Here is a 57,471-nt window from a genome sequence, read left to right on the forward strand (position 1 = left end):
TCAGACCCCGCAGATAGCAGTCACCCTTGGCCCGCTGGTCCTTCCGCGGCACCGACGCGAATACGTCAGCCACGAATAACGCCAACGTCGCCCGTACACGGTTCACTTGGTGTGCATCCACACACTCACCATGCTCCCGAACAGGCCCGACCGGAAGACCTAACGGAGTCCTACTAGGGCGTGTTTCGAAAGTCCCGTCGTCCGCCCGAAGGGCGCGCCTCGCGGCGTCTGGTGCGTGCGATCGCAAGGCGCCGGAGCGCCCTAATAGCGGAGCTATTCGGGCGTTTCGGCAACGCCGCGAGCGTGCGTGCCAGACGCCGCGGGGCAGGCGGGACTTTCGAAACACGCCCTAGCACCACGTCGTCCTCAAGGGCGTCGACGTAGCGGGTGTCCTTGAACGTCTGGTAGCCCGTGAGGTCCACTCCGGGCAGCGGCTGCGCGTGCTGCCCCGGGTACGACTCCGAGCCGGTCGACGGGTCGTAGTTCGGGCCCGTGGCGATCTGCAGGATCGCCCCGCCGGAGACAGGGATCTCCGAGAGACCGGAGGTCAGCTTGTCGACGTACTTGACGCGATAGCCGAGCGCCCCGGCCGTCGAGCCGGCCTTGAAGTCGAGGACCATGCGGTCGAAGCACTCGTACTGTCCGGTCCTGATGTCCGTCAGCGGGGTGCCCGATTGGCGTGACATGTCCGCAGCGGATTCCCCCTCCGACGCGCAGTGGCCCCGCCCCGGTATTCGAGGGCGGAGCCACTATGGCCGCTGTCGCAGACCAGACCTCACGCACACCCCGCCGCGCGGTCACCAGCGCGGGCTACAGACCCGCCATGGCTGCCACCGCACGGGTCGAGGTCGCCTCGAAGCCATGCGCGGCGAACGGTTCGAGGGCCGTCACGTGGTGGCCGGGGCCGGGCCGACCAGCTCCGAGAGCACGTCCTCCATGGTGACGAAGCCGAGGACGGCGCCCCTCTCGCCGGTGACCGCGGCCAGGTGGCTGCCCATGGCGCGCAGGGCGGTGAGGGTGTCGTCGAGCGGGGTGTCGATGCGGACCCTGGTGACGGGGTGCAGGGCGGTACGCGGGAAGGGCCGGTCTCGGTCGGTGACGCCCAGGGTGTCCTTGATGTGCAGGTAGCCGAGCAGGGTGCCGTCCTCGTCCGTGACCGGGAAGCGGGAGAAGCCTGCCTCGGCGGCCGCCCGCTCCAGCCGCGCCGGGGTGACGGTGTGGTCCACGGTACGCATCTTCGGCACCGGGACGAGGATCTCGCCGATCGGGCGGGTACCCAGCTCGAGCGCATCGCGCAGCCGCTCGCCGTCGGCGGGCGTGAGCAGCCCGGCCGCGCTGGAGTCGACGACCATGCGGGCGAGCTGGTCGTCGGTGAAGACCGACTCCACCTCATCCTTCGGATCCACCCGCAGCAGCTTCAGCAGGGCGTTGGCGAAGGCGTTGATGCCGAAGATCACCGGCTTCAGGGCCCGGGTGAGGGCCACGAGGGGCGGGCCGAGGAACAGAGCCGTCGGCACGGGCGCCGCGAGCGCGATGTTCTTCGGGACCATCTCGCCGATCAGCATGTGCAGATACGTCGCCACGGTCAGCGCGATGACGAAGGCGATCGGGTGCACCAGGCCGTGCGGGATGTGCGCCGCCTCGAAGGCGGGCTCCAGCAGGTGCGCGATCGCGGGCTCGGCGACCGCGCCGAGCACCAGGGAGGAGACGGTGATGCCGAGCTGGGCGGTAGCCATCATCGCGGAGATGTGCCGCAGACCCCACAGGGTCATCCGGGCGCGCTTGTCGCCCTCCTGGGCGCGGGGTTCGATCTGACTGCGGCGTACGGAGATCAGGGCGAACTCCGCGCCGACGAAGAACGCGTTGGTCAGCAGGGTGAGAGCTCCGATGGCGAGCTGGACGATGGTCATCGGGCTTCCTCCGTGACCTGGTGCAGCACGGCCACCGGTTCGGTGATGCGAACCCGGTCGGCGCGGTGGTGGTCGACGTCCAGCACGGTCAGCTGCCAGCCGTCGAGGCCGACGATGTCACCCTTGGCGGGGATGCGGGAAAGCCGGGTGGCGACAAGGCCGGCGACGGTCTCGTACGGCCCCTCGGGCGCGATCAGTCCTATGGCAACCAGCTCGTCGATCCGTACGCCGCCGTCCGCCTCCCACACCGCGCGGCCGTCCGCCGTGGCGGGCGCGGGCAGCAGATCGGGGACCTCGATCGGGTCGTGCTCGTCGCGGACCTCGCCGACGACCTCCTCGACGATGTCCTCCACCGTCGCCACACCCGCCGTACCGCCGTACTCGTCGATGACGATGGCCATGGTGCGACTCGCGCGCATCCGGTCCAGCAGCCGGTCGGCGGGCAGGCTGTCGGGCACCAGCAGCGGGTCGGTGGCCAGCTCGGTGACCGGCGTGACGGCCCGTTTCCCGGGTTCCAGAGCCAGTACGTCGCGGATGTGGACGGTGCCGACGACCTCGTCGAGGCTGTCGCGGTAGACCGGGAAGCGGGACAGTCCGGTGGCGTGGGTGAGGTTGGCGGCGTCGGCGGCCGTGGCGTGGGCCTCCAGCGCCCGCACGTCCACGCGCGGTGTCATCACGTTCTCGGCCGTCAGCTCGCTCAGGTGCAGGGTGCGTACGAAGAGTTCGGCGGAGTCCGGCTCCAGCGCGCCCTGGGCGGCCGAGTGCTGGGCGAGCGCGACCAGTTCCTCGGGGCTGCGGGCGGAGGCCAGCTCCTCGGCGGGCTCCAGGCCGAAGCGGCGTACGAAGCGGTTCGCGGTGTTGTTGAGGTGGTGGATGAACGGCCCGAACGCGGCCGTGAAGCCGCGCTGCGGGCCCGCCACCACCTTCGCGACCGCCAGCGGGCGGGAGATCGCCCAGTTCTTCGGCACCAGCTCGCCCACCACCATCAGGACGACGGTGGAGACGACCACACCCAGCACGGTCGCCACGGACGAGGCAGCGCCGCCCAGCCCCGCCGCCTCCAACGGCCCGCGCAGCAGAGCGGCGAGCGACGGCTCCGCGAGCATGCCGATCAGCAGCGAGGCGACGGTGATGCCGAGCTGGGCACCGGACAGCTGGAAAGTCAGGCGGCGGACCGCCTTCAGCGCGCCGTCCGCGCCCCGCTCACCCACCTCGGCGGCGCGCTCCACATCGCCACGCTCGACGGTGGTCAGAGAGAACTCTGCCGCCACGAACAGCGCGCAGATGAGAGTGAGGAGCAGGGCCAGCAGGAGAAGCAGGACCTCGGTCACCGTGCCACCCCCGTCCCCGTGCTCATACGTCGCGGGTGGGAAATGGCACGGCTTGTACTGGGAGGCTCGCCCATGGCGGGACTGTCGCTCCTTCTGGTTCTCGTACGAGGTCGGTGGGTGTAGAGACAGGGTTGCCTGTCTCTACACCCACTGTAAAGGCACCGCAAAAAACCTCACTCAGCCAGGGGCCCGCCAAGCAGCGGGATCCGACGCCCTACCGCCTTCTCACGCCTCCCCTCGACCTAATCTTCTACATGCACGTAGAACCACGCGCATACGAACGTGAAGGAGTGGACGCCACCATGGTGTTCAAACGGCTGCTCGGCTCGCTCGGCGTGGGCGGGCCCACGGTGGACACGGTCCTCGACCCGGGCACCGCTCCGCCCGGCGGAACGCTGTCGGGCCAGGTCCATGTCAAGGGCGGCAGCGCCGACTTCGACATCGAGCACATCACGCTGGAGCTGGTGGCGCGGGTCGAGGCCGAGCACGATGACGGGGAGAGCGACGGCGCGGTCGTCTTCGAACGGTTCACCGTCGGCGGCGGCTTCCGGCTCACCGAGGGCGAGGAGCGCAGTGTCCGGTTCGGCGTCACGCTGCCGTGGGAGACCCCGATCACCGAGCTGTACGGGCAGGGCCTGGGCATCGTCCTGGGTGTGCGTACGGAGCTGTCGGTGGCGGGCGCGAGGGACAAGGGCGACCTCGACCAGCTGACCGTCGGGCCGCTGCCCGTACAGGAGGCGATCCTGGAGGCGCTCGGGCAGCTCGGTTTCGGGTTCCGGTCCGCGGATCTGGAGTACGGCCGGATCGGCGGCACCGGTCAGCAGCTCCCCTTCTACCAGGAGATCGAGCTCACCCCGTCGCCCCAGTACGCCCACACCGTCAACGAGATCGAGCTGACCTTCCTCGCCGGTCCGGGCGGCTTGGAAGTGGTGCTGGAGGCGGACAAGCGCGGCGGCTTCCTCTCCCCGGGCCACGACGCGATCACCCGGTTCACGGTCGGCCACCACGACGTCCGCGACTGGCCCGCCGAAGTCGACGGCTGGATACGGCAGTCGGTCGAGCACCGGGCGTCGTACGGCTCCCATGCCGCGTACGGGCACGGCTCACACGGGCACGACGAGCACGACCACCGTTCCGGTCCGGGGATGGGCACCGCGGTTGCCGCGGGCGCGGCGGGGCTGGCGGTCGGTGTCGTCGGCGGCATGGTGGCGGCCGAAGTCATCGACGAGGTGGGCGACTTCTTCGAGGGGGACGAGGAAGATTGAATCCTCCCCTCCCTGGAGGGAGGGGATTCCTGGCTCAGGCAGCCATCCGGGGCGGCGCCCCGGATGGTCTTATGCCCTCGACACCAGCCGGGTTGAGACCAGCCCGGACAAGCATCACGTGTGCGGAGTTCTTGTCCCGTGGGGACACGGTGTTGCACACGGTGCAGGTGTAGATGCGTTCTCCCAGCGGCAGTGCGTGCTTGGCTCTCGCTCCGCAGTGCGCGCAGTCCATCGTGGTGTGCGCGGGGTGTACCAGGTGCACGATGCGTCCGTGCTTGCGGCCCATCTCCATCAGGGCCTGTTTGGTGGCGCCGATGGCGGCGTCGGCGGCCTTCTTGGCCATGGTGGTCCTGGCGAGGAACTTCGGCTTGAAGTCCTCGACAGCGATCGCGTCGTGGTCGGTCACGACCTTCTTCGCCCACTTACGCCCGGCGTCCTGCCGCCGGCGGGCGATCTTCTGGTATGTCTTCGCCCGCCACTTCCTGGCCTCGCGGTAACCCTTGGAGGCCGCTTGCCCCTTGGCGGGCTTGCGGCGGGCCATCATCCGGTCGTACCGGGACAGCTTCTCCTCGGCCCTGCGCCCGTGCTGGGCGTGGGGGAGGTCATGGGCGTCGCTGGTGGTGGTCGCAGTCTCCTTCACACCCCAGTCGATGCCGATCACGCGGCCGGTCCCGGCAAGCGGCCGCACCTCGGCGGGGACGACGAAGCTCGCGTACCAGTGCCCAAGGCTGTCCTGATACACGCGCACCGATGACGGGTCGGCCGGAAGATCTCGCGACCACACCACCGTCAAGGCGATGCCGCCCGCCAGACACAGCCTGCCGTCTTTGAGACGGAAGCCGCGCCGGGTGTAGTTCAGCGTGGGCAGCGTCTCGCGCTTCTTCTTCCACTTCGGCATCCCGGCCCGGCGATGCTGCAAAACCCGACCGCGGATGTCCTTGTGAGCCTTGGCCTTGGACCTGCCGAAATCCCGGATGAGTTGCTGCTGCGGAACGCTGGAGCCCTCACGCAGCCACGGCGTGCGAGCACGGGCGTCGGTCAGCATCTTGTCGAGCTGCGCCGGGCCGCAGGTGCGCTTGTCGGTGCCCTCGGGACGGTTCTTGTTCCAGGCGTGGGCCTGCTTCGACTTGGCCACGCACTCGTTCCACACCCACCGGCACCGGTCCCACTCCGCCATCAGCAGCACGTGGGCGGTGGACGACACGCGAAGCCGGAACGTGTACCGGGCATGCCCCGCGCCGTCAGCCCCTGCCGCTTCCGCCACACCCTCACCCCCGCCCGAAGTACCGGTCACCCACCCCTGCCGGACGACCATACGTACGAGATCCACACGCCCGCGCCCCTCTCCCGTCACGATCACACCCATCAGCGAACATGAGTACATGCGTTCGCCCGCACTCGGCTCCGCCGAGCAAGTCGCAGCGGCGCTCCGCGCCCGCGTCGCTGTCACGGGATGCGATTCCTCCCCGGCGTAAACGCCAGGGCCTCCTCGCAAGAGACCAGGTGAACGGCTGACTGATAGCTTCTACATTGCTGTAGAAGAATGCTGTCCGGGCCGCCCCGGCCCGGACACACCTCAGACACCGTACGGAGCTCTCATGGCCCTGTGGGACCGCATCAAGGAGTCCGCATCGACGATGCAGACCCAGCTCGAGGCGAAGAAGAACGACCTCAAGAGCGGCGCCTTCCGCGACGCCGGCATGGCGATGTGCGCGCTGGTCGCGGCCGCCGACGGCACCATCGACCCGTCCGAGCGGCAGCGCGTCGCCCAACTCATCGCCACGAACGAGGTGTTGCAGAACTTCAACGCCGACGACCTGCGTCGCCGCTTCGACGACAACCTGAACAAGCTGACCGCCGACTTCGCCTTCGGCAAGGTCAGCGTCCTCCAGGAGATCGCCAAGGCGAAGAAGAAGCCCGCCGAGGCACGTGCAGTCATCCAGATCGGCATCGTCATCGGCGGTGCCGACGGCGACTTCGACAAGACCGAGCAGGCGATCGTGCGCGAGGCGTGCTTCGCGCTCGACCTGCCGCCGCACGAGTTCGACCTCTGACCTTCTGAGGCAGCCGGGCCGTACGCCGACGAGACGTCGGCCCGGAACAGGAAGGCCCGCTGCCGCGTCCCGCCCTACGACATACGAACCATACGAACCAAGGTTCATCGGTTGAGGGGGCGGCGTTGAGCAGTCACGGGAGCACACGAGCGGCGCCGACGAGCGGACCTGGGCGGGCAGGAACCGCCCGGCGAAGGCCGATCCCGGGGCCGCCCGCGTGCCCTCAGAGTGGCGTCGCCGCGTGCAGGATGAGGACCATCGTGACCGCGGAGTTCGCGGAGGCCAGCGCGGACACCGCGGTGCCGGCCGCCGCCGCCCAGGCCGCGAGGCCCACCGCCGTGAACATGGATGGCCAACTGCGGGCTGCGGGGGCCGACTTGAGTAGCGCCGCGACACGACGCGGCACCGGCCCCGGTGCCGCAAAACCCGCGAGGGTCGGCGCCGGGGTGCCTCTGGAGACCAGCGCCGCCTTGCCGATCGCGCGGGCCACTACCGCGCGCGCACCGACGGCACGGGCGGCGTCCTCGTCCGCCCATCGCTCCGTCGTGCAGGACACCGCCGTACTCAGCGGACGCAGGAACGGATTGGCGCGCGCCGCCAGTTGTACGGCCAGCAGGAACCGGTGGTGCCGGGCCGCCAGATGCACGCGTTCGTGGGCGAACAGGGCGCGGCGCTCGGCGGGTTCGAGACGGGACAGCAGGGCTGTGGTGACCACGACCCGGTCCCGGACGCCGTGACCGGTGCCGGGCAGGGCATACGCGTACGGCACCTCGTCCGGCAGCACCGCGATCTCCCTGCCGGGCAGTCCGGCCAGTGCGCGGTGAGCCCGGCGGCGTACTCGACCGTGCCGCCACAGACTCCTGCCGCACGCCACCAGCACGGCGAGCAGTGCGGGGATGGCCACCTTCCCTGCCACCTCGTCGTACGGGACGGCCTCACGCACCTCGGGGTCCGACCAGCCGTCGGGCAGCGGATTGCCGGGCAGTTGCGCGGTGCCGACGACCATCAGCAGGCCCAGACACACGGTGCTGCACGCCGCCATGACGACGGCCACGCCGGTCAGCAGCCGCGTGGCCGTCTGCGGATGCAGGTGCTGCTCGGCCAGCCGGGCGACCGGCCACGCAGTCAACGGCAGCACCAGCGGCAGAAAGACGAACACCCCCATGCGTTCAGTCTTCCCTCTCCGCTTCGGGCTGCCCCAGCAGTTCGCGCAGCAGCCGTTCGTCGTCCGGGCCCAGCGCGGTGACGAAGCTCGCGAGGACGGCTTCCCGGTTCCGCTCGCTGTCCAGTACCTTGCGCATCTTGCGCGCGGCGAGCCCTGCCTCGTCGGACGCCGGGGTCCAGGCGAACGACCGGCCCGCGCGCTCGCGGGTCACCGCCCCCTTGTCCAGCAGCCGGGTCAGGATCGTGACCACGGTCGTATAGGCAAGGTCCGAGCCGAGCCGCTCCTGTACCCAGCCCGCGGTCGCGGGCCCCTCCGCCTCGCGCAGGGCCGACAGAACCTGCGCCTCCAGTTCACCCTGCCCCCGCCGGGGACGCTGCCGCCGGTCCGTCACGTCCTGTCTCCCTTCCCTGGGACCTGTCCGGCCGATCATGCCGCAGACGCGGGGTGTGGCACGCGCATCTGCTTTCCTGCGACTTGATCGGCCGGACAGGTCCTAGCCGAGTACTTCACGAGCGATACATCCACTGCGCGGGCATTGCATCGTAGAAGCCGCGTTGCCCGGACACATGCCTGGATACATGCCTGGATACAGCCTTCCACATTTTCTACAGTGCTGTAGATTTCGAATCCGGGTCTGTACCGCGGGCCCGGACCGTACATGCCGAGCAGTGCGCACCAAGGAGGAGAGCAGCGTGGGAGTTTCCCTGTCCAAAGGCGGCAATGTCTCGCTCAGCAAGGAGGCGCCGGGCCTGACCGCCGTACTGGTCGGCCTGGGCTGGGACGTACGGACCACGACGGGCACCGACTACGACCTCGACGCGTCCGCCCTCCTGGTCGACGAGTCGGGCAAGGTCCTCTCCGACCAGCACTTCATCTTCTACAACAACCTGAAGAGCCCGGACGGTTCGGTCGAGCACACCGGCGACAACCTGACCGGCGAGGGCGAGGGCGACGACGAGTCCGTCAAGGTGAACCTCGCGGCCGTGCCCGCCGAGGTCGCGAAGATCGTCTTCCCCGTGTCCATCCACGACGCCGAGAACCGCGGCCAGAGCTTCGGCCAGGTCCGGGGTGCGTTCATCCGAGTCGTCAACCAGGCCGGCGGCGCCGAGCTCGCCCGCTACGACCTGTCGGAGGACGCGGCCACGGAGACTGCCATGGTCTTCGGCGAGCTGTACCGCAACGGTGCGGACTGGAAGTTCCGTGCGGTGGGCCAGGGTTACGCGTCCGGCCTCGCCGGGATCGCCTCCGACTTCGGCGTCGGCGTCTGACCCGTCGCCGCGCCCGCCCAGAGACAGGACCCGAATGTTCGGACTGAGCGAACTAGCGATCATCCTCATCGTCGTCATACTCGTCCTCGGCGCCAGGAAACTCCCCGAACTGGCCCGCTCCGCAGGCAAGTCGGCCCGCATCCTCAAGGCCGAGGCCAGGGCGGCGAAGGACGACCGAGCCGAGGCCGGGACCGAGGAGCGGTCGACGCCCCGTGTCATTCAGGGAGAGATCATGGAACCGGGTTCCGGGCAGTCCCGGCCGCAGAGCTGAGGCATCGCGAGTCCGTTCTCGCCTCCCGTCATCCACTCCCCCGGTCCTCACCATCGAGCCCCAGGCCTCCGGCCTGGGGCTCGATGCGTTACTGGCTCAATGCGTCAACGCGTCACCCCTGAGCCGCCCCTGACTCAACCCTGACGCGTCTCCCCGGTCCGCGGGGTGTGCAACAGGGCGGCCGAGAGCCAGATCAGGATGACGCCGACCAGGATGTGCAGCGAGCTCGTGAGCAGGGACTCCGGCAGCGAGGTCAAGAACGCGAACAGTGGCAGGACGACGGCGTACCCCCACGACGGGATCCTTGGGAACACCCGGGCGCGGAGCAGGGCCGCCCCGAACAGGGCGCAACCTACGGCGAAGACGGTCGCGGAACCGATGAGCACGGGGATCGTGGGGCCGGTCAGGGTCTCGTCCAGGGCGTCGTCGTCGAAGTAGAACAGCACCAGGTTCGCGGCGAACGCGGCACCACCGAACAGGCCGAGACCGATGAGGTTCACGGTGTGGGCGACGTCCCCGAAGCTGCCGGTGGCCGCACTCTGCCGCCGGTGCAGCGCGGTGAGCAGCGGCAGGGCGAACGCCGGGGACAGGGCGAGCGGGACGCTGGTCGCGGAGGTCTCCCCGGTGAATACCTCGATCAGCGCGGGCAGGGCGAGCAGCAGGCCGGACAGCACACCGCACAGGGCACCGGCACGGACTGTCGATGAGGTGATGGGCGAGGACATGGGACCGCTCCGGTTGCTCGGACAGTGGGTCAGGGCGGCAACCGTAGGGAGCGGGCGATGGGCGACGGGAGGTGAAGGGCGGCGACATCGGTGGCCGAAGGTCACCATCTCCCGGGCACTGCACGGCCGTTCGGCATGTGCCGCTCGGCCCGACGCGGCCGGAGTTTCCCCGCCGGGGTCACTCGGAGGCCGCGTTCGGCTTAGCCTGGCGACAGCGGGTGAGGGGGTGCGCATGGCGGCGTATGTGCCCGTGCGGTGGGTGGCGCCTCTGCTGTACGGCGCGGTGCTCGTCGGCGGTCTGTACTACGCGGCGGCCGGCCTGGGCGACGGCCCGGGGCCGACGGTGTGGCGGACGGTCGGCTTCGTCGCCGCGATCGGGGCGCTTTTCGCCCTGGAGGCGGCGGGACACCGCCGGCCCGCGGTCCGGGTGCCGCTGCTGCTGGCGCGGTGCGGTCTGATCGGCGCGGTGGTGCTCCTCGACGCCTCGGGACTGTCCCAAGTGCTGGTCGTGCTGGTGCCGTTCACCGCATACTTCGCCTTCGGCCGCACGACCGCGCTCGCGCTGGGCGCCCTGTGCCCGGCCGGGCTGCTCACCGCGTACCTGCTGACCGCACCCGGCTGGTACCAAGACCTGGAGCACGTCTCCGATCTGCTGATGCTCACCGTCGGCCTGGTGCTGGCGCTCTCCATGGCCGCCGTGGCCGTCGACGAGCAGCGCGCGCGGCTCGAACTCCAGGAGTCCGCCGCCCGGGTCGCCGCGCTGTCCGCCGCCACCGAACGCAACCGGCTGGCCCGGGACATCCACGACAGCCTCGGTCACCATCTCACCGCGATGTCAGTGCAGTTGGAGATGGCCTCGGACTTCCGGGCCCTGGACCCCGACGCGGCCCAGCGGGCGCTGAACGAGGCGAGGCGGTCGGTGCGGCTCGCGCTGGGCGACGTACGGCAGTCGGTCCGCGCGCTGCGCGGCGAGGCGGCGCGCCCCGCGCTGTCGGCCGCGCTGGCCGGCCTGGCGCGAGACGGCGGGGCGCCGCCGCGGGTCACCGTCGAGGTGAGCGGCGACGAGGACGGCTACGGCACGGCCGAGCTGACCGCCCTGTACCGGGCCGCGCAGGAGGGCGTGACCAACGCGCGCCGTCATGCGCTCGCCTCGCGGGTGACGGTGGTGGTCCGGCTGGCCGGGGACAACGCGCGGCTGGTGGTGACGGACGACGGCCGCGGCTTCGCACCGGACGCGGCCGTCACCGGGTTCGGGCTCGTCGGGATGAGGGAACGGGTGCAGCTGGTGGCGGGGAGGGTGGAAATCGACAGCGGCCCGGGCGCCGGTACACGACTGACGGTGACCGTTCCGCGCGGGAAGACGGGGGAGATGTGACATGGATCAGGGGCCGACGCAGACGTCTGTACGGGTGCTGGTGGTGGATGACCAGCGGCTCATCCGGGACGGCATCGCGTCCCTGCTGTCCATCCGGCCGGGCATCGAGATCGTCGGTACGGCCGTGGACGGCCGGGACGCCGTGGCGAAGACCCTGGAGCTGGACCCGGACGTCATCCTCATGGACGTCCGGATGCCGGAGATGGACGGAGTCGAGGCGGTGGCCGTCCTGCGCGGCCGGGCGCCGGAGTGCCGAGTGGTGATGCTGACGACGTTCGACGACGAGGAGTACGTCGTACAGGCACTGCGCGCCGGAGCCCACGGCTACCTGCTCAAGGACCTGCCCGCCGAGGAACTCGCCCACGCGGTACGCCTGGCGCACGCCGGCGTCACCCAGCTCGACTCCTCCGTCGCCCGCCACCTCACCGCCGCCCTGCCGTCCCCCGCCCCCGCCGACGCGCCTCCCGCCGTCTCGCTGAGCCCACGCGAGACGGACATCCTGCGGCTCCTGGCACACGGCCACACCAACCGGGAGATCGCCGCACGCCTCTACCTCAGCGAGGGCACGGTCAAGAACCACGTCTCCCGCATCCTCACCCGCCTCGCCCTACGCGACCGCACCCAGGCGGCGCTCCGCGCCCGGGACCTCGGCCTGTTGTGAAGCCCATTGTGGGTAGCCGGCCCGGCACCGGCAGCAGCGACCGGCCCACGGCCCACTCAGCGTCTCCGAACCGGCGAGCCAGACGGTCACACTCCAGGGCGACCGAGCTGGACCGCCCGGCCATCGACACGGAACGCTGCGGCACCGGGGCCTCCTGATGCTGCTCGGTGATTCGACACCGACGAGCTGTTCAGGAGGCCCGCCGGCCCGGGCACCAGCACGCTGATGACCAGACGGCTGACCAGACTGGTCAAACAGCGTCCTGCTGCCCAGCCCGCACCGGCCGCGGCAGCGCCCTGGCCGGTGCGGATCAGGGCCGGCTCCGGCGGGATCCGGCTGGCGCCCGCGAGCCTGCGCTGAACGCGCCACAGACCGAGGCCGCCGTCGGCCGGCTCGATAAGGAGACCCGCTCCTCTGCGGACTGGACAGGCAAAGCTGTCCATGGCCCGGCAGCTCTCCGGAGGCGAGTGCCCTGGGTCGACGACGAAATCGTCAGGCAGTCGCCGACCGGCTGTGTCACTGGAGGGAGTCGTTTCGAGCCGGCTCCTTCCGCTGCTGGTACTGCTCGTTCCAGAGGTCGGCGAGCTCGCCAAGTGCGCTGTTGATACGGCCGAGTTCCCAGAGCAGGTAGATGCTGGCTCCGGCGAATGGGATCCACTCACCCCAATGGAAGATGAGAACCGGCATATACAGCAGGCCGACCAGGACAAAGAATTTGACGAAGATGGCTGTGTACGTCTGGTTACGTTCGACGATGACACGCTCTCCGCGGCCGTGGATCCACTGCAGGTGCGATCTCATGACTACCCCCTTGGGCTCTGGGTGGACATCATCCCGTCCGCCGCTCTGTGAGTGCTAGTACGCGATCGGGGCGGGTCAGACCTCGATGCAGGCGACGACGACCACGGTTATCTACGGTTCTGATCTGGCCTTTGTTGTGTGAGGCACATGGGCTCATCGGTTCGTGTGTCGGCATACCCGCCAACATGCTCAGCCAGGTACACGGGAACGTGCCCACCGGGAACGGTGCGCGGGAGCTGAAGAGAACGTTCGGCCGCCCAGCCTCAAGGAATGATGATGACCTTGCCTCGGGTCCGGCCGGCCTCACTGAGGCAGTGGACGTCTGCGAGGTCGGTCAGCGGGCGTGACTTGCTGATGTCGATGGCGACCGCGCCCGCCTCGACGAGTTCCACAAGCGCCGCCAGTTGCGCTACATCGTTTCGGGCGACCATGTGCATCGCAGTCACCCCGGCATCGGCAGGTGACTCGACCGGGGTCGCGATCGAGACAATACGCCCGCCCGGCCGCACCAGAGGCGCCAGAGCTGCGGCGTCCGGCGGGCTCAGCGCTCTCCCCCCCTCGTCCCAGGTGGAGCATCGTCCCTGACGAGTTCGCCTGCCGGGCTGCGCATGATCCTGGACCTAAGCCTGTCGATCGGGTCAGCCGAGGACATAGGTCTCATCACCGAAGTCAGCGACGATCTTCAGCTTGCCGCCGAGCGCCTTGACGTAGGCAGCGAGGGTGTCGACCTCGCTGCGCTCCAGTTGGCCCTTCTCGATGCGCGAGACGCGGGCCTGGGTGACACCCATGGCTTCGGCAACCTGGACCTGTGTGGTGTGCTGCCGCTTCCGCAACTCGGCGAGGCGGTGCACACGGGAGGCCAGGACCATCGCCTGCGCCCCCTTCTGGATCTGATCCTTTTCGGCGTCCGTGAAGGCGAAATCCTCGGCCAGGTCTCCCCAGGAGACGGCCTGCGGGTCCTTGAGGTGATCAGTCATCGTGCCCCGTCCTCTCCATCGATTCGCTTCAGATGCTCCGCGTATGCCTGCTCCGCCTGGGGCACAGCGACGCGGTACCAGCCGGACCAGTTGCCCGCCTTGTCACCGCCGACCAGGATCACAGCCTGGCGGTCCGGGTCGAACACGAACAGCAACCGCACTTCCGTGGCCCCCGCCGAGCCCGGGCGGAGTTCCTTGAGGTTCGGTAGCACCGACCCCTTGATCGTGTCCACCAAAGGCCGGCCCAGCGCGGGACCTTCCTCCTGAAGAGCAGTGACAGCCTGACTGACCTGAATCAGGGTGTCGCGGTCAGTACGGCGCAGGCCGTGAAGCCACGAAAGAGCCGGCTCGACCACGACAATCTTCCAAGTCACGCATGAGCCCCCATCTGCAATTTATTACACTGACAGCATACATCACTGGTGTCATAATGGGAGTGGCTGCGGTTCTCGCCGTCCCCTCCGTGCTCGACGACCCGCCTGCGGAGGGCCCCGGTGCGCGGAGGAGACTGCGGGTGGGCCCCGGTGTGCGGATACCTCACCCGGCCGGCGGGCGGAGCCTCCGCGGTCACGGTTGCTTGTCGGCTTGACCAACGGTCACAGCTCCTGCGCGTAGGTGTCCTGGTACGCCGCCCTCCCGCCGAACACATTCAGGGCGATGTGGCCATCGGCGTACGTCGTGTCCGTCACGTCGATGATCCGTGTGCCGTTGAGGAACACCTGGATGCGGTCGCCCTCGGTGAGGATGCGGACGGGGTAGGTCGTGCCGCGGCGGACCAGGGCCGGGACGCGGGCGAGGGCGGCGCCGTCGTCGAAGTAGCCGTTGGCCTTGGCGACCAGGCGGATCACGCGCAGGTCGGGGTCGATGTTGAGGCAGTAGGCGTCGGTGGCGTCGGAGGAGGCGCGCCAGAGGAGGGAGAGGGCACCGCCCGTGTCCGGGTCGGGGCCGCCGAGCCGGACCAGGGTGGTGAGGTCCAGGTCCGTCGCCGTGCGGGCCGAGATCGCGTTGGAGTCCTTGTCGAAGCTTGCGGCCCGGCCCGCGCTGTCCGTGGACCAGCGGCCGGCGGGGGTGATCGTCAACTTGCCGAGGTCCGAGCGGAATTCACCGCCGGCCGGAGCGGCCACGAGCGGCTTCACCCGGTCCACCAGGCGGAAGGTGCTGTCCAGCCTGTGCACCTTGAGCGAGTCGACGTGCGCGGTGCCGCCCTTGGCGTAGAAGGCCATGCCGTCGGCGTCCGGGCCGGGGAAGACCAGGCTCGTCACGGCGGCCTGTCCGTCCGCGCCGAATGCCTCGACCGAGGACGAGTCGACGTACACGCGCAGGGTCACGCGGCCGTCGGTCGTCTTCATCGGCGCGGTGGTGCGACCCGTGAAGTACTGCGTGAAGTCGCTCAGGCCCGATGCTGAGCGGTCCACGAACAACTCCTGCGCCTCGGCGTCATATCCGACTGTCGTGTGCTGGTCGTCGTCGGTCCGGAGCCGGAAGCCGATCTCCTTGGCGGTGCCGAGGGTGATCTCGGCCTCGATCTCGTAGCCGACGCCCCGGACTCCCGCGAGCGGGTTCGCGGAGTCGGGGCCGACGGCGAGGTCCTTGCGGGTCGTGGTGGACGTACGCAGCGCGACCAGCTCCGGGACCGGGCGCTGTGCCAGGCGTACGCCGTCGGCGGTGTCCGTGAGGGTCAGTTCGCGGGGAGTGCTCAGCTGGCCGTTCCAGGCGCCGGTCGGGGCGCTGAAGGGGTAGTCCCAGTTGCTCATCCAGCCGAGCCAGACGCGGCGGTCGTCGGGCAGGCCGTAGAAGGACATGGCGGCGTAGTAGTCGCGGCCGGAGTCGGCGCGCAGGACCGTGCCGGCCTTCTGGTCGGGAGTGAAACCGGTGCCGTTCCACTCACCCGTGAAGTACTGGGCGGCCGAGCCGTTCGTGGCGCGTACGGCACCGGTGCTCAGGGTGAGGACCCACTTCACCTTGTCCTTGTCGCCGTCGACCGGCAGCGGGAAGAAGTCGGGGCACTCCCAGACGCCGGGCGTGGCCCAGTCGCCGTAGCCGAAGGAGCTGACCTGGGTCCAGGTGAGGAGGTCGGTGGAGGTGAAGAAGCAAATGTGGTCGCCGCCGGAGACGACCATCAGCCACTGGTCGTGGGCCTCGTCGCGGATGACCTTCGGGTCGCGGAAGGTCCAGCCGGCGTCGGGGCCTCCCGGGTTCTGCACGGCCGGACTTGAGCCGCCGTGCCACTGCCACGAGCGGCCCTTGTCCTTGCTGTAGGCGATGCGCACGCCGGCGTTTCCGCCCGGCTTGTCCGGGTGGTAGCTGGTGTAGTACGCGATCAGGCCCGAGCCGCCGTCGAAGAGGCCGGAGGTGTCGTCGGCGTCCACGACCGCGCAGCCGGTCCAGCAGTGGCCGTAGGCGTTCCAGGGCAGGGCGATCGGCAGGGGCTGCCAGTGGACGAGGTCGGTGCTGACCGCGTGCGCCCAGCGGCCCTCGTCCTGGTGGAAGAGGTGGTACTCGCCGTCGTAGTGCAGCAGGCCGCAGGGGTCGCTGGTGGAGCCGGTGAGCTGGGAGTAGTGGTACGTGGGGCGGTACGGCTCGGTGAAGTAGTCGGCGGTGCTGTGGACCTCGACGTTCTGGAAGTACGACGTCCCGTGCGCAGCCGCGGTGCCGAAGGTGGCTCCCTTGGTGCGGGACACGCGGGTCTTGAGCGCCCGTACGCCGTCCACGTACACCTCGACCGTCCTGCCCGTCGCGCGGGCCTCGACGCGATAGGTGCCGCCGGACGCGATGCGCCGGACCGGGCCGGCAGCGGAGGCGAGGCGGGCGCCGGAGGAGCGGTCCAGCAGGACGACGGCGTTGCGGCCGGCTTCCAGGCGGGCTTCGTAGCCGCCGGAGCCGTTCGCGGACGCGCGCAGGACGAGGCCGGCCGAGGAGGAGGGGCCGCCGGGTGTGATGTCTGCTCTCGCCACCAGGTCGCCGTCGGTGAAGGGGGCCGTGCGCAGGCCGTTCTCGCCGCGGATGCCGCGCAGGTCGGGGGTCCAGGTGCCGGAGCGGGCCGTCCAGCCCTGGAGGCCGGTGGCGAGGTCGGCCGCGGCGATGTTCTCGAAGGACACCGCGCCGGCCGATGCCGTGACGGCGAGTCGGCCCTTGGTGTGGGTGGAGTCCTGGGCGGTGATGACGGGGCTGTAGCCGTCGGGAGAGAGGAAGTTGGTCTGCCAGTGCACGCGCAGTTCGTCGCGTTCGGCTTCGACGCGCAGGCGGTAGACCGTGTCGGCCTTGATGGTGGTCGCGTAGGTGCCGAGGGTGACGTTGCCATCGATGCGGTAGAGCCTCAGCCTGCCCTGGGCGGGGTCGACTTGGACGCCGTAGCCGTGCGTGGCCGTGGCGTCCGTGCGCACCAGCAGTGAGGCGATGGCGGAAGCGTCGTGCAGGAGCAGGTCGGCCTGGAGCGCGGTGTCGTACGTCTTGGTCGTGGTGATGGCGCGGGCGGTGGCTCCCTGGGTCGGGGCCGCGCGCCAGCCCAGCGGACTCGCCGTCCAGGTGCCGCCGCTCGTGGTCCAGCCGGTGAGGTTGGTGGTGACTGAGGAGAGGGAGGGCGGGCCGAAGGTGACCTTGCCGCCCTGGGCGAGCAGGCCCACCGAGCCGGTGTCGTGGCGGTGGTCCTCGGTGTGGAGGAGCCGCTTGCCGTCGACATGCACCGTCAGCTCGGGTCCGTCGACTGCCACTTCGAGGTCATAGGGTCTTGCGGTCCGCGCGCCCGGAAGTGGAGCGGTGGCGAGTGTGTCGCCGCCGGCCAGGTCGTAGAGCCGTATGCGGGAGCGGCCGGGGTCGAGGGCGACCGCGTATCCGGTCGAGCCGTCCAGGGCTGCCCGGAACACCAACACGCCCACGGAGGAAGAGGATTGGGGCGTGACGCGGGCCGCGTACGTGCCCTTGGCCGCAAGTTGCTGCTCGGACAGGGCGAGGGCGGGCCCGCGACGGCCGGCGGTCGCCTTCTGGCCGCCGTCGGAGGTGCGGGTCCAGGTGCCGGTGACGGGGACGGGGTCGGGAATCGGGGTGGCGGCGGGGGTCGCTCCGGCAGCGCTCGGGGCGGCCTGTGCTGCGGGGAGGATGCCTCCGAGAGGCAGCAGGGTGGCGGCGGTTCCTCCGGCGAGCAGGAGGGTGCGGCGGGACACGCTCATGGCAGCTCCTGAGGAGAGCAGGGGAGGGTGCGCCACGGCCCGCGGGGTGACGTTCACCCCGCGGGCCGTGGTTGTGTGTAAGACCGTCACGGCCACAGCGGCCGGGGTCCGTCGGTGAAGGCCGACGCCATCTGCCAGGCATCGAACCGCTCCAGGGCCACGTCGCCGTGGGCACCGATACCGACGCCGACGGCCTCGTCCGGGCGGGTGGGGTAGATGCGGGCGGTCAGGGCACGCCCGTTGGCGAAGATCTCCAGTGCGGAGTGGTCAACGAGGATCCGCAGGTCGACCCGGCCGTCGGGGTCCAACGGCAGTTCGCCGTACCGGGGTTCGGTGTCGACCGTCGGGTCGAGACTGCTGATCTCGCGGCGCAGGCGGAGCGTGCCGCCCGTTCCGTCGGGCGCCCTGCTCACCTCCACGACCGTGCGTTCCGCGCCGTCCGGTGTCTCGCGGACCACGAGCCGGGCGGTCGCTCCGGGAGCGAGACGCAGGGTCGTCTCGATGTCCAGCTGGTCCCCGCGCACGGCGGGCAGCCGGGTGTACGGGTCGGCCAGCCGGCCCGGAGCCATCTCTACGCGCTCCCGCCGCAGCTCGGTCAGCTCCGGTACCGGGGCCTGATGCAGGCCGCCGTCCGTGGCGAGCGTGACGACCCTCGGCAGGGACATCACACCGCACCAGCCGGCCTGCGCGTTCGCCTCGTCCGTCCGGCCCTCCTGGAGCCAGCCGAACATGATGCGGCGGCCGTGCTCGTCGCGAGTGGACTGGGGGGCGTAGAAGTAGCGGCCGCCGTAGTCGAGGCGGTGGAGGGCGGTGGGGGTGAAGGTGTCGCCCTGGTAGCGGCCGGTCCAGTACAGGGGGTGGTGGGTGGTGTCCTCATCCCAGGCGGAGAAGACCAGCGCGTCGGTGCTGCCGGCCTCCTCGTCCTCGCCGAGCCGGAAGAGGTCGACGCACTCCCACATCGTGCCGGTCCAGTCGAGCTCGCCCCGGTTCTGCGAGGCGTCACCCGTCAGCAGGGGGCCGACGTAGCGCCAGCTGCGCAGGTCGTCGGATTCGTACAGGAAGGCCGTTCCGCCGATGCCGCGGATTCCCGAGCCCACCAGCTGGCGCCACACCTGGCCCTCCCGCCAGACGCAGTGGTCGCGGAAGGCCGTGATGTCGGCGCCCTCGGGCGGGGCGGTGATGACGGGGTTGGCCGGGTCCTTCGTCCAGTACCTCAGATCCGCCGATCCCCTGGCCACACAAGGGAGTTCATGCTCGCCGTGCCTGCCCGAGTAGACGAGCGTGGGCACACCGCCGTCGTCGACCAGGACACCGGACCAGCAGCCGTCGCGGTCGGGGCCGTCGGTGCCGGGGACGAGGGCGACCGGTTCGTCGGTCCAGTGGACGAGGTCGGTGCTGGTGGCGTGGCCCCAGTGGATGCGGTGGTGGGCGGCGGCGAGCGGGTTGTACTGGTAGAAGAGGTGGTAGACGCCGTTCCAGTGGCTCAGCCCGTTGGGGTCGTTGAGCCAGCCGCCGGGCGAGGTGAAGTGGAAGCGGGGGCGGTGTGGGTCGCGCAGGGCGCGTTCGGCCAGCCCCTCGGCGATGGGGGTGCCGGAGGGGAGGGTGAGGTCGTGGGTCATGCGGCGGTGGTCTCCGCTTTCTCGGGGTCGTCGGTGGCCTCGCCGTCCGGCCGGTCGGTGGCCTTCAGGACGCGGCGGGCGATGTCGGAGGCGGGTGCGCGCAGGTGGCAGCGCACCCAGTGGGGCTGTCCGCCGTTCTCGCCGACGATGTGGCGGACGGGCTCGGTGCGACTGCACGTGCCGTCGTCGCCGTAGGGGCAGGACGTGGGGTTGAGGATCTCCTCGCGCAGCCGGGCGCGTTCGACCGGGTCGTAGCTGCCGGCCCGCTCGGGGTCGGGCACGGCCGACAGCAGGAGGCGGGTGTAGGGGTGGGCGGGGGCGTCCATCACCGCCAACGCGTCTCCGCCCTCGACGAGTTCGCCGGCGAACATGACCATCGTGGTGTCCGCGAGGTAGCGGGCGGAGCCCAGGTCGTGCGTGATGTAGAGCATGGCGATGTTCCGCTCGTCGCGCAGGCGCCGCATCAGGTTGAGCACGCCGACACGCACGGAGACGTCCAGCATCGAGGTCGGTTCGTCGGCGAGGACCAGCCGGGGCTCGACGGCGAGGGCGCGGGCGATCGCGACGCGCTGACGCTGGCCGCCGGAGAGCTCGTGCGGGTAGGACTGGAGCATGTCCTCGGTCAGGCCGACCGTCGTCATCAGCTCGCGCAGCGCCTCGGGGGTGGCGTGGCGGCCGTGCAGGACGAGGGCGCGGGTGAGGAAGTGCTCGATGCGGTGCACGGGGTTGAGCGAGCCGAAGGGGTCCTGGAACACCATCTGGACCTTGCGGCGGTACGCCCGTGATACCCGGCGCCGCTCGGTGCGCAGGATGTCCTCGCCGTCGAGCAGTACCTGTCCGGCGGAGGGCTGTTCGAGGCGGGCGAGGCAGCGGGCGATGGTGGACTTGCCGCTGCCGGACTCGCCGACCAGGGCGGTGATCCGGCCGGCCGGCAGGTCGAAGGACACGTCGTTGACGGCACGGACGCGGCGCCGGGAGAAGACGGTGCCGACCTGGAAGTCCTTGGTCAGACCGCGTACGGACAGCAGGGGCTGGGTCATCGGGGGGCTCCCTGGGCACTCTGGGCCACCCACCGGCCGGGGGCGATCTCGCGCAGGTCGGGGATGTTCATGGAGCAGTCCGAGCGGTCCTCGGGACAGCGGACGTGGAAGCCGCAGCTGTCGGCGGTGCGCGGGGCGTCGAAGAGGCCGGTGAGTTCGCGGCGCGGGCCGGTCAGCGGCGGGAAGGCGTTCATCAGCGCCTCGGTGTAAGGATGGAGCGGCTTGCTGAAGAGGTCCTTGGCGTCGGCGAGTTCGACGATCCGTCCGCCGTACATCACGCCCATGCGGTCCGACAGCTCGACCATCAGGGACATGTCGTGGGTGATGAAGAGGATGGAGAAGCCCAGCTCCCGCTGGAGGTCGCGGATCTGCGCCATGATCTCCTGCTGCACGACCACGTCGAGCGCGGTGGTCGGCTCGTCCATGATCAGCAGCCTTGGCTTCAGGGCCACCGCCATGGCGATGACCACGCGCTGGCGCATACCGCCGGAGAGCTGGTGCGGGTACGCCTTCAGCCTTCCCGGGTCGATGCCTACCAGCTCCAGCAGCTCACCGGCCCGCTCCCGCGCGGCCCGCTTCTTCATCCGCTCGTGGGTGGTGAAGATGTCGACGATCTGCTCGCCGATGGTCAGGACGGGGTTGAGCGAGTTCATCGCCGACTGGAAGACCATGGCGATCTCCCGCCACCGGAAGGCGCGCAGCTCCCGTGCGTCCAGGGCGAGGACGTCGCGGCCCTGGAAGCGGATGCTGCCCGCGGTGATTTCCGCCGGGGGCTTGAGCAGTCGCATCACCGCGTTGGCGATGGTCGACTTGCCGCAGCCGGACTCCCCGGCGAGGCCGAAGATCTCTCCGGCGCCGATGGAGAAGGAGACGTCGTCGGCGCCCACGACGGTGCGTCCGTCGCTGCGGTATTCGACGCGCAGGCCGTTCACCTCAAGTACGGGTTCCATGGCTCAGCCCCTCCTCTCACGGCGGGCACGGCGGTTGCGCAGCCTCGGGTTGGTGATCTCGTCGACCGCGTAGTTGACCAGCGCGAGTGCGAAGGCGACGAGGGCGATGCACAGTCCGGAGGGCACGAAGGCCCACCAGGCGCCGGTCATCAACGCGCCGTCGTTGCTGGCCCAGTACAGGTTGGTACCCCAGCTGACGACACTGCTGTCGCCGAGGCCGAGGAATTCCAGGCCGGCCTGGGCGCCGATGCCGAAGATCACGCAGCCGAGCAGCGTGGTCATCACCACGGACGCCATGTTGGGCAGGATCTCGCGGAACATGATCCGCAGCGGGCGTTCCCCGGTGACGACGGCGGCGGCCACGAAGTCCTTGCCCCGGATCGACTTGGCCTGTGCGCGCAGGACTCGGGCGGAGCCCGCCCAGCCGGTGACAACGAGCACCAGGATCACAGTGGAGGTCCCGGGCGGCAGGAACGCGGCCAGGATGATGAGCAGCGGGAGGCCGGGCAGCAACAGGAAGACGTTGGTGACCAGGGTCAGCGCGTCGTCCACGACGCGGTCGAAGTACGCGGATGCGAGGCCGACGACGATGGCGACCGCGGTCGCCACGAGCCCAACGGTGAACCCGACGAAGAGCGAACTGCGCGCACCCCACAGGGTGAGGGCGAGGACATCCTGTCCCTTGGCGGTTGTACCGAGCCAATGAGCGGCCGACGGGGTCTGGCTGCCCGTGGAGTTGATCAGGGACGGGTCACCCGGGGCGAGGACGGGCGCGAGCAGGGCAAGGAACGCGAAGACGGCGAGCAGGATCAGCCCGGTCAGCGCCTTCTTGCTGTCGATGAGCTGGCGCACCAGTCCGCGCCGGCGGGACGTGCGTGCGGGGGCTGTCGGCGTGGTGGCCGTCGCGATTTCGATGGCGGTCATGTCGGCAACCCCCTTCAGCGGACGCGGACGCGCGGGTCGAGGCGGACGTAGACGAGGTCGACGAGGAAGTTCGCGAGCAGCACCGCCGCCGTGATCGTCAGGAAGATGCCCTGCATCAGCGGGTAGTCCAGGCCCTGGACGGCCATCAGCAGCTGGTAGCCGATGCCGGGGTAGGCGAAGACGACCTCGGTGAGCAGCGCGCCGCCGACGACGAAGCCGAGCGCCATGCCGAAGTTGGTGACGGAGGGCAGCAGTGCGTTGCGGGCGGCGTAGCGGAACATGATCCGTGACGAGCTGAGCCCCTTGGCCTCGGCCATCGTGATGTAGTCCTCGGCCGTTGTGGCGATCATGGTGTTGCGCATGCCGAGCATCCAGCCGCCGATGGAGACCAGCACGATGGTCAGCGCCGGCAGCACCAGGTGGGTGGCGACGTTGGAGAGGAATTCGCCGTTGAAGCCGGGGGTCAGTCCGACGTCGTAGGCGTGCCGCATGGGGAACCAGCCGAGGCTCACCCCGAACAGGTACAGCGCGCCCATGGCCAGCCAGAAGTAGGGGAACGAGCCGACGAAGATCAGCAGGGGCGGGAAGGCGGAGTCGAGGACGCCGCCGCGCCGCCAGGCGGCGACGATGCCGAGCAGGTTGCCGAGCACGGCCGCGATGACGAGCGCGACGCCACCGAGGAGCAGGGTCCAGCCGATCTGCGAGCCGATCACGTCGGTGACCGGGGTCGGGAAGCGGGTGATGGAGATGCCGAGGTCGCCGGTGAAGACGCTCTTGATGTAGCTGAGGTACTGCTCCCACAGGGGGCGGTGGTCGAGGCCGAGGAGTTTCCGCAACTGGGCTATCTGGTCGGGCTGCATCGTGCCCTGGGCCTGCGCGAACATCCGGGAGACCGGGTCGCCCGGCATGAAGCGCGGGAGCACGAAGTTCAGCGTGAGGGAGGCCCAGAAGGCGAGCAGATAGAACCCCAGGTTGCGCAGGATGAGACGCACGGGTCGTGCTCCTGTCGTAGGGGGTGCGGGGTGCGGGGGGGCGGTGGGGAGCGGCCGTCCGGGGAGGAGGATGGCCGCCGATCCGTGCGTCAGCTCTTGACGGGCTTCAGCGAGGTGAGCACGAGGATCGTGCTGCCGTTGCGGTTGCTGAGGGTGGCGTACGGGTTCTCTTCGGTGGGCCAGCCGGTGAAGCGGGCGTCCGTGTACGCGCCCCACTCGGGGCCGGTGAACAGCGGGACGACGGGCGCGTCCTCGTTGTAGAGCCTCTGCAGGCCGTTCATCTGCTCGCGCTGCGCGCTCTCGTCCGTGGCGGCGGCGAAGGCGTCGATGAGCTTGTCGGTCTTCTTGTCGCCGAAGCGGTGGTAGTTCTCCGTGGCCTGCTTGCCGACCGGCTGGAGCATCTTGGTCGACATCACGCCGCGGTAGTACTCGTACGGTGTGGCGCCGTTGTTGCTCCAGACGATGCCGGTGTCGAAGGTGCCGGTGTTGTACGAGGACGAGACCGCCGACCAGTCGGGCGTCTTCACGGTGGCGGTGATGCCGACCTTCGCGAGGTCCTGCTTGATGATGTTGGCGACCGAGATCCAGTCGGAGGAGGCCGAGCCGACGGAGATGTCGAGCGTGAACGGCTTGCCGTTCTTCAGCTTCCGCTTGCCGCCGCTCTCCTTGTAGCCGGCCGCATCCAGGGCATTGGCCGCCGCGTCGGTGTCGTACTTCGTCCAGGTGCAGGAGGCGGCCAGCGACGTGTCACGCCACTTGTCGTAGGTGCGGGCCAGGCCCGTGCAGTCTGCGGGTTCGGCGTAGCCGTTCATTGCGACCTTGGTGACCTGGTCGCGGTCGACGGCCATGCTGAGCGCCTTGCGCACGGCCGGGTCGTTGAACGGCGCCTTGGTGGTGTTCAGCTGCCAGTTGATCACGGCGGCGGTGGCCGGGAACCAGTAGTGGTTGTGCTTCTTGTCCTTGGCGACGAAGGACTTCTCGATGTTCGGGATGAACGACTGCGTCCAATCCACCTCGCCGTTGGTGAAGGCGATGTTGGCGCTGTCGTTGCCGGAGAAGGCGAGCATCTGGATGCCGGCGATCTGCTGCTTGGCGGGCTGCCAGTAGTTCGGGTTCTTGCGCAGCTCGTACGACTGGCTCTGGAACTTCTCGATCTGGGTGTACGGGCCGGTGCCGACCGGGTTGGGGTTGGTGAATCTCTTCGGGTCCTTCACCTTGGACCAGATGTGCTTCGGCAGGATGTAGTGGGCGCCGATCTCGAAGAAGGCGGGTGAGAAGGGCTTGTTGAAAGAGAATTTCACCGTGTGGGCGTCGACCGCGGTGACCTTGTCCAGGTAGTCGAAGCCGCCCAGCACCTTCTTCTGGAGCTCGAAGGTGTAGACGACGTCGTCGGCCGTGAACGCCTGGCCGTCCGACCACTTCACGCCGTCGCGCAGCGTGAACGTGAGGGACTTGCCGTCCTTGGCCGTCTCCCACTTGGTGGCCAGCCACGGGGTGTCCTTGGCGTCCGCCATGCTGTGGACGACCAGCGGCTCGTAGATCCCCTCCTTGGTCATGGGGGCGGGCAGCGGGGAGAGCGGATTGAAGTTGCGCGTGAACGTCGCCAGATCCTCGCGCGGGATGGTGAGCAGCTGGTTGCCAGACGTGTCACCGGCGCCGGCGGCGCCCGAGCCACCCGTACAGGCGGACAGGACCAGGGCTGCGGCGGCGGTCGCGGTGACCGCTCTCAGGGCGGGCCGAAGCCGCCGCGGGGCGATGGAGGGTGCCATAATGGAGACTCTTTTCCTCTCTTCAACACACAGGACGAAGACGGGATGGGATTCCTCGGCGGACTGATTCGCAGTCAGACCGACGAGCGTTCGAGCAGCGGGCAGTCGATCGTCACCCGGTGGGTGTCGAGCGGCTGCCCCGCTGCGAGAGCGGCGAGCATGTCGACGCCCTTGGTGCCCATGGCTTCGAAGGGCAGGGCGAGCGTTGTCAGCTTCGGCCGCAGATAGGCGGCGATGAGTTCCTGGTTGTCGAACCCCACCACGGCCACGTCGTGCGGGATGCGCAGTCCACGTTCCTTGATCGCGTCGTACGCGCCCATCGCCATCCGGTCGTTGCCGCAGAACAGAGCGGTCGGCCGGTCGGCGGCCGGGCGGTCCAGCAGTTCGCAGGCGGCGGTGTAGGCGCCGTCGGCGGTGGCCCAGCCGGGGATGACGAGGGAGGGGGCGGGGGTGATCCCGGCCTCGCGCAGAGCACGCTCGTAACCCTCGCGCCTGCCGATGGCGGCCGGGATCTCCGGGTCGAGGTTGATGAACCCGATGCGGGTGTGACCGGCGTCCAGAAGCCGACGGGTCGCCTTGTATCCGCCCGACACCTCGTCGGGCAGGATGCACGGCAGCTCACCTGCCGCGTCGTAGCAGTTGACGAGCACCGTCGGCACCTCCCGGGCGGCCTTGGGGAGCGTGACGGCCCGGTGCCAGGTCGTGGCGTACAGCAGCCCTTCCACGCGGTGCTCCAGCATCTGGTCGAGCGCGGCGGCCTCCTGCACGGGATCGCCCTCGCTCGCGGCGATCAGCAGGAACCTCCGGTCACCCCAGGCGCGGCTCTGCGCGCCCGTAATCACCTCCGCCGCGAAGGGGCCGGTCACGATCTCGGTGATCAGACCGAACCAGCCGCTGCGGTTGGAGGCCAGCGCCCGCGCCCCGGCGTTGGGCCGGTAGCCGAGCTCGTCGATCACCTCCAGGATCCGTCGACGGGTCTCGTCAGGGATGGCAGCGCCGGGCTTGTCGTTGAGGACGAAGGAGACCGTGGTCCGCGAGACACCCGCGTGGCGGGCCACATCGCTCATGGTCACGCGATGCGCCTTGTTCGTGGCCACTACCCAGTCCCTTTCGGCCAGCCGGAGGCGCGACAACGCCTCCGGTTTCGCGCTTTAATAACGCGCGTTACTTCCTTGTGGCAGGGAAGTTACGTCCGTCTTGAGCGGCATGTCAATACCTGCGCAATGGGCTGCATCAGGCCACCGTCCCGGTGCCCTTCCCCACCCGCGCTGTTCCTGAGAGAGGCAGACAGTCACCATGGCCCGACCCCAGGCCCCCAGCAGCGTCACCGTCCTCGGCGAGTGGGTCGCCGACGCCTTCACCGACCCCGCCCGGTCCAGCTCCGACGAGCTCGCGCTGCGGGCGCTGCCCGGTGGCGGCCCTGCCAACACCGCCGTCGCTCTCGCCCGGCTCGGCACCCCCACCCGCTTCCTCGGGCGCTTCTCCACGGATGTCTTCGGCACTCTCTTCCGTGCCCGCCTCAGCGACGCCGGCGTCGACCTGACCGGCAGCGTGACCGCCCCCGAGCCCAGCACCCTCGCCGTCGCCGACCTCGACGAGACCGGCCAGGCCACGTACACCTTCTACGCCGACAGCGCGGCCGACTGGCAGTGGACCGACGAGGAACTCGCCACCACCGGGTGGGAGAGCGCGGCCTGCCTGCACACCGGCTCCCTGGCACTGATACGCCAACCCGGCGGCACCCGCATCGAGGACCACCTCGCCAAGGCCCGCGAGCACGTCACCGTGTCCATCGACCCCAACGTCCGCCCCCTGCTCGTACCGCCCGCCGCCTACCGCGAACGGCTCCCCCACTGGTGCGCCCTCGCCGACATCCTTCGCCTCAGCGAGGACGACCTCGCGTTGCTCCTGCCCGGCGTCAGCCCCGAGGAGGCGTGCGACACCTGGCACGCCGCCGGCGCGCGCCTCGTCGTGATCACTCTCGGCGGGCGCGGAGCCCTCGCCTCCCTCGACGGCCACCGCGTCACCGTCCCGACCCCGACCGTGGACGTCGTGGACACCGTGGGGGCCGGGGACTCCTTCACCGCGGGCCTGCTGCACCGCCTCACCGCACTGGGATACCTGGGCGGCCGACTCGACGGACTGGGCCTCGAAGCCATCACCGACGCCTGTACCTTCGCTGCCCACGTTGCTGCCCTGACCTGCTCCGTCCCCGGCGCAGACCCGCCCTGGGCAGAAACCTCCGCGATCTCCGTTCCCGCGATATCCGGACGCCGTCCGCTCCGCCGGCAGTAGTCCGGTGGTCTCGTAGAAGCGCAGCGTTGCGGCCGGATGCCGGGGCGCTCGGCCAACTGCGATAAGCGGTAGGTCGTCGCACCACCGACGGTAAAAGCCTCGACACAACTCGAAGGTCAAGCCCCCATCGCCAAACCACCCGAACCCGCGCCTGGACGGACAGCCAGGACCCGTCCATATGCGGGTTCGCCCGCCGGAACCTCCAGGATTGCGGGAACCCGCACGCTTCCCCCCTTGGACGTGCTCGCCGACACCGGCCCGTCGATCGTGCCGGCGCGGTCTACCACCCACGCCGAAGGAGGCCAGGCTCTGGTCCGAGGCGCTCGAAGGCGCGGGCGCTGGTGCCCAGCCGGCGCACACCTGTTCGCAACAATCCACAGCTGGACAGGGCCTGTTGGTGACCGTCCCACCGGCCTGACCAGTCGAACCGCAGGGCTCTACGTAAGAGGGGCGAGTAACCCATCCGGGCGGTTTCCTCTTGGGGCAGTTTCCCCACCCCTTGGACGTCATCACAGATCGAGCGACGCGAGGGCGACAGGTCTCCACAGCGCGATGACAGCCCATGCCGCGCAACCAGCAAATGGGACAACGAATCGCCCCGTAGACACCGTCCTCTGAACACGACCGCGCCGTCCCGGCCCCTGTACGGCCCCTGGGTCTTGGCATCGGCCCTCAGAGCAGTCGCCCGGACTACGAGCGACAACCTCGAACACCTACTCCGCGGCAGGTCAGGCGGGTTGGAAGTACCGTGGGCGCCGCCGGACTCCAAACCCACGAGCAGCGGATTCACTCCGTTCAGGCAAAGTTGACGCTTCGACACCCAAAAAGAACGTTTCCGCAGGCCAGGAGCCTGCACAGGTGGGGCGGGTGGGACTCGAACCCACGGCCGACGGATTATGAGTCCGCTGCTCTAACCGGCTGAGCTACCGCCCCATGCGGCGTGTCGCGCACATTTGTGCGCGCCGTCTGCCGCAGCATAGCCGCTCATACGATCTCCTGCTTCGGATGGTCGGCATCGCACGACCATGAGGACCTCGGCGCGGCCTGCCCGGTTCCCCCGGGCATGAAAAAGGACCCCTGAGGGGTCCTCTTCCGCTGCTCTCCCGACTGGACTCGAACCAGTAACCTGCCGGTTAACAGCCGGCTGCTCTGCCAATTGAGCTACAGGAGATCGCGCTCCCCCGACTGGACTCGAACCAGTAACCTGCCGGTTAACAGCCGGCTGCTCTGCCAATTGAGCTACGGAGGATTGCTGCGTTGCATCGAACGTACCTACCTGGGTATTCGCCAGGGGGCGTGCGCTCGCTGCGACACATACATTAGCGCAAGCAGGGGGGTGCTCCGCCAATCGGTTCCCTCCACACCGATGCCGACGCAAGGGAAGGGTGGCCGCCATGCGCTACCGGCTCACATTCGTCGCCGGGCTGGCTCTGGGGTACGTGCTGGGCACACGCGCCGGGCGCGAGCGCTACGAGCAGCTGAAGAAGTCCGCACGCCAGCTCGCGCAGAACCCGGCGGTGCGCAACACCGCCGAGTCCGCCGCCCAGCAGGGGCGCGAGTTCGCGGGCAAGGCGTACCACGTGGTGAGCGAGAAGGTGGGCGACCACGTCCCCGACTCGGTCGCCGAGCGGGTCCGCTCCCTGCGCGAGCGCAACACCAACGGCAGCGCCGCGGACGACTGGGGCACCAGCAACACCTAACGATCCGCACCAGGGGGCGACGGTCCGGCACGGTCACTGTCCGCAGTACGGCAGAATTTCCGCCATGGGGATAGTCGCCGGGCTGGACAGTTCGCCCGATTTCACTCGCATCGTCGTCTGCGACACGGAGACAGGTGCCGTGCTCAGGCAGGGGTATGCGCAGCACCCGGTGGAGAACGCCGAGGCCGCCACCCGTGCTTCCGATGTCGATCCGCAGGCCTGGCTGCTGTCCCTGGGCGAAGCGGCCGGTGGTGGCCTGCTCGAAGGCGTGCAGGCCATCGGTGTCTCCGCGCAGCAGAACGGCCTGGTCCCGCTGGACGCGCAGGGCAACACGGTGCGCCCGGCCATGGTGGGGGGCGACAAGCGCGCGCAGGTCGCCGCCGCCGATCTCGTCGACGCGCTCGGCGGGCGCGAGGCGTGGGCCCAGGCCGTGGGTTGTGTACCGCAGGCCGCGCAGCCGGTGACCAAGCTGCGCTGGCTGAGCAAGACCGAACCCGACGCCGCGCAGCGCACCACCCTGCTGCTCCAGGCGCACGACTGGCTGGTGTGGCAGCTGCTCGGCCGTCCGCTGCGCCGGACCACCGACCGGGGCGGCGCCTCCGGCACCGGCTACTGGTCGGCGGCGACCGGCGCCTACCGGCCGGACCTCGTCGAGCTGGCGCTCGGTCGCCAGGCCGCACTGCCCGACGTGCTCGGCCCGTCCGAGGCCGCGGGGACGACGCCCGAGGGGCTGCTGATCTCCGCGGGCACGGGAGAGACCATGGCGGCGGCTTTCGGGCTCGGCATAGGGCTCGGGGACGCGGTCGTGTCCCTCGGCGCCTCCGGGTCCGTGATGGCCGTACACCCCGAGGCGCTGGTCGACTCCTCCGGCATGATCACCTCGCTCGCGGACGCGACCGGGATGCATCTGCCGGTGGTGACCACGCTCAATGCCGTACGCACTCTGCGCGGCGCCAGCGAACTGCTCGGCCTGCCCGACCTGGAGAGCCTGTCCGAGCTGGCGATGAAGTCCACGCCGGGCTCCCACGGGCTCGTCCTGCTGCCGTATCTGGAAGGTGAGCGGACGCCGAATCTGCCGCATACGGCGGGCACGCTCGCCGGGCTGCGGCGGGAGTCGATGCGGCCCGAGCACCTGGCGCGGGCCGCCTTCGAGGGCATGCTGTGCGGGCTCGCGGACGCGCTGGACGTACTGCGCGGGCGCGGTGTGGACGTACGGCGGGTGTTCCTGCTCGGGGCGGCCGCCGAACTGCCGGCCGTGCAGGCCGCGGCGCCCGCGCTGTTCGGCGCGCAGGTCGTGGTGCCCCAGCCGGCCGACTACGCGGCGCTCGGTGCGGCCCGCCAGGCGGCCTGGGCCCTCGGTGTCTCGCAGGGCACGCTCGACCCCCGGCTGCCACCCGTCTGGCAGGGTGCGGTCGCCCAGATTCTGGAGCCCGGCGAGGAACTGGCCGTGGGCCAGGCCGTGCGACAGCAGTACGTGTCCGTACGGGAACAGACGCACCCTGGAGCGTTCCGGACATAGCGGCACATAGGGGGGTGCGGTGGAACCCGGTGGGGCCCTACCGCGTACGTCTCAGGGCCGAGAGCAGCTCCACTCTTGGTCTGCTCTTGGTTAATTCGGTTGAGGTAACACGGGTGGAGTGTTCGACGATAGGGGCTCGTGCACCACCCCGCTCCGCCCCGCCGTCGACCCCGGAAGACTCCGCGTGCTCATACGACTTCTTCGGACCCACCTCAGTCCGTACAAGAAACCCATCGCCCTCCTGGTGCTGCTGCAGTTCCTGCAGACCTGCGCCACGCTGTACCTGCCCACCCTGAACGCGCACATCATTGACAACGGTGTCGTGGAGGGCGACACGGGTTACATCCTGTCCTTCGGCGCCCTGATGATCGGGATCTCGCTGATCCAGGTCATCTGCAACATCGGGGCCGTCTACTACGGCGCCCGTACGGCGTCGGCGCTCGGCCGGGACGTACGGGCCGGCGTCTTCGACCGGGTGCAGTCCTTCTCCGCGCGCGAAGTGGGCCACTTCGGGGCGCCGTCGCTGATCACCCGCACCACGAACGACGTGCAGCAGGTGCAGATGCTCGCCCTGATGACGTTCACCCTGGTGGTGTCGGCGCCGATCATGTGCGTGGGCGGCATCGTCCTGGCCCTCGGCCTGGACGTACCGTTGTCCGGGGTACTGGTCGCCGTGGTGCCGGTCCTCGGCGTCTGCGTGGCCCTGATCGTCCGTCGGCTGCGCCCCCTGTTCCGGGCCATGCAGGTACGCCTGGACACCGTGAACCGGGTGCTGCGCGAACAGATCACCGGCAACCGTGTCATCCGCGCCTTCGTGCGGGACGACTACGAGAAGGACCGCTTCCGGCACGCGAACGCACAGCTCACCGAGGTGTCGCTGGGCACCGGACGGCTGCTCGCGCTGATGTTCCCGATCGTCATGACCGTGGTGAACCTCTCGTCGATCGCCGTGGTCTGGTTCGGCGCGCACCGCATCGACAGCGGCGGCATGCAGATCGGCGACCTGACCGCGTTCCTCGCTTACCTCATGCAGATCGTGATGTCCGTCATGATGGCCACCTTCATGTTCATGATGATCCCGCGCGCGGAGGTCTGCGCCGAGCGCATCCAGGAGGTCCTGGACACCTCCTCCAGCGTCGTGCCGCCCACCGCGCCCGTCATGGAGCTGCGGCGCCACGGTCACCTGGAGATCCGCGGCGCCGGGTTCCACTACCCGGGCGCCGAGGAGCCGGTGCTGAAGTCCGTCGACGTGGTGGCCCGGCCGGGTGAGACGACCGCCGTGATCGGCTCGACCGGCAGTGGGAAGTCGACGCTGCTCGGGCTGGTACCCCGGCTCTTCGACGCCACCGACGGCGAGGTGCTGGTGGACGGCGTGGACGTGGCGACCCTCGAGCCGAAGCTGCTGGCCAGGACGGTCGGGCTGGTCCCGCAGAAGCCGTATCTGTTCGCGGGCACGGTCGCCACGAACCTGCGGTACGGCAATCCCGACGCGACCGACGAGGAGCTGTGGCACGCGCTGGAGGTGGCGCAGGCCAAGGAGTTCGTGGAGCGGCTGGAGAACGGTCTGGACTCGCCGATCGCGCAGGGCGGTACGAATGTGTCGGGCGGCCAGCGCCAACGCCTGGCCATCGCCCGCACACTCGTCCTGCGCCCGGAGATCTACCTCTTCGACGACTCCTTCTCGGCGCTCGACTACGCGACCGACGCGGCGCTGCGCGCGGCGCTCGCCGAGGAGACCGCCGAGGCGACCGTGGTGATCGTCGCGCAGCGGGTGTCGACCATCCGGGACGCCGACCGGATCGTGGTCCTCGACGAGGGCCGGGTCGTGGGTACGGGGCGTCACCACGAGCTCATGGCGGACAACGAAACCTACCGGGAGATCGTGCTCTCCCAGCTGACGGAAGCGGAGGCCGCCTGATGGCCGGGCCCATGGGACGCATGGCGGCGGGCGGCCCCGATCAGCGCTCGATGGACTTCAAGGGATCCGGCAAACGGCTCCTCGCACAGTTCGAACCCGAGCGCGGCACGATGTACGGGATGCTCGTGTGCGGTGTGCTGGCCGTGGGGCTGTCCGTGCTGGGCCCGAAGATCCTGGGCGAGGCGACGGACCTTGTCTTCGCCGGGATCATCGGGCGGGAGATGCAGCCGGGCAGTACCAAGGCCGAGGTCCTCGCCTCGATGCGCGCGCGGGGCGACGGCGGCATGGCCGACATGCTCTCGGGGACGGACTTCACCCCGGGCCAGGGCATCGACTTCGGCGCCGTCGGGAACATCCTGCTGCTCGCGCTCGGTACGTTCCTGGTGGCCGGCCTGCTGATGGCGGTGTCCACCCGGCTCTCGAACCGTGCGATCAACAAGACGGTCTACCGGCTGCGCGAGGACCTGCAGGCGAAGTTGTCGCGGCTGCCCCTCTCGTACTTCGACAAGCGGCAGCGCGGTGAGGTGCTCAGCCGCGCGACGAACGACATCGACAACATCCAGACGACCCTCCAGCAATCGATGGGCCAGCTCGTCAACTCACTGCTGACCATCGTGGGTGTACTCGCGATGATGTTCTGGGTGTCGTGGCTGCTCGCGCTGGTCGCGCTGGTCACCGTCCCGCTCTCCTTCTACGTCGCCACCCGCGTCGGCAAGCGCTCGCAGCCGCACTTCGTGCAGCAGTGGCGCACCACCGGCAAGCTCAACGCGCACATCGAGGAGATGTACACCGGGCACACGCTGGTCAAGGTGTTCGGGCGGCAGGAGGAGTCGGCCGCACAGTTCGCCGAGCAGAACGAGAAGCTGTACGAGGCCGGGTTCAAGGCGCAGCTCAACAGCGGGGTCATGCAGCCGCTGATGATGTTCGTGTCGAACCTGAACTATGTGCTGGTGGCGGTGGTCGGCGGACTGCGCGTCGCGTCGGGGTCATTGTCGATCGGTGACGTGCAGGCCTTCATCCAGTACTCGCGGCAGTTCTCCATGCCGCTGACGCAGGTCGCGTCGATGGCGAACCTGGTGCAGTCGGGTGTCGCGTCGGCGGAGCGGATCTTCGAGCTGTTGGACGCGGACGAGCAGGAGCCCGACCCGATGCCGGCTGCCCGTCCCGACGAGCTGCGCGGGCGGGTGGCACTGGAGAACGTGTCCTTCCGCTACGACCCCGAGAAGCCGCTCATCGAGGACCTGTCCCTGAAGGTGGAGCCCGGGCACACGGTGGCGATCGTCGGCCCGACCGGCGCCGGCAAGACCACGCTGGTGAACCTCTTGATGCGGTTCTACGAGGTCACGGGCGGGCGGATCACCCTCGACGGCGTCGATGTCGCGAAGATGTCCCGGGACGAACTCCGGGCCGGGATCGGCATGGTGCTCCAGGACACCTGGCTGTTCGGCGGCACGATCGCGGAGAACATCGCCTACGGGGCCTCGCGGGACGTCCCCCGGGGGGAGATCGAGGAGGCGGCGCGGGCGGCGCACGCGGACCGGTTCATCCGGACGCTGCCGGACGGGTACGACACGGTGATCGACGATGAGGGTACGGGGGTGAGTGCGGGCGAGAAGCAGCTGATCACCATCGCGCGGGCGTTCCTGTCCGACCCGGTGATCCTTGTGCTGGACGAGGCGACCAGCTCGGTCGACACCCGTACCGAGGTGCTGATCCAGAAGGCGATGGCGAAGCTTGCGCATGGGCGGACGTCGTTCGTCATCGCGCATCGTCTGTCGACGATCCGCGATGCCGACACCATTCTCGTGATGGAGAACGGGGCGATCGTGGAGCAGGGCGCGCATGCGGAGCTGCTGGCGGCGGACGGGCCGTATGCGCGGCTGTACCAGGCCCAGTTCGCGCAGGCTGTGGCCGAGGTGGACTGATGTCCGGGGGTGCGGCGGGGGGCGCGGGATTTCACTCGCCCCCGCCGCCCCTACCCGTCCCATCCTTCCGGGGCTCCGCCCCAGACCCCGCCAGGGGCGCTGCGCCCCCTGGACCCCCGCCAGGTATCCCAGCCCGTCCGGCGATTGAGGACGAGGCCGTCCAGGCCGAACGGGGGTCTGGGGGCGGAGCTCCCAGGGGACGGGACGGGTAGGGGCGGCGGGGGCGAGAAACCCGGACCCGGTCCCCGTCCCGGTCCCGGTCCCGGTCCCGGCTCAGTCCAGATAGCCCCGCAGCTGGTCCGCGAAGGCGTGGTCCCTCAGTTTGTTGAGGGTTTTGGACTCGATCTGGCGGATGCGTTCACGCGTCACGCCGAAGATGCGGCCTATTTCCTCCAGGGTGCGCGGACGCCCGTCCGCGAGACCGTAACGGAGTTGGACCACCTTGCGCTCACGTTCGCCGAGCGTGGAGAGAACCGCCTCCAGGTGCTCGCGCAGGAGGAGGAACGCCGCGGACTCCACCGGAGACGTCGCGTCGCCGTCCTCGATCAGGTCACCGAGGGCGACGTCGTCCTCCTCCCCCACCGGGGCATGCAGGGAGACGGGTTCCTGGGCCAGCCGCAGGACTTCGCTCACCCTCTCGCTCGGCAGGTCGAGATGCGCGGCGACCTCTTCCGGCGTCGGCTCGTACCCGCGTTCCTGCAACATGCGGCGCTGCACGCGCACGACCCGGTTGATCAACTCGACGACGTGGACGGGGACTCGGATGGTCCGGGCCTGGTCGGCGAGGGCCCGGGACATGGCCTGCCGGATCCACCAGGTCGCGTACGTCGAGAACTTGTACCCGCGGGCGTAGTCGAACTTCTCGACAGCCCTGATCAGGCCGAGGTTTCCCTCCTGGACCAGGTCGAGCATGGTCAGGCCCCGCCCCACGTACCGCTTCGCGACCGAGACGACGAGCCGCAGGTTCGCCTCGATGAGGCGGCGCTTGGCCATGCGGCCCATGACGACCAGTTTGTCCAGGTCGAGGGCGAGCTGACTGTCCAGGTCGGAGGCGAGCCGCAGTTTCTCCTCGGCGAAGAGACCGGCCTCGACCCGGCGGGCGAGTTCGACCTCCTCCACCGCGGTGAGCAGCGGAATGCGGCCGATCTCGCGGAGGTACTGGCGGAACAGGTCCGAGGAGGGGCCACCGGTGTCCGTGGCGCGGCCGCGGGGCGGTGTGACGGGCTCGGGCGCCTCGACCTCGGTTTCCATGACGCCGATGGCCGGCTCGGGCGGGACCTCGGGCTCCGTCTCGGGGTGGCGCGCGGCACGGCTCTGCGGGGGGACGCCCGCGACGACGTCGTTCTCCGCGTCCGCGTCGATGGTGGTGTCGGTCTGGGCGAGGGTCTGGGTCTGCACGGGGGCGACCTCCAGGAATGTCGCTGCTGAGGCGTGCGGCAGCGTTATGTCAGGGATGGGGGCAACGGCCTTGCCGCCGTCCATCCCGAAGTCGTTTGGCGGAATCGCGGGGATGATGGACCCGTCGCGTACGGGTCGGCCGCGCTCCGAGGACTCAGGCACCGCAACCCAGTGTGGAGTACGACACATCGCCGCCACGAGGGGCGTGCGGTGACTTTTTGCGTCCGGTCCGTGACCGGCCGGTTACCCACATGGACGAGTGCGCGCCGTCGGGGGCGCGAAACCTGCGGAAGGCGACGACTCGGCAGCACCAGGGCCTGTCGTTCGGATCAGGTCGCGGGGAATCGACGATGCCTTGTCGGCGCCGGTGAGCGGGGTCTGGTGCGTGCGGCCGCAAGGCGGAGGAGGGCGTCGATGCGGGGCATCGGCAACCGACGACAACGCCGCGGACGCGTGTGCCGGACCCCGCGTCCGCGGCGTGATCCAAACGACAGGCCCCAGGGCCGAACGTCAGAGCGCCTCGGCCCCTCGCTCCCGCAGCGCCTGCTCGTACTGCTGGAGCACCCACAACTCGTTCTGTACGGCGGCCAGCTGGGCCGGGTCGCCCTGGGCGCTCGCGCGGGCCAGGGCACCCTGGACGTCACGGATGCGGCGGTCGACGGCGCGGCGACGGACCATGACGAGCTGGTCGCCCGCGTAGGTCTCGTCGACGGTCTTGCGCATGATGGCCTCGACGGCCAGCTCGGTGACCATGGCGCGCACCACGTCGTCCGGGGCGGCCTCGCGGACCTGGACCAGATACTCCTGGGGGTCCTGGACGCCGTACTCCGCGCCGCCCGCCTCGATGATGGCCAGGCGTACGGCGGCGTACGGCTCGGCGGTGAACTCGTCGATGCCGTAGGCGTCGAAGGCCGGCGAGACCAGGTCGGGGCGCTGGAGGGCGAGTTTGAGCAGCTCGCGCTCGGTGGCGTAGACGGGGTTGCGGAGGTTGAGCGCGGGGCCGCCGCCGGTCGCCCGGGCGGCGGAGGCGTACGGCTGCTGCGGGCGCTGTCCGGGCGTCGGCGCCGGGCCCTTGCCGCCGCGGTCGCGGGCCCAACGGGCCAGCTGGGCAACGCGCTTGACCACGAACTGGGTGTCGAGGATGCCGAGCATGCCGGCGAGCTGCACGGCGACCTCGTGCTGGGCTCCGCTGTTCTTGATGCGGGCGACGATGGGCGCCGCTTCGTCGAGGGCGGCGGCGCGGCCGGCCGGGGTCTCCAGGTCGTAGCGCGCGACGATGTGGCGCAGCGCGAACTCGAACAGCGGGGTGCGGGGTTCGACCAGGTCGGCGACGGCCTCGTCGCCCTTCGCGAGGCGCAGCTCGCAGGGGTCCATGCCGTCCGGGGCGACCGCGATGTAGGTCTCGGCGGCGAACTTCTGGTCGTCCTCGAAGGCGCGCAGGGCGGCCTTCTGGCCGGCCGCGTCGCCGTCGAAGGTGAAGATCACACGGGCCGAGCCGTTGTCCATCAGGAGGCGTCTGAGGATCTTGATGTGGTCGCCGCCGAACGCCGTGCCGCAGGTGGCGATGGCGGTGGTGATGCCGGCCAGGTGGCAGGCCATGACGTCGGTGTAGCCCTCGACCACGACCGCCCGGCTGCTCTTGGCGATGTCCTTCTTGGCGAGGTCGATGCCGTACAGGACCTGGGACTTGCGGTAGATCGCGGTGTCGGGCGTGTTCAGGTACTTCGGGCCGTTGTCCGCCTCGTAGAGCTTGCGGGCGCCGAAGCCGACGACCTCGCCGCCGATGTCGCGGATGGGCCACATGAGGCGGCCGCGGAAGCGGTCGATGGGGCCGCGGCGGCCCTCCTGGGCGAGGCCGGAGAGGAGCAGCTCCTTGTCGCTGAAGCCCTTGCCGCGGAGGTAGCGGGTGAGGTGGTCCCAGCCCTGGGGGCTGTAGCCGACGCCGAAGTGCGCGGCGGCGGCCTGGTCGAAACCGCGCTCGGCCAGGAACTTACGGCCGGTGTCGGCCTCGGGGCTGGTGTCGAGCTGCTCGATGTAGAACTGCGCGGCGATCTTGTGGGCCTCGACCAGGCGGATGCGCTCGCCGCGCTGGTGGGCGGGGTTGTACCCGCCCTCCTCGTAGCGAAGGGTGATGCCGGCCTGCGCGGCGAGGCGCTCGACCGACTCGGAGAAGGAGAGGTGGTCGACCTTCATCACGAACGTGATGGTGTCGCCGCCCTCCTGGCAGCCGAAGCAGTGGAAGAGTCCCTTGCTCGGGCTGACCTGGAAGGACGGTGACTTTTCGTCGTGGAAGGGGCAGAGACCCTTCAGGTTGCCGCCGCCCGCGTTGCGCAGCTGAAGGTACTCGGACACCACGGCGTCGATCGGGACCGCGTCCCGAACCGCCTTCACGTCCTCGTCGTTGATCCTTCCAGCCACGCATGGATTCTACGGTGAGGGTGTGACAGTCGAGCGCCGCCGTCTCTCACGGGACCAGGCTGTCCAGCGGAACATGCGGGTCCGCGAGCGCGTCGGTGTCCACCTGGGCCCGGGATCGGATCAGCTGCTGGATCGGCTCCGTGACGTCCCACACATTCACGTTCATCCCGGCCAGCACCCGCCCGTCCTTCACCCAGAACGCGATGAACTGCCGCTTGCCCACGTCTCCACGGATCACCACTTGGTCGTACGTCCCCGGGGGCGCCCAGCCCGAGTACTCGAGCCCGACGTCGTACTGGTCGGAGAAGACATAGGGCACGCGGTCGTACGTCATCTCACGGCCCAGCATCGCGCGGGCGGCCGCCGGTCCGCCGTTCAGCGCGTTGGCCCAGTGTTCGACGCGCAGCCGGGTGTCGAAGAGGGGGTGGGGGGAGGCGGCGACGTCACCGGCGGCGTGGATGTCGGGGTCGGAGGTGCGCAGCCGCTCGTCGACCGCGATGCCGCCGCCGTGCGCGCGGGCGACGAGGGTGAGGCCCGCCGCCTCGGCGAGGCCGGTGCGCGGGGCGGCGCCGATCGCGGCGAGCACGTCGTGGGCGAGGTGCTCCTCGCCGTCGTCGGTGCGGGCGGCGAGGACCACGCCGTCCTGGCCGACGATCTCGGTGAGCCTGGCGCCGAAGTGGAAGCGGACGCCGTGCTCGCGGTGCAGCTCGGCGAAGATCTGGCCGAGCTCGGGCCCGAGGACCGCGTGCAGCGGGGTCGGCTCGGGTTCGACGACGGTGACCTCGGCGCCGTACTCACGGGCCGCCGCCGCGACCTCCAGGCCGATCCAGCCCGCGCCCGCGATGACGATGTGGCCGTTGTCGCGGCCCAGCGCGGCGAGCACTCCCTTCAGCCGCTCGGCGTGGGCGAGGCGGCGCAGGTGGTGGACCCCGGCGAGATCCGTGCCCGGGATGTCGAGCCGGCGCGGCTCGGCGCCCGTCGCGAGGAGCAGCTTGTCGTAGTGGACCAGGGTGCCGTCGTCGCCGAAGCGGACCGTCCGGGCCGTCCGGTCGATCGCGTCGACGGTCTGGCCGAGGTGCAGCTCCACGTCGTTGCGGGCGTACCAGGCGGGTTCGTGCACGAAGACGCTGTCGCGCTCCTCCTTGCCGAGGAGGTAGCCCTTGGAGAGCGGAGGGCGTTCGTAGGGGTGATCGCGTTCGTCACAGATCAGTATCACGCGGCCGGTGAAGCCCTCCGCTCGGAGCGTCTCGGCGGCCTTGGCGCCTGCCAGGCCTCCTCCGACGATGACGAATGTCTGATCCGCGTCGACCACTTGATTCCTCCTCGTAAGGATGTCGCCACATGCGAGCGTCCCGCACGCAGCGTGATGCGGGAAGAGGGAGTGGCCCGATCAGGCCACGCAGGGTCACACAGCGCCGCCTGTGGCGGGGCGTGTGGTGAGTCTGAGGTGCAGTGAGCCGGCCGAGGCGTCGGTGAGCGAGGCGATCTGGTCGACGATCACCCGCTTGCGGGCGCGGTCGTCCGGGGCCGCGTCGAACAGGGCCCGGAACTGCGGGTCCAGCCCGTCCGGGGCGCGCGCGGTGAGTGCTTCGGCCAGCTCGGCGACGACGATCCGCTGATCGGCGCGCAGCCGCTCCTGCTCGGCGCGCTGCATGACGTACCGGTCGGCGACCGCCTTGAGGACGGCGCACTCGTGCCGTGCGGCGCGCGGGGCAACCAGCTCCGCCGCGTACCAGGTGAGCCGGCCGGTGCCGTACGCCGCGCGCGTGGCGGCCTCGGCGGCCAGGCAGAAGCGGCCGATGAGCTGGCTGGTGGCGTCCTTCAGCCGGGCCTGTGCGACGGCCGATCCGTCGTATCCGTGCGGCCACCACTCCTGGTCCAGGAGGCGGTCGAGGGCCTCGGACAGCTCGGCGGGGTCGGTGTCCGTGGGCACGTACCGCCCGAGGGCCACCGCGAAGATCTCCTGCCGCTCCGGCTCGGCATGCAGGCAGTTGGGATCGATGTGGCCCGCGTGCAGGCCGTCCTCGACGTCGTGCACCGAGTACGCGACGTCGTCCGACCAGTCCATGACCTGGGCCTCGAAGCACGCGCGGGTGCCGGGGGCGCCCTGGCGGACCCAGTCGAACACCGGCCGGTCGTCGTCGTAGACCCCGAATTTCGGGGACTTGGGGTCGGTGGGGTGGGCGCCGCGCGGCCAGGGGTACTTGGTGGCGGCGTCGAGGGTCGCGCGGGTGAGATTCAGTCCTACGCTGACGAGCTCGTCCGTCGCGGAAGAGCGGACGAAGCGCTTGGGCTCGATGCGGGTGAGCAGTCGCAGCGACTGTGCGTTGCCCTCGAAGCCGCCGCAGTCCTGCGCGAACTCGTTCAGCGCCTGTTCGCCGTTGTGCCCGAAGGGCGGGTGGCCGAGGTCGTGGGAGAGGCAGGCCGCCTCGACGAGGTCGGGGTCGCAGCCGAGGGCGGCGCCCAGCTCACGGCCGACCTGGGCGCACTCCAGGGAGTGGGTCAGCCGGGTGCGGGCGCTGGCGTCCCAGGCCTGACTCCGGGTGCCCGGGGTGACGACCTGGGTCTTGCCCGCGAGTCTGCGCAGCGCGGCGGAGTGCAGCACGCGTGCGCGGTCGCGCTGGAAGGCGGTGCGGCCGGGGCGTTTGTCCGGCTCGGGGGCCCAGCGGGCGACTGCCGTCGGGGCGTAGCCGGGGGGTGCGACGTGGTTCTCGTACGTCTGTGCCTGGGGGGTGGGGTCGGTGCTGGTGCCTTCCATGACTCGACAGTAAGCGGAGCTGCTGACAATCGGGGCGTGGGTGTTTGTGCCTGCGCGTCTGCCGGGTTTTGTTGCGGGATCTTAAGCCGAGGCCAGTGCCGGTTCTGTGGTGGCCTGGGTTGCCAAGGCCTGGTCGTAGCGGTGGAGGATCAGGCGGGCCATCGTCGGGTGGGTGCCCAGGGGGGCGGAGGAGATCCAGGGCGCGGCCTCGGCGCACTCGGTGGCGAAGCGGCCGGGAGCGGTGAAATAGGAGGCGACGGCGACGCGGTGGCGGCCGCGGGCGGCCATGGCGCGCAGGGCGGCGGGGACGGTGGGCGCGGCGGTGGAGGCGTACGCCGGGACGACCGGGACGCCGAGACGTTCGGCCAGCAGCTGGGCGGTACGGCGGGCGTCGACGGCCGCCTCGGGGTCGCGGGAGCCGGCGGCGGCCAGTACGACACCACTGGCGCGGCGGGCGGCGTCGCTCATCCGGGTCCGCCATCCGGCCTCGACCAGTCGTGCGTACAGCGTCTCGACGAGCAGCGGGTGCGGGCCGAGCGGGGCGGCGACACGGGCGCGCAGCCCCGGGACGGCGGCCGCGGCCTCGGGGATGTCCCGCTTGACGTGGTATCCGCGGCTGAGCAGCAGCGGCACGAGGACGGCCTCGCCCGTGGGGTCGAGGGAGGCGAGCGTGTCGGGGAGCAGCGGCTCGTTGAGCTCGATGTGGCCGAGGTGCACGGACAGGTGCGGCCGCAGCTCGCGCACCCGTTCGATCAGGGTGCGTACGGTGCTCAGCGCGCGCGGGTCGCGGCTGCCGTGCCCGACGAGGACGAGCGGCGGGGGCACGGGACGGCGGGTGCCGTCGAGCGAGACGAGGCTGAGCTGACTGCCGAGCTGGCTGGTGATCGCGTTCATGAGTTGCGCCGTACTGTCGAGGTGGGCGCCACGGAGCGGCTGGCCGCCGGGCCTGGTCTGGGACTCGTCGCGAAGAGGGTTCGACGCCGTCATGAATAAATCGTGACGGTACGAGGTTGCCGCGCCGTTGCGCGGGCATGACGGGTGTTTTCCGGGGGTTCACGGTGCGGTCCGGGGGTTGTGTGAGCCGCTCCCACCTGCGGTTCCGTCGCGTCGAGTGAGACCGGCCACCACGTTTCGATGAACCGGAAAGGCTTACTCTGCGTCCTCATTTGTCGAATACCGACGCGATACCGACGAGGTTTCGACGCGACATCGACGCGAGTACCGACACGAACACCTCCGCGAGCCGACGCCCTCTGGGAGACACCGATCATGCTGCGCCTGCCGCGCCCGCACTTCCGTAGACCGCGCTTGCCGCGCCTGCCGCGCACCCGCACGGGGCAGCGGCGGGCCGTGCAGGCGATCATGCTGTTGTGCGTGCTGGCGCTGCTTCCGGCGACCTGGATGTACACGGCGGCGGGCGACCGGTTGCGGACCACCGCGGACGCGCCCCGGACCGAGGTCGCGGTGGTGTTCGGGGCGGGGCTGTGGAACGGCGAGCCGTCGCCCTATCTCGCGCACCGGCTGGACGCGGCGGCGAAGCTGTACCGGGCCGGGCGGATCGAGGTCGTGCTCGTCACCGGGGACAACAGCCGTGAGGAGTACGACGAGCCGGACGCGATGCGCGCCTACCTGACGGAGCAGGGCGTCCCGGACGGCCGCATCGTCAGCGACTACGCCGGTTTCGACACCTGGGACTCCTGTGTGCGGGCCCGGAAGATCTTCGGGGTTCATGAGGCCGTGCTGATCAGTCAGGGCTTCCACATCCGGCGCGCGGTCGCGCTGTGCCAGGCGGCGGGGGTGCGGTCGTACGGCATCGGGGTCGACGCCAGGCACGACGTCACCTGGTACTACGGGGGTGTGCGCGAGATGTTCGCGGCGGGAAAGGCGGCGTGGGACGCCCTTTTCAAGCCTGATCCCACATTCCTGGGCCCCAAGGAACCAGGTGTGGAACGGGCGTTGGCGGCGAACGAGTAGGCAGCGCGTCCCTTGCCGGTCGGTCCAAGCATCACGGACCTGCGGTTTCGCGTCGAAGTGCGGCTCCCTGCGTGTACCGGACGTGCCTCACTCGGCAGTGTGCCTCCGCGCCTCACGGCGGCCGGCGCCCGGCCGGGAGGTGCCCGTCCCGGCCGCGTAACGCGCCCCACCCCGGCGCGTAACACGCCCGACGCACGCTGAGCGGTATGCCGACCTCCGCGACGCCCACCCACTGCCCGTACTGCGCCCTGCAGTGCGGGATGAATCTGACGCCCGCGCCCGGCGGGACCGTCGAGGTGGCGGAGCGCGCGGACTTCCCGGTGAACCGGGGCGCTCTGTGCGGCAAGGGCCGTACGGCGCCCGCACTGCTCTCGTCCCAGGTGCGGCTGACCTCCCCGCTCATCCGGAACGCGGGCGTTCTGGAGCCCGCCACCTGGGACGAGGCCCTGGACCGGATCGCCGCGGGGCTGTCCCGCACGCGCACGGAGCATGGCCCGGACGCGTGCGGGGTGTTCGGCGGGGGCGGACTGACCAACGAGAAGGCGTACGCCCTCGGGAAGTTCGCCCGCGTCGTCCTCGGCACCTCGCAGATCGACTACAACGGCCGCTTCTGTATGTCCTCCGCGGCGGCGGCCGGCATCAAGGCCTTCGGCCTGGACCGGGGGCTGCCGTTCCCCCTCGAGGACATTCCGAGGACCGGCTGTCTGATCCTGGTCGGCTCGAACCTCGCCGAGACGATGCCGCCCGCGCTGCGCTACCTCACCGAGCTGAAGGAGAACGGCGGCACGCTGATCGTCATCGACCCGCGCCGTACCCGTACGGCCGAGCAGGCAGACCTGCATCTGGCGCCCCGCCCGGGTACGGACCTGGCGCTGGCGCTGGGCCTGCTGCATCTGATCGTCGCCGAGGGGCGCACGGACGAGGCCTACATCCAGGAGCGGACGAGCGGCTGGGAGGAGGCGCGGGCGGCGGCCATGGCGCACTGGCCGGAGTACGTGGAGCGGATCACGGGGGTATCCGTTCCTCAACTCCGGGAAGCCGTACGGCTGTTCTGTGAACCTTCGGCCGCGATGGTGCTCACCGCGCGCGGGCCCGAGCAGCAGTCCAAGGGTACGGACACGGTGGGCGCGTGGATCAACCTGACGCTGGCGACGGGGCGTTCGGGGCGACCGCTGTCCGGGTACGGCGCTCTGACCGGGCAGGGCAACGGGCAGGGCGGGCGCGAACACGGCCAGAAGGCCGACCAGTTGCCCGGCTACCGCAAGCTGACGGACCCGGCGGCGCGGCGGCATGTGGCCGAGGTGTGGGGTGTCGACCCGGACTCACTGCCGGGTCCGGGCCGCAGCGCGTACGAACTCCTCGACGCCCTGGGTACGGACATCCGCTCGCTGCTGCTGATGGGGTCGAACCCGGTGGTGTCCGCGCCCCGGGCCGCGCACATCGAGGAGCGCCTGAAGTCGCTGGACTTCCTGGCGGTCGCGGACGTCGTCCTCTCCGAGACGGCAGCCCTCGCCGATGTCGTCCTCCCGGTCACCCAGTGGGCCGAGGAGACGGGCACCACCACGAACCTGGAGGGCCGCGTCCTGCTGCGCCGCCGGGCCCTCACCCCTCCTTCCGGCGTACGCAGCGACCTGGACGTCCTGCACGAACTGGCCGCCCGCCTGGGCGACGGCATGGAGAAGGGCTTCCCGACGGACCCGGAGGAGGTCTTCGAGGAGCTGCGGCGGGCCAGCGCGGGCGGGGTGGCGGACTACTCGGGGATCACCTATCGGCGGCTGGCGGAGGGCGAAGGGGCCGGGGTGTTCTGGCCGTGCCCGGCGCAGGATCCGTCGTCGCACGGAGGTGCGGATGCCCTCGAGAGCGGGGCTGCGGGGGACGCCGAGGACTCGGGCTTCGACCTGGCGGCCGACGACCCGGCGAGCGACACCGACGGCGGCCGTCTGCCCGATGGCGTACACCCCGGCACTCCCCGGCTCTTCCTCGACCGTTTCGCCACCGAGGACGGGCGGGCGCGGTTCGTGGCCGTGTCGCATCGGGCCATCGCCGAGGAACCGGACGCCGAGTATCCGCTGCTGCTGACCACCGGGCGCGTGGTCGCGCAGTACCAGTCGGGGGCGCAGACCCGGCGCGTCGACGAGCTCAACGCGGCCGCGCCCGGACCCTTCGTGGAGATGCATCCGCGGCTGGCCGAGCGGCTCGGCGCTGTGGACGGGGACGCCGTGGCCGTCGTATCGCGCCGGGGGCGGGCCGTCGCGCCGGCCCGGATCACCACCGGCATCCGCCCCGACACCGTCTTCATGCCCTTCCACTGGCCGGGCGAGGGCCGGGCCAACACCTTGACCAACCCGGCCCTCGACCCGACCTCACGCATGCCGGAGTTCAAGGCGTGCGCGGTGCGGCTGGAGGCGGTCACCCGGCCCTAGGACCTGTCCGGTCGATCACGGCGGAGACGCGGGGTGGGGCACGCACATCTGCCGCGTTGTCGTCGGTTGCCGACGCTCCGCGTCGACGCCCTCCTCCGCCTTGCAGCTGCACGCACCCCACCCCGCTCACCGGCACCGACCACACACCGCTGCTTTCCTCCACCGTGATCGACCGGACAGGTCCCAGGGGGCCGCGCGACGCCGACGACGAAGTTCTTCCCGGGAGGCCCGACTGTCTTACCGTCAACCCTCGTTGGCGGAGTGTGGCTGTGCCTAGCATGGCCCCGTGCCACCCCGCTGGTCAGCCGACCGGTTCGGGATCGGTCGGCGGCGGGGGATGATCACGTGACGCGGGACGACAGCTACCGCTGGGGCCATTCCGGACTCGAGGCCGACTTCGATCTGAACGGTCGCGCACCCCGGCTGGTCCGGCTGACGCAGCCCGGCGAACCGGAGCCCAAGGAGGCCACCGGTGCCGTCGGCGGCGCCGAGACCGGGCCGCCGCTCGTCGACGTGACCCTGCTCGGGCAAGGGACCGGCTGGTCCGCGCCGCGCTTCACGGGTACGGCACTCGGGCAGCGCCTCCGGCACCGCGCCCACCACGCCACGTACGGCCACGGCTGGCACCACCTCACCATCCAACTCCAGGACCCCGCCGGCGGATTGACCGTCTTCGTCGAGTACGCCTCGCCGGACGCGGTGCCCGTGCTGCGCACCCGCGTCCGGCTCCGCAACGACGGGGACGCGCCGGTCACCGTGCGCTCCGTCAGCAGTCTGCTGCTGGGCGGGCTCCCTTCGCCGGACGTGCTCGACGTGCACCGGGCGCGCAATGACTGGGGCGCCGAATGCCGTTGGTACGAGGAGGAGTTGCGGGAGTCCGTGCCCGACATCGGGCGCGCCCTCCACGGGCACGACGGGCGGGCCGGGATACGGCTCGCCGGGCACGGAAGCTGGCCCACCGACGGGCACCTGGCGATGGGCGCGTTCACCGACCGTACGGACGGGCGCTGCTGGCTCTGGCAGATCGAGTCCGCCGCGAGCTGGCTGTGGGAGGCGGGCGAGGCGGACCACCACACCTATCTGTCCCTGAGCGGCCCGACGGCGGACGATCACCAGTGGCATCATGTCCTCGCCCCCGGCGCCGAGTTCGCTTCGGAGTACGCGGCCATCGCGCTCGGCGACGGTTTCGACGGCGCGCTGGCCGCACTGACCTCGTACCGCCGCCTGATCCGCCGCCCGCACCCGGACCACGAGCGGCTCCCCGTCGTCTTCAACGACTACATGAACACGCTCATGGGCGACCCGACCACCAGGAAGCTGCTGCCCCTGATCGACGCGGCGGCCGAGGCGGGCGCGGAGTACTTCTGTATCGACGCCGGGTGGTACGACGACGAGGGCGGCGGCGAGGACGGGGCTGCCGACGGCGGCGAGGGCGGGGGCTGGTGGGACAGCGTCGGTGCGTGGCTGCCGTCGGCGCGGCGCTTTCCCGGTGGTCTCGAGGCCGTGCTCGGCCGGATCCGGGAGCGCGGGATGGTGCCGGGGCTGTGGCTGGAGCCGGAGGTGGTCGGCGTACGCAGTCCGGTCGCGGCCGAGTTGCCGGACGACGCCTTTCTCCGCCACGCGGGCGGTGTGCGCGTCACCGAACAGGGGCGTCACCAGCTGGACTTGACGCATCCGGCCGCCCGCGCACATCTCGACCGGACGGTCGATCGGATCGTCGGCGACTGGGGCGTGGGCTATCTCAAACTCGACTACAACATCACCACCTCCGCGCCGGGGCTCCTCGACCACTCGCGCGCCTGGCTGTCCTGGCTGGCGGCCGTGCTGGACCGCCATCCGGGTCTGGTCGTGGAGAACTGCGGGTCGGGCGGTATGCGCATGGACGGCGCGTCCCTCGCCGTCACCCAGCTCCAGTCCACCTCCGACCAGCAGGATCCGCTCCGCTACCCACCCATCGCCGCCTCCGCGCCGACCGTGGCGCCTCCCGAACAGGGGGCCGTATGGGCATATCCGCAACCGGAGTTCACGGACGAGGAGATCGGCTTCACGCTCGGCTCGGCGCTGCTGGGGCGGGTCCATCTCTCCGGGCATCTCGATCGCATGACCTCGCGGCAACTCGAACTCGTGCGGGACGCGGTGGCGACGTACAAGGGGCTGCGGGGTGAGCTGCGGACCGCGGTGCCGTTCTGGCCACTGGGGCTGCCGAGGTGGACGGACGCGTGGGTGGCGCTGGGGATGCGGGCGCCGGTCGCGGGGGCGACGTATGTGTCGGTGTGGTGGCGGGGCGGCAACTCGGGCGAACAGGTACTGCCCGTACCGCACTTGGCGGGGCAGCAGGAGGTCCGGGTGGAGATCCTGCATCCGTCGGCGCCGGCCGGGACGGCGGAGTGGGACGGGGCGGCGCTGCGCGTGACGGTGGCGGGGGCTCCTGGGACGCTGCTGGTGCGGCTCATGTGACGCACGTCGACCCGCTGTTCGTGGAACGGTCACGTCCGACCGGCCACCCGCCTGCCCTCCGGACGCCTGCCGAGGTGGAGGCCTCGCACCTCAGCCGCGCCCGCGCCACTCCCCGCCCTCGATGAGCTTCCCGTGGGCCCGCAACCCGGCGGCGACGGCGGGCGCCGCCACGTACACCCAGGCCCGTACGGCCGTCCCGTCCTCGCGGGTCACCTCCCGGGCCACCCGCTCGTACAGATTGCGGGGGTCGCCCGGCACGTACTCCTCCAGCCGATCGAGCGCGCCGAGCAGCTCCCCGTACACCTCGGGCAGCGCGGTGACCAGTTCCCCGCGCACCACACCTCCGCTCTCCTCCACCGCGTAGGGGTAGCCGGGGCCGTCGTACAGCACCGCGCCCGCCAGCCGTCCCGGCTCCTCCGACGCCGTGCGTCCGCACAGGAAGAGGGCGTGGTTGCGCTCGCCGGGGCGCAGGGTGCCGTAGACGAAGAAGGGCAGGTTCACTCGGCCATCCTCTTCTCCACTCTTCTCCTCTTCCACTCGTCTCCTCGGGCTGCCCGCTTCACAGGCCTTTGCAGAAACGATTCTCACCCCTCACACCTCCCCCAGTAAGCGCTATGGACACGCCATGTCATGAACCCTTAAACCTGAGATCAACTTCAGCACAAGGAGACCGATGCGCAGGACACAGCAGATCCGCGGTTCCCGTTCCCGCCTCGCCACCGCCTGCATAGCCGCGACGGCTGCCACGCTGCTGGCGGCCGCGCTCACCCCGACCGCGAACGCGGAAGTGAACGCGAACGCGAACGCGGATGACAGTCCGACCACGGCCACCGCGATCGACAACGCGGCCTCGGTGCTGCTGAACCAGGCCGCCCGCCTGGGCCTGACCTCCGCGCAGGGTACCGACGTCCGGGACGTCGTCGTGGACGCGGACGGCAGCCAGCATGTGCGCTACGACCGTACGTACCGTCAACTCCCGGTACTCGGCGGCGACTTCGTCCTCCATCTGACCCCGAGCGGCTCCTACCGCGGCGCCGACCGCGCCACCACCCGCGCCCTCTCCCTCTCGACCATCAAGCCCTCGCTCTCCGCGCCGAAGGCCGCCGACCTGGCCTCCGCCGCGCTGCGCGCCGCGAACGTCGGTGAGCTGCTGAAGAAGGTGACGGCCAAGCCCGAGCTGGTCGTCGACGCCCTGCACGGCGCACCCCGGCTGGCCTGGCGCACCGACGTGGTCGGACAGGACTCCCTCGGCAACCCGGTCGCCCGCACCGTGCTGACCGACGCCCGCAGCGGCGACCAGATCGACGCGTGGGACAGCATCGAGACGGCGACGGGGGACGGGCGGTCGCTGTACGGCGGCACGGTCCCGCTGAAGACGACGCTCTCCGGATCGACGTACCAGCTCAAGGACGCGACGCGCGGGAACACGTACACCGGCGACGCCGCGAACAATACGGACGTGTGCATCCTCGGGATCTGCATCAGCCGCGCGCCCGCGACGCTCTTCACGGACGCGGACAACCACTGGGGCACCGGGACGGCGTCCGACCGCTCGTCGGCGGCGGTCGACGCGCAGTACGGCACGGACAAGACCTGGGACTACTACAAGAACGTCCACGGCCGCAGCGGTATCGCCGGCGACGGCAAGGGCTCGTACAACCGCGTGCACTACGGCAGCAACTACAACAACGCTTTCTGGGACGACAGTTGCTTCTGCATGACCTATGGGGACGGTGACGGGACGGCGCTCGGACCGCTGGTGGCCCTGGACGTCGCGGGCCACGAGATGTCCCACGGCGTCACGTCGACCACGGCGGCGCTGACGTACTCGGGCGAGTCCGGCGGGCTCAACGAAGCGACGTCGGACATCTTCGGCACGCTGGTCGAGTTCTACGCGGCCAACTCCACCGATCCCGGCGACTACTTGATCGGCGAGAAGGTCGTCCGCTCGGGCTTCGGCAAGAAGGCCCTGCGCTTCATGGACAAGCCGTCGAAGGACGGCAACTCGGTGGACTGCTGGAGCAGTTCGGTCAAGAACCTGGACGTCCACTACTCCTCGGGCGTCGCCAACCACTTCGCGTACGTCCTCGCCGAGGGCAGCGGCGCGAAGACCATCAAGGGCGTCTCGTACAACTCCCCCACCTGCAACGGCTCGACGGTCACCGGCATCGGCCACAACAAGCTCGGCGCCATCTGGTACCGCGCCCTCACGGTCTACATGACCTCCTCGACCGACTACGCCGCCGCCCGCACGGCGACGCTGAACGCGGCGAAGGATCTGTACGGGGCGAGCAGTGCGGAGTACAAAGCGGTGGCGGCGGCCTGGTCCGCGGTGGGGGTGAGCTGAGCCCCCTGGGAAGTGGGTCCGTGCGGCCGCCTCGGTCTTCCGGCGAGTGCGGCCGCTCGTACGTTCACACCGGGGGGCGTCAGTCGACGATGCGGCGGACCGGCTGCCCCGTGGCGCGGGCGATGGCCTCGAAGTCGGCATCCTGGTGCAGCACGGTCAGCTTGTGATGCTGAGCGGTGACGGACACCAGCAGGTCGACCGGGCTCGCGCACTGATGCCATCCGCGGTCGGCGAGCGTCTGCTGCAACACGGCCGTGTCCTCCCAGACGGAGTCACGCATCGCGTAGTACGGGAACGTCGCCCGGAGCAGACCGTCCGCCTCGTAATACGCCGGACGCCCCCCGACCGCCCTCAGGTACTCCTGCCGCACGGGCTCGCACAACCCGACCAGACCCGAGCAGACGAGTTGGTCCCACTCGGGTCCGGTCTGCCCTCGGTAGAAGCGGATGAGCGCGCTGGTGTCGATGAGGAACGTCTCGCTCACGCCGCGTGGTGCCCCTCGGCGGAGGCCGAGGGGGCAGGCCCCTCGATGGCCGAGAAGTCGATCTCGCCCTCGGCGACCATCTGCCGCATACGCTCCACCGCCACGGCACGCCGCCGCCGGTCGGCGATCTCCCTGAGCGCGGCGTTCACGGTGTCCTTCTTCGTGCTCGTGCCCAGGTGGCGGGCGGCTTCAGCGAGGGCTTCGTCGTCGAGGTCGATGACTGTGCGGGACATGGCACCCCCAATAGCGCGTATATACACTTTCAGAAAAAGATATCAGGCCGCGGCGATCACAAAGATCACGAAGATGGAGCGCGGCTGGGTCCCCGTCCGCGACCCTGGAGCGGAAGTGGCTCGCGGCCGGCTCGACCACCTGACGAGGGTGTCCGACCTGCCGAGCGTCACCCTCCAGGTCTTCCCGTTCGGCGGTGGCGCGCACCAAGGCCTGAACGGCGCGTTCAATATCATCTCCTTCGCCGAGCCCGGAGCCATGGACGTGGTCTACTCCGAGGTCCCTCCTCCTCCAGCCGTCCACCTGGACGCACTTTCACACCGCGCTGCTCTCCTCGGCCGGGATGGGCGATCCTCCCGTACCGATGAACTCGCCCTCTGCGCCCTGAAGATGCCGCCGCAGGAAGCGCATCTCCGGCCAAGGAATGTCAGGTCAGCGGGCGCCTTACTCGCCCGTCTCGCCGGGCAGCCACTGCAGGGCGAACCAGAGTTCCATGCGTACGCCGGGGTCCTGCAGGTCGACGTCGAGGAGTTCGCCGACCCGCGCCAAGCGGTGACGCACGGTGTTGCGGTGGACATGGAGGGTCGCGGCGGTGCGGTCCCAGCTGCCGTGAAGGGTCAGCCAGGTCCGCAGGGTGTCGAGGAGGACTGCGGTGCCCGGCGCGCCGGCCTGCTCGAGAGGGGCGAAGCGGGCGCGGGCCAGATCCCGGGCGTCGGCAGGGGGGATGAGCCCGTGAACGGTGAGCGGGTCCCTGGTGTGGACGGCGGCGGGCACTTGCGCGGCGATCGCGCGTTGCAGGGCGCGTTCGGCCTGACGGTCGGCATGCGGCAGGTCCGAGGCCGGCGCGGGTGTGCTGAAACCGAGGACCCAGCCCAGGTCGGCGGCTTGCGCGGGAGCCTCGGGGCGGGCGTCCGGTGCGCTGGGGACCAGTGCTTTCAGTTCGGAGCCGTCGACGTGGAGGTAGGGGGTGCCCAGGGCGGTGCCCAGGGTGGCGAGTTGGGCCGGGTCGTCGCCCGGGTGCGGTGCCGACGTGGAGCGTGCGGGCGTGTGCCGGCCGTGGACCACGATCCAGTGTCCGGCTTGCGTCGTGCCGGCGGGCCTGAGGGCGGGTGCGACGTCGGCCGGGGTGGCTCCGAGCATGAGCCGTACCAGCGCGCCGGCGCTGTGGGTGTCGGTGCCCAGGGCGTGCCGGGGGCTGGTGAGCAGGGCCAGCAGGACCGTCGCCGTGCTGGTGACCTGGCGGTGGACCAGGGTCGGGGCCGTGGTGGCGGCCTGGCCGAGGGCGAGTGTCGTGGTGCCGTCGGCTCCGGGCAGGGTGTGGACGGTCAGGTGGGTTCCGCCCTCGTGATCGGCTGCCGCGGCCGGTGCGGATCGGCCGGCGGGGCCGGTGCGGACGCGGGCGGTGGTGCGTACGGCGAGGTCACGTACGCGTTCCGGAGTGGGTGACGCGGGGCGGGGACCGGCGCTGAACAGTTCGTTGCCCTGGGCGTCGAAGAGGACCGCCCAGGCGCCGGTGTGCGCGCTGAGCCGGTCGAGCACGGCCCGGAGCGCATCCGGCCGGGCGGCGGCCGTGGCCAGCGCCGATTGTGCTCGGGAGATCTCGCGCAGCTCACGGTTGCGGGCCTCGGCGATCGCGGCGTAGGCCGCTTGCCCGACGGCGACGAACGGGGTCGCCGGCGGCAGTCGCAGAAGCGGCAGCTCATGGCGGTCGCAGGCGGCGACGAGCTCGGGCGGCACCTCCTGGTGCACGGGGGCGACGCCGAACCCGAGCGCGCTCACTCCGGCGGCGACGACCTGCCGTACATACGTGTCGATGCCCTCCGCGTCGCGAGGAAGACGCACGCCGGCGATGAGGAGCAGCTCGCCGCCCACCAGATACGGCGTCGGGTTCTCGATCTCCGTGGTGCCGACCGTACTGACACGGTGGTCCCCGGCCGGGCCCGCGACCTGGCGCAGGCCCAGGGCGGGGTTGGCAAGCAACGCGCTCAGGGGCACGGACGGCTGCTCGGACTCGGTCATCAGGAGGCATCCTCCCCGCCCAGCGGCATCACGCGGGAGTGCTGGATTCATCCAATGGGCGATTCCATATTGGACACAACCGCCACTTCGGCGCCAGTACGAACCGCCGATATCGTCGTGCCGGCGCCGGGCATGCACTCGTCCCCCGACCACCGACCGCACACCGGAAAGAGAGCCACTGATGACCGAGCTGTCCCTGCGCCCCGACCGCACTACCCCGACCGCGGCCGACGAGGAACGGCGGCTGCGCCGCGAACTCGCCGCGGTCTACCGCCTCGTGGCGCACTTCAGGATGACCGACCTGATCTTCACGCACATCTCCGTCAGGCTCCCCGGTCCGGAGCATCACTTCCTGATCAACCCCTACGGCCTCCTCTTCGAGGAGATCACCGCATCGAACCTCGTCAAGATCGACCTGGCCGGCCACCCCGTCGACGAGAGCCCCCACCCGGTCAACCCCGCCGGCTTCGTCATCCACAGCGCCATCCACGCCGCCCGGCCCGACGCGCACTGCGTCCTGCACACCCACACCAAGGCCGGCTGCGCCGTCGCAGCCCAGGAACACGGCCTGCTCCCGCTCAACCAGATCTCCATGGAGTTCTACGGCAGGCTCGGCTACCACGACTACGAAGGCGTCGCCCTCAACCTCGCCGAACAGCAGCGCCTCGTCGCCGACCTCGGCCATCACTCCGCGATGATCCTGCGCAATCACGGCCTGCTCACGGTCGGCGAGACCCCCGCCCAAGCGTTCCTGCGCATGTACTACCTGGACAAGGCATGCGAGATCCAGACCGCAGCCGCAGCCGCGGGTACCCCTCTCGTCACCCCCGGTCACGACATCTGCGAACTCACCGCACGCCAACTCACGGGCGAGGACGACAGCTCGGACCTCCAGGACGACACGGCATACGACCTCGCCTGGTCGGCACTGCTGCGACTGGTCGAGCGCATCGCCCCCGACTACAAGGACTAACGGCTGAGGGGCCGGCCAGTGAACCTGGCCGACCCCTCAGTTCTTGGTAGCGGGGACAGGATTTGAACCTGCGACCTCTGGGTTATGAGCCCAGCGAGCTACCGAGCTGCTCCACCCCGCGTCGGTATGCGCAACCCTACGCCAACTCTCCCGTCCCACAAACCAAGATCGCCCCGGGGTCCGGGTGACTGAGCCCGCGGCGTCGGGCTGCCCGGTCGAGAAGTAACTCGCCGGGGATGCCGGGGCTTCCGGTATCACCGGAAGCCCCGGCGTCGAGCAAGGACCCTCGGGGAGGGCGGAGTCGTCGTCCGGCCGGCGAGGCGCTGGGCGCGGGTGCACAGCCTAACTTGATGGCGGCGTCAAGCCCGAGAGCCCCGTGGGTCGCGCCTGCTGCCCATCGTGGAGGTCCGCCAAGGCGAACAGGACTGAACCCCGGCAACCTGATGGGGTGTTGTTCACTTTGAATGCGCAGGTCATGGGCCTGACAGCGGCACGGTGCCAGGTCTGTGCCAGACCTGTGCCGAGTGTGTGACAGGTGGGGTACGGCTGTGCCACGCGATCGTGAACCGGTTGTAGTGTCCCGCCAGTTACCGCTTAGCATCACGGCGGACGCATGGTGAACTGGTGATTCCAGGGGGGCTTGTGGTCGTGACAAGGGAAGCGCTGCGCCTCGGCTGCGCCGTCGCGGTGTGCGGCCTGGTGTGGGTCGGCTGTACCTCCGGTGGAGGCGAGCCGTCCGGACCGGCCCCCGTAAAGAAGGCCGGTGCCCCGACGACTGCCGGCCCGTCGTCGACCGCCGTCGTGGACATCGATCCCGCCGAACGGCCGACGACGAGGGCCCGGGCCGCCGCGCTGATCCGGGACGTCATCGCGGACCCCTCCGCCTTCGGCCCCGGTGCCGTCCGCCGGACCCCGTACGAGAGCGACCCGCGGCGCTGGCCGGTCCTCGGCGACGACTGTGTCTGGCAGCAGCAGGCACTCCCCAAGGACGTCCTCGCCACCTTGACCCGCTCCTACGAGATACCGGCGAGCGGCGCCAAGGGCCCGGTCCGGCTGAGCGCCGTCGTCACGGTGCACCGCACCCCCGAGCAGGCCGACTGGGAGAACGCCGAGGTCCTGGAGGAGATGATGCGCTGCCCCTCGCAGCAGCTGCGCTCCGACGAGGTGATCACCTCCCTGAACGACGTCCCGAACTCGTTCGGCGACTCCGGGAACGAGTACGCCGACGACGCCCTCACCGAACTCGGCGAGTACACGAGCGCCGAAGTCGGCGGCCCCCACGAGTACATCTGGGAGCAGACCCGCATCGGCCAGTTCACCCTCGCCGTCTCCGCCAAGGGCTCCGAGGGCTGGTCCCGGACAGATCTGTTCGACCGGCTGCGGGATCCACACGTCGGCATGCGAACCCGCCTCAGAGCCGCGATCGAACGGAACTCGCCGGAGCCGAGCGTCGGCACGAAGGGCGACCGCTGATGACCGAGAAGCTCACCCCCTCCGACCCCGCCCGCATCGGCGGCCACCGGCTGCTCGCCCGGCTCGGCGCCGGCGGCATGGGCGTCGTCTATCTCGGCCGTGCCGAGTCGGGCGAGTTGGCCGCCGTCAAGGTGATCCTGCCGGAGTACGCCGACCAGCCCGAGTTCCGCGCGCGCTTTGGCCGCGAGGTCGCCGCCGCCCGGCGCGTGGACAGCCCCTGGGCCGTGCCGGTCACCGGCGCCGACCCGGACGCACCCGCGCCCTGGCTCGCCACCGCCTTCGTCCCCGGTCCCTCGCTCGCCGAGGCCGTCGCCACCTGCGGTCCGCTGCCGCCGCACGGTGTGCGCGTCCTCGGCCGGATGCTGGCCCGCGCCCTGACCGCCGTACACGATGCGGGACTCGTCCACCGCGACGTCAAGCCCGGCAACGTGCTGCTCGCCCTCGACGGCCCCCGCCTCATCGACTTCGGCATCGCCCGTGCCACCGAGGAGACGGCGCTCACCTCGGCCGACATGGTCGTCGGCACACCCGGCTTCCTCGCCCCGGAGCAGGCCCAGGCGCAGCCCGCATCGCCCGCCAGTGATGTCTTCGCCCTCGGCTGTCTCCTCTCCTACGCCGCCACCGGGCGCCTGCCCTTCGGCACCGGCGCCGTGGACGCCCTCCTCTACCGCACCGTGCACGACGAGCCCGACCTCGACGGTGTCCCCGACGACACGCGCGCATTCCTGGAGCGCTGCCTCGCCAAGGATCCGGCCGCCCGGCCCACCGCCCGCGAGGTGGACGAGACACTGGTCGAGGACACGCCCCACGACACCGTCGACTGGCTGCCCGACACCGTCGTACGACTCATCGCGGACCGCTCCGCCGCGATGCTCGCCCTCCCCGACATCGAGGCGACGGCCCTCGACGCGACAACGGGCGGACAGCAGACGGTAGTTACCCCAGACGTGCCTCGCTCCTCGAGCCGCCGCCGGTTCCTGCTGCTCGGCGGCACGGCCCTGCTCGCGGCCGGTGGCGGCGCCGCCGTCTGGGCCGCCCGGCGCGACGACGACACCGCGCCCGCCGCTTCGTCCGCCGCCCGCCGCCTGCTCCTCGGCGTGCAGGCCGACCTGACGGGCCCGCAGAAAACCCTCGGACAGGCTCAGGAGCGCGGCGTACGGCTGGCCGTCGAGCAGTTCAACTCCCGCGAGGACAAACCCTTCACCCTCGCCCTCAAGGCGGTAGACGACTCGGGCGATGCGACCCGCGCCGCCAAGGTGGCCCGCGCCCTCGCCGCGGACCGCGACCTGCTCGCCGTCATCGGCTCGACCGGCGACGAGACCACCGGGGCCAGCCTCGACAGCTACGACGCACAGCTCGTCCCCCAGCTCACGGCCTCCTCCGCCCAGGAGGTGTACGGCACCGCGCAGCCCCGCCGCTTCCTCCAGGCCGTCCCTGGCTACACGAGCTTGCCCGCCATGGCGGCCTTCTCCCTCAAGACCCAGGGCGCCCAGCGCGTGGGCGTGCTGATCGACCGTGCCGGCGGCAGCCCGGCCTGGCAGCTCGGCCGCCCGATGTTCCAGTACCTCGGCGTCGTGGAGATCGCCGGCGAGCCGCGCGTCGTGCCGCGCCTGACCGAGCGCCTCGCGCCGGTGGTCGCCGAGATGCTGGCGGACAAGCCGGACGGCTTCGTCTACACAGGCACCCCCGCCCGCGCCGCCGCCGTCGCGCGCGCCCTCTCCCGGACGGGCTTCGACGGCCCGCGCGTCCTCGGCTACCCGGCCGCCGCACCGGAGTTCCTGACCGCCGCGGGCGCCGCCGCCGACGGCTGGCAGATCTTCGCCCCGTACATCGACCCGTCGGCCGCCCCCGTCCGCGCCTTCGCCGCCGCCTACCGCAAGCGCTACGGCTCCGCAC

Annotated in this window: 46 protein-coding genes, 4 tRNA genes and 1 pseudogene (1 of these 51 only partly in view); 19 read left to right on the plus strand and 32 right to left on the minus strand. The window is 70.4% G+C overall.

All coding sequences use genetic code 11. The features are described 5' to 3' along the window. Nucleotides 1–173 precede the first annotated feature (173 nt). The 3 genes from AB0D57_RS25745 to AB0D57_RS25755 form a co-directional block, all read right to left on the minus strand. Nucleotides 174–686: a hypothetical protein gene (locus AB0D57_RS25745; RefSeq protein WP_362077425.1), complete on the minus strand. Its 513-nt coding sequence runs from the start codon at nucleotides 684–686 to the stop codon at nucleotides 174–176. 201 nt (nucleotides 687–887) lie between these two features. Continuing rightward, on the minus strand, nucleotides 888–1,910 hold the full coding sequence (locus AB0D57_RS25750) for a hemolysin family protein (RefSeq protein ID WP_362077428.1): 1,023 nt from the start codon (nucleotides 1,908–1,910) through the stop codon (nucleotides 888–890). Beyond that, entirely contained in the window at nucleotides 1,907–3,241 is a 1,335-nt protein-coding gene (locus AB0D57_RS25755) for a hemolysin family protein (RefSeq protein WP_362077431.1), read from the minus strand. The genes AB0D57_RS25750 and AB0D57_RS25755 overlap by 4 nt, the downstream gene beginning before the upstream one ends. 302 nt (nucleotides 3,242–3,543) lie before the next feature. Here AB0D57_RS25755 and AB0D57_RS25760 point away from each other — a divergent pair, with 302 nt between their 5' ends. After that, nucleotides 3,544–4,506, plus strand: coding sequence for a sporulation protein (locus tag AB0D57_RS25760; RefSeq protein ID WP_362077434.1), 963 nt, complete (start codon nucleotides 3,544–3,546; stop codon nucleotides 4,504–4,506). 34 nt (nucleotides 4,507–4,540) lie between these two features. On the opposite strand, the gene AB0D57_RS25765 is transcribed toward AB0D57_RS25760, so the two are convergent. Further along, nucleotides 4,541–5,770, minus strand: coding sequence for a transposase (locus AB0D57_RS25765; protein ID WP_362077587.1), 1,230 nt, complete (start codon nucleotides 5,768–5,770; stop codon nucleotides 4,541–4,543). Between the two features lie 334 nt (nucleotides 5,771–6,104). Here AB0D57_RS25765 and AB0D57_RS25770 point away from each other — a divergent pair, with 334 nt between their 5' ends. Beyond that, nucleotides 6,105–6,560 carry a TerB family tellurite resistance protein gene (locus AB0D57_RS25770; protein WP_362077437.1) on the plus strand — a complete coding sequence of 152 codons (456 nt, stop codon included), beginning with the start codon at nucleotides 6,105–6,107 and terminating at the stop codon, nucleotides 6,558–6,560. Between the two features lie 223 nt (nucleotides 6,561–6,783). Here AB0D57_RS25770 and AB0D57_RS25775 read toward each other — a convergent pair whose 3' ends face one another. Both AB0D57_RS25775 and AB0D57_RS25780 read right to left on the minus strand, forming a co-directional pair. Next, nucleotides 6,784–7,725, minus strand: a complete 942-nt coding sequence (locus AB0D57_RS25775) for a M56 family metallopeptidase (RefSeq protein ID WP_362077440.1) — start codon at nucleotides 7,723–7,725, stop codon at nucleotides 6,784–6,786. A gap of 4 nt (nucleotides 7,726–7,729) precedes the next feature. Beyond that, a complete protein-coding gene (locus tag AB0D57_RS25780) occupies nucleotides 7,730–8,116 on the minus strand; it encodes a BlaI/MecI/CopY family transcriptional regulator (protein ID WP_362077443.1) in 387 nt (128 codons plus the stop codon). A gap of 301 nt (nucleotides 8,117–8,417) precedes the next feature. Between AB0D57_RS25780 and AB0D57_RS25785 the strand changes: the two genes are divergently transcribed. Continuing rightward, on the plus strand, nucleotides 8,418–8,993 hold the full coding sequence (locus AB0D57_RS25785; protein WP_362077446.1) for a TerD family protein: 576 nt from the start codon (nucleotides 8,418–8,420) through the stop codon (nucleotides 8,991–8,993). A gap of 34 nt (nucleotides 8,994–9,027) precedes the next feature. Next, nucleotides 9,028–9,264, plus strand: coding sequence for a twin-arginine translocase TatA/TatE family subunit (locus tag AB0D57_RS25790; RefSeq protein ID WP_362077449.1), 237 nt, complete (start codon nucleotides 9,028–9,030; stop codon nucleotides 9,262–9,264). Nucleotides 9,265–9,398: 134 nt separating this feature from the next. Here AB0D57_RS25790 and AB0D57_RS25795 read toward each other — a convergent pair whose 3' ends face one another. Continuing rightward, nucleotides 9,399–9,989 carry a hypothetical protein gene (locus tag AB0D57_RS25795; protein ID WP_362077452.1) on the minus strand — a complete coding sequence of 197 codons (591 nt, stop codon included), beginning with the start codon at nucleotides 9,987–9,989 and terminating at the stop codon, nucleotides 9,399–9,401. 232 nt (nucleotides 9,990–10,221) lie between these two features. Between AB0D57_RS25795 and AB0D57_RS25800 the strand changes: the two genes are divergently transcribed. Then, on the plus strand, nucleotides 10,222–11,364 hold the full coding sequence (locus AB0D57_RS25800) for a sensor histidine kinase (protein ID WP_362077456.1): 1,143 nt from the start codon (nucleotides 10,222–10,224) through the stop codon (nucleotides 11,362–11,364). 1 nt (nucleotide 11,365) lies between these two features. Then, a complete protein-coding gene (locus tag AB0D57_RS25805) occupies nucleotides 11,366–12,025 on the plus strand; it encodes a response regulator transcription factor (protein ID WP_362077459.1) in 660 nt (219 codons plus the stop codon). A gap of 516 nt (nucleotides 12,026–12,541) precedes the next feature. Here the strand turns inward: AB0D57_RS25805 and AB0D57_RS25810 are convergent. The 12 genes from AB0D57_RS25810 to AB0D57_RS25865 form a co-directional block, all read right to left on the minus strand. Beyond that, nucleotides 12,542–12,826, minus strand: a complete 285-nt coding sequence (locus AB0D57_RS25810; RefSeq protein WP_362077462.1) for a hypothetical protein — start codon at nucleotides 12,824–12,826, stop codon at nucleotides 12,542–12,544. 263 nt (nucleotides 12,827–13,089) lie between these two features. Beyond that, the gene (locus tag AB0D57_RS25815) at nucleotides 13,090–13,371 is read right to left on the minus strand and encodes a zinc-binding dehydrogenase (protein WP_362077590.1); all 282 of its coding nucleotides are present in this window, start codon (nucleotides 13,369–13,371) and stop codon (nucleotides 13,090–13,092) included. A gap of 93 nt (nucleotides 13,372–13,464) precedes the next feature. Further along, nucleotides 13,465–13,803 (minus strand): XRE family transcriptional regulator, encoded by a 339-nt coding sequence (locus tag AB0D57_RS25820; RefSeq protein ID WP_079662454.1) that lies wholly within the window; start codon nucleotides 13,801–13,803, stop codon nucleotides 13,465–13,467. Beyond that, nucleotides 13,800–14,159: a type II toxin-antitoxin system RelE/ParE family toxin gene (locus tag AB0D57_RS25825; RefSeq protein WP_362077466.1), complete on the minus strand. Its 360-nt coding sequence runs from the start codon at nucleotides 14,157–14,159 to the stop codon at nucleotides 13,800–13,802. Before AB0D57_RS25825 ends, AB0D57_RS25820 begins: the two co-directional genes overlap by 4 nt. Before the next feature lie 240 nt (nucleotides 14,160–14,399). Then, a complete protein-coding gene (locus AB0D57_RS25830; protein WP_362077469.1) occupies nucleotides 14,400–17,969 on the minus strand; it encodes a GH32 C-terminal domain-containing protein in 3,570 nt (1,189 codons plus the stop codon). 86 nt (nucleotides 17,970–18,055) lie between these two features. After that, nucleotides 18,056–19,588: a glycoside hydrolase family 32 protein gene (locus AB0D57_RS25835; protein WP_362077472.1), complete on the minus strand. Its 1,533-nt coding sequence runs from the start codon at nucleotides 19,586–19,588 to the stop codon at nucleotides 18,056–18,058. Further along, nucleotides 19,585–20,628, minus strand: a complete 1,044-nt coding sequence (locus AB0D57_RS25840) for an ATP-binding cassette domain-containing protein (RefSeq protein WP_362077475.1) — start codon at nucleotides 20,626–20,628, stop codon at nucleotides 19,585–19,587. The genes AB0D57_RS25835 and AB0D57_RS25840 overlap by 4 nt, the downstream gene beginning before the upstream one ends. Then, complete coding sequence (locus tag AB0D57_RS25845; RefSeq protein WP_362077478.1) at nucleotides 20,625–21,578, minus strand: ABC transporter ATP-binding protein; 954 nt, start codon at nucleotides 21,576–21,578, stop codon at nucleotides 20,625–20,627. Before AB0D57_RS25845 ends, AB0D57_RS25840 begins: the two co-directional genes overlap by 4 nt. Before the next feature lie 3 nt (nucleotides 21,579–21,581). Further along, nucleotides 21,582–22,502 (minus strand): ABC transporter permease, encoded by a 921-nt coding sequence (locus AB0D57_RS25850; RefSeq protein ID WP_362077481.1) that lies wholly within the window; start codon nucleotides 22,500–22,502, stop codon nucleotides 21,582–21,584. Nucleotides 22,503–22,516: 14 nt separating this feature from the next. After that, nucleotides 22,517–23,494 (minus strand): ABC transporter permease, encoded by a 978-nt coding sequence (locus AB0D57_RS25855; RefSeq protein ID WP_362077484.1) that lies wholly within the window; start codon nucleotides 23,492–23,494, stop codon nucleotides 22,517–22,519. 89 nt (nucleotides 23,495–23,583) lie between these two features. Next, nucleotides 23,584–25,263, minus strand: coding sequence for an ABC transporter substrate-binding protein (locus AB0D57_RS25860; RefSeq protein ID WP_362077487.1), 1,680 nt, complete (start codon nucleotides 25,261–25,263; stop codon nucleotides 23,584–23,586). 74 nt (nucleotides 25,264–25,337) lie between these two features. Further along, nucleotides 25,338–26,360: a LacI family DNA-binding transcriptional regulator gene (locus AB0D57_RS25865; protein WP_362077491.1), complete on the minus strand. Its 1,023-nt coding sequence runs from the start codon at nucleotides 26,358–26,360 to the stop codon at nucleotides 25,338–25,340. A gap of 199 nt (nucleotides 26,361–26,559) precedes the next feature. On the opposite strand from AB0D57_RS25865, the gene AB0D57_RS25870 reads away from it, so the two are divergent. Continuing rightward, complete coding sequence (locus AB0D57_RS25870) at nucleotides 26,560–27,558, plus strand: carbohydrate kinase (protein ID WP_362077494.1); 999 nt, start codon at nucleotides 26,560–26,562, stop codon at nucleotides 27,556–27,558. Nucleotides 27,559–28,417: 859 nt separating this feature from the next. Here the strand turns inward: AB0D57_RS25870 and AB0D57_RS25875 are convergent. From AB0D57_RS25875 to AB0D57_RS25885, 3 genes are all read right to left on the minus strand, one after another. Next, nucleotides 28,418–28,491: transfer RNA gene (locus AB0D57_RS25875), tRNA-Ile, on the minus strand. A gap of 165 nt (nucleotides 28,492–28,656) precedes the next feature. Continuing rightward, a tRNA-Asn gene (locus AB0D57_RS25880) sits at nucleotides 28,657–28,729 on the minus strand. Between the two features lie 5 nt (nucleotides 28,730–28,734). Continuing rightward, nucleotides 28,735–28,807: transfer RNA gene (locus tag AB0D57_RS25885), tRNA-Asn, on the minus strand. A 145-nt stretch (nucleotides 28,808–28,952) separates the two neighbouring features. Between AB0D57_RS25885 and AB0D57_RS25890 the strand changes: the two genes are divergently transcribed. The 4 genes from AB0D57_RS25890 (at nucleotide 28,953) to AB0D57_RS25905 (ending at nucleotide 34,620) form a co-directional block, all read left to right on the plus strand. Continuing rightward, nucleotides 28,953–29,258 (plus strand): YtxH domain-containing protein, encoded by a 306-nt coding sequence (locus AB0D57_RS25890; RefSeq protein ID WP_362077497.1) that lies wholly within the window; start codon nucleotides 28,953–28,955, stop codon nucleotides 29,256–29,258. 64 nt (nucleotides 29,259–29,322) lie between these two features. Then, nucleotides 29,323–30,777 (plus strand): FGGY family carbohydrate kinase, encoded by a 1,455-nt coding sequence (locus AB0D57_RS25895; protein WP_362077500.1) that lies wholly within the window; start codon nucleotides 29,323–29,325, stop codon nucleotides 30,775–30,777. A gap of 184 nt (nucleotides 30,778–30,961) precedes the next feature. Continuing rightward, nucleotides 30,962–32,695, plus strand: coding sequence for an ABC transporter ATP-binding protein (locus AB0D57_RS25900; protein ID WP_362077503.1), 1,734 nt, complete (start codon nucleotides 30,962–30,964; stop codon nucleotides 32,693–32,695). Beyond that, on the plus strand, nucleotides 32,695–34,620 hold the full coding sequence (locus tag AB0D57_RS25905) for an ABC transporter ATP-binding protein (protein WP_362077506.1): 1,926 nt from the start codon (nucleotides 32,695–32,697) through the stop codon (nucleotides 34,618–34,620). Before AB0D57_RS25900 ends, AB0D57_RS25905 begins: the two co-directional genes overlap by 1 nt. A gap of 273 nt (nucleotides 34,621–34,893) precedes the next feature. On the opposite strand, the gene AB0D57_RS25910 is transcribed toward AB0D57_RS25905, so the two are convergent. From AB0D57_RS25910 to AB0D57_RS25930, 5 genes are all read right to left on the minus strand, one after another. Then, entirely contained in the window at nucleotides 34,894–36,180 is a 1,287-nt protein-coding gene (locus AB0D57_RS25910; protein WP_362077509.1) for an RNA polymerase sigma factor, read from the minus strand. A 348-nt stretch (nucleotides 36,181–36,528) separates the two neighbouring features. Further along, nucleotides 36,529–38,436 carry a DNA primase gene (gene dnaG, locus AB0D57_RS25915; RefSeq protein WP_362077512.1) on the minus strand — a complete coding sequence of 636 codons (1,908 nt, stop codon included), beginning with the start codon at nucleotides 38,434–38,436 and terminating at the stop codon, nucleotides 36,529–36,531. 46 nt (nucleotides 38,437–38,482) lie between these two features. Next, nucleotides 38,483–39,748 (minus strand): FAD-dependent oxidoreductase, encoded by a 1,266-nt coding sequence (locus AB0D57_RS25920; protein ID WP_362077515.1) that lies wholly within the window; start codon nucleotides 39,746–39,748, stop codon nucleotides 38,483–38,485. 93 nt (nucleotides 39,749–39,841) lie between these two features. Continuing rightward, nucleotides 39,842–41,194: a deoxyguanosinetriphosphate triphosphohydrolase gene (locus AB0D57_RS25925; RefSeq protein ID WP_362077518.1), complete on the minus strand. Its 1,353-nt coding sequence runs from the start codon at nucleotides 41,192–41,194 to the stop codon at nucleotides 39,842–39,844. An 81-nt stretch (nucleotides 41,195–41,275) separates the two neighbouring features. After that, nucleotides 41,276–42,181 (minus strand): sirohydrochlorin chelatase, encoded by a 906-nt coding sequence (locus AB0D57_RS25930; RefSeq protein WP_362077521.1) that lies wholly within the window; start codon nucleotides 42,179–42,181, stop codon nucleotides 41,276–41,278. Nucleotides 42,182–42,463: 282 nt separating this feature from the next. Here AB0D57_RS25930 and AB0D57_RS25935 point away from each other — a divergent pair, with 282 nt between their 5' ends. The 3 genes from AB0D57_RS25935 to AB0D57_RS25945 all read left to right on the plus strand — a co-directional run bounded on the left by AB0D57_RS25935 (nucleotide 42,464) and on the right by AB0D57_RS25945 (nucleotide 48,048). Continuing rightward, the gene (locus AB0D57_RS25935; protein ID WP_362077524.1) at nucleotides 42,464–43,168 is read left to right on the plus strand and encodes an ElyC/SanA/YdcF family protein; all 705 of its coding nucleotides are present in this window, start codon (nucleotides 42,464–42,466) and stop codon (nucleotides 43,166–43,168) included. Between the two features lie 206 nt (nucleotides 43,169–43,374). Beyond that, nucleotides 43,375–45,591: a molybdopterin oxidoreductase family protein gene (locus AB0D57_RS25940; RefSeq protein WP_362077527.1), complete on the plus strand. Its 2,217-nt coding sequence runs from the start codon at nucleotides 43,375–43,377 to the stop codon at nucleotides 45,589–45,591. Between the two features lie 345 nt (nucleotides 45,592–45,936). Continuing rightward, complete coding sequence (locus tag AB0D57_RS25945; RefSeq protein WP_362077530.1) at nucleotides 45,937–48,048, plus strand: alpha-galactosidase; 2,112 nt, start codon at nucleotides 45,937–45,939, stop codon at nucleotides 48,046–48,048. A 90-nt stretch (nucleotides 48,049–48,138) separates the two neighbouring features. On the opposite strand, the gene AB0D57_RS25950 is transcribed toward AB0D57_RS25945, so the two are convergent. Further along, nucleotides 48,139–48,549, minus strand: a complete 411-nt coding sequence (locus AB0D57_RS25950) for a gamma-glutamylcyclotransferase family protein (RefSeq protein WP_362077533.1) — start codon at nucleotides 48,547–48,549, stop codon at nucleotides 48,139–48,141. 172 nt (nucleotides 48,550–48,721) lie between these two features. Here AB0D57_RS25950 and AB0D57_RS25955 point away from each other — a divergent pair, with 172 nt between their 5' ends. Then, nucleotides 48,722–50,395, plus strand: a complete 1,674-nt coding sequence (locus AB0D57_RS25955) for a M4 family metallopeptidase (RefSeq protein WP_362077536.1) — start codon at nucleotides 48,722–48,724, stop codon at nucleotides 50,393–50,395. Nucleotides 50,396–50,474: 79 nt separating this feature from the next. On the opposite strand, the gene AB0D57_RS25960 is transcribed toward AB0D57_RS25955, so the two are convergent. Both AB0D57_RS25960 and AB0D57_RS25965 read right to left on the minus strand, forming a co-directional pair. Continuing rightward, nucleotides 50,475–50,879 carry a PIN domain nuclease gene (locus AB0D57_RS25960; protein WP_362077539.1) on the minus strand — a complete coding sequence of 135 codons (405 nt, stop codon included), beginning with the start codon at nucleotides 50,877–50,879 and terminating at the stop codon, nucleotides 50,475–50,477. Beyond that, a complete protein-coding gene (locus tag AB0D57_RS25965) occupies nucleotides 50,876–51,112 on the minus strand; it encodes a type II toxin-antitoxin system VapB family antitoxin (protein ID WP_362077542.1) in 237 nt (78 codons plus the stop codon). The genes AB0D57_RS25960 and AB0D57_RS25965 overlap by 4 nt, the downstream gene beginning before the upstream one ends. A 73-nt stretch (nucleotides 51,113–51,185) precedes the next feature. On the opposite strand from AB0D57_RS25965, the pseudogene AB0D57_RS25970 reads away from it, so the two are divergent. After that, nucleotides 51,186–51,386, plus strand: a pseudogene (locus tag AB0D57_RS25970) (Scr1 family TA system antitoxin-like transcriptional regulator); the annotation flags it as partial. 168 nt (nucleotides 51,387–51,554) lie between these two features. On the opposite strand, the gene AB0D57_RS25975 reads toward AB0D57_RS25970, so the two are convergent. Further along, the gene (locus AB0D57_RS25975; protein ID WP_362077545.1) at nucleotides 51,555–53,129 is read right to left on the minus strand and encodes a PucR family transcriptional regulator ligand-binding domain-containing protein; all 1,575 of its coding nucleotides are present in this window, start codon (nucleotides 53,127–53,129) and stop codon (nucleotides 51,555–51,557) included. Nucleotides 53,130–53,310: 181 nt separating this feature from the next. Between AB0D57_RS25975 and AB0D57_RS25980 the strand changes: the two genes are divergently transcribed. Continuing rightward, nucleotides 53,311–54,102 (plus strand): class II aldolase/adducin family protein, encoded by a 792-nt coding sequence (locus AB0D57_RS25980; RefSeq protein WP_362077548.1) that lies wholly within the window; start codon nucleotides 53,311–53,313, stop codon nucleotides 54,100–54,102. Nucleotides 54,103–54,146: 44 nt separating this feature from the next. On the opposite strand, the gene AB0D57_RS25985 is transcribed toward AB0D57_RS25980, so the two are convergent. After that, a tRNA-Met gene (locus AB0D57_RS25985) sits at nucleotides 54,147–54,223 on the minus strand. Between the two features lie 527 nt (nucleotides 54,224–54,750). Between AB0D57_RS25985 and AB0D57_RS25990 the strand changes: the two genes are divergently transcribed. Continuing rightward, on the plus strand, nucleotides 54,751–55,575 hold the full coding sequence (locus tag AB0D57_RS25990; RefSeq protein WP_362077551.1) for a hypothetical protein: 825 nt from the start codon (nucleotides 54,751–54,753) through the stop codon (nucleotides 55,573–55,575). Then, nucleotides 55,575–57,471, plus strand: partial view of a bifunctional serine/threonine-protein kinase/ABC transporter substrate-binding protein gene (locus AB0D57_RS25995; protein WP_362077554.1) — the 5' portion only. 233 nt of this gene lie beyond the right edge of the window; 1,897 of the gene's 2,130 nt are visible here — the first part of the coding sequence; it begins with the start codon at nucleotides 55,575–55,577; its stop codon lies off the right edge, out of view. The genes AB0D57_RS25990 and AB0D57_RS25995 overlap by 1 nt, the downstream gene beginning before the upstream one ends.

The organism is Streptomyces sp. NPDC048275, from assembly GCF_040652275.1.
Lineage (GTDB): Bacteria > Actinomycetota > Actinomycetes > Streptomycetales > Streptomycetaceae > Streptomyces.

Coding starts and splice junctions, on each gene's coding strand:
- AB0D57_RS25835 (WP_362077472.1), bottom strand. CDS start 19,588: ATGACCCACGACCTCACCCTCCCCTCCGGCACCCCCATCGCCGAGGGG.
- AB0D57_RS25980 (WP_362077548.1), top strand. CDS start 53,311: ATGACCGAGCTGTCCCTGCGCCCCGACCGCACTACCCCGACCGCGGCC.
- AB0D57_RS25930 (WP_362077521.1), bottom strand. CDS start 42,181: ATGACGGCGTCGAACCCTCTTCGCGACGAGTCCCAGACCAGGCCCGGC.
- AB0D57_RS25790 (WP_362077449.1), top strand. CDS start 9,028: ATGTTCGGACTGAGCGAACTAGCGATCATCCTCATCGTCGTCATACTC.
- AB0D57_RS25965 (WP_362077542.1), bottom strand. CDS start 51,112: ATGTCCCGCACAGTCATCGACCTCGACGACGAAGCCCTCGCTGAAGCC.
- AB0D57_RS25955 (WP_362077536.1), top strand. CDS start 48,722: ATGCGCAGGACACAGCAGATCCGCGGTTCCCGTTCCCGCCTCGCCACC.
- AB0D57_RS25760 (WP_362077434.1), top strand. CDS start 3,544: ATGGTGTTCAAACGGCTGCTCGGCTCGCTCGGCGTGGGCGGGCCCACG.
- AB0D57_RS25845 (WP_362077478.1), bottom strand. CDS start 21,578: ATGGAACCCGTACTTGAGGTGAACGGCCTGCGCGTCGAATACCGCAGC.
- AB0D57_RS25895 (WP_362077500.1), top strand. CDS start 29,323: ATGGGGATAGTCGCCGGGCTGGACAGTTCGCCCGATTTCACTCGCATC.
- AB0D57_RS25840 (WP_362077475.1), bottom strand. CDS start 20,628: ATGACCCAGCCCCTGCTGTCCGTACGCGGTCTGACCAAGGACTTCCAG.
- AB0D57_RS25820 (WP_079662454.1), bottom strand. CDS start 13,803: ATGACTGATCACCTCAAGGACCCGCAGGCCGTCTCCTGGGGAGACCTG.
- AB0D57_RS25800 (WP_362077456.1), top strand. CDS start 10,222: ATGGCGGCGTATGTGCCCGTGCGGTGGGTGGCGCCTCTGCTGTACGGC.
- AB0D57_RS25925 (WP_362077518.1), bottom strand. CDS start 41,194: ATGGAAGGCACCAGCACCGACCCCACCCCCCAGGCACAGACGTACGAG.
- AB0D57_RS25890 (WP_362077497.1), top strand. CDS start 28,953: ATGCGCTACCGGCTCACATTCGTCGCCGGGCTGGCTCTGGGGTACGTG.
- AB0D57_RS25975 (WP_362077545.1), bottom strand. CDS start 53,129: ATGACCGAGTCCGAGCAGCCGTCCGTGCCCCTGAGCGCGTTGCTTGCC.
- AB0D57_RS25860 (WP_362077487.1), bottom strand. CDS start 25,263: ATGGCACCCTCCATCGCCCCGCGGCGGCTTCGGCCCGCCCTGAGAGCG.
- AB0D57_RS25745 (WP_362077425.1), bottom strand. CDS start 686: ATGTCACGCCAATCGGGCACCCCGCTGACGGACATCAGGACCGGACAG.
- AB0D57_RS25940 (WP_362077527.1), top strand. CDS start 43,375: ATGCCGACCTCCGCGACGCCCACCCACTGCCCGTACTGCGCCCTGCAG.
- AB0D57_RS25750 (WP_362077428.1), bottom strand. CDS start 1,910: ATGACCATCGTCCAGCTCGCCATCGGAGCTCTCACCCTGCTGACCAAC.
- AB0D57_RS25830 (WP_362077469.1), bottom strand. CDS start 17,969: ATGAGCGTGTCCCGCCGCACCCTCCTGCTCGCCGGAGGAACCGCCGCC.
- AB0D57_RS25805 (WP_362077459.1), top strand. CDS start 11,366: ATGGATCAGGGGCCGACGCAGACGTCTGTACGGGTGCTGGTGGTGGAT.
- AB0D57_RS25905 (WP_362077506.1), top strand. CDS start 32,695: ATGGCCGGGCCCATGGGACGCATGGCGGCGGGCGGCCCCGATCAGCGC.
- AB0D57_RS25770 (WP_362077437.1), top strand. CDS start 6,105: ATGGCCCTGTGGGACCGCATCAAGGAGTCCGCATCGACGATGCAGACC.
- AB0D57_RS25775 (WP_362077440.1), bottom strand. CDS start 7,725: ATGGGGGTGTTCGTCTTTCTGCCGCTGGTGCTGCCGTTGACTGCGTGG.
- AB0D57_RS25870 (WP_362077494.1), top strand. CDS start 26,560: ATGGCCCGACCCCAGGCCCCCAGCAGCGTCACCGTCCTCGGCGAGTGG.
- AB0D57_RS25935 (WP_362077524.1), top strand. CDS start 42,464: ATGCTGCGCCTGCCGCGCCCGCACTTCCGTAGACCGCGCTTGCCGCGC.
- AB0D57_RS25850 (WP_362077481.1), bottom strand. CDS start 22,502: ATGACCGCCATCGAAATCGCGACGGCCACCACGCCGACAGCCCCCGCA.
- AB0D57_RS25795 (WP_362077452.1), bottom strand. CDS start 9,989: ATGTCCTCGCCCATCACCTCATCGACAGTCCGTGCCGGTGCCCTGTGC.
- AB0D57_RS25810 (WP_362077462.1), bottom strand. CDS start 12,826: ATGAGATCGCACCTGCAGTGGATCCACGGCCGCGGAGAGCGTGTCATC.